Origin of the sequence: Aeromonas sp. R5-4, from assembly GCF_040908215.1 — a bacterium.
In the GTDB taxonomy this organism is placed as follows: domain Bacteria; phylum Pseudomonadota; class Gammaproteobacteria; order Enterobacterales; family Aeromonadaceae; genus Aeromonas; species Aeromonas veronii.
This window is the reverse complement of the sequence record NZ_JBFODG010000036.1, coordinates 25,455-83,125: the sequence shown is the minus strand read 5'-3', so window position 1 is coordinate 83,125 and position 57,671 is coordinate 25,455. Positions and strand designations below refer to the sequence as shown.

At 60.5% G+C, this 57,671-nt stretch carries 47 protein-coding genes and 1 riboswitch (1 of these 48 only partly in view); of the genes, 19 read left to right on the top strand and 28 right to left on the bottom strand.

All coding sequences use genetic code 11. The features are described from left to right. Nucleotides 1-21, top strand: the end of a protein-coding gene (locus AB5Y83_RS20520) for a sphingomyelin phosphodiesterase (RefSeq protein WP_368175878.1). Its footprint begins 1,296 nt before the window's first position; 21 of the gene's 1,317 nt are visible here — the last part of the coding sequence; its start codon lies off the left edge, out of view; it ends in the stop codon at nt 19-21. Beyond that, nucleotides 18-803 carry a hypothetical protein gene (locus AB5Y83_RS20515; protein WP_368175877.1) on the top strand — a complete coding sequence of 262 codons (786 nt, stop codon included), beginning with the start codon at nt 18-20 and terminating at the stop codon, nt 801-803. The genes AB5Y83_RS20520 and AB5Y83_RS20515 overlap by 4 nt, the downstream gene beginning before the upstream one ends. 1 nt (nt 804) lies before the next feature. Here the strand turns inward: AB5Y83_RS20515 and AB5Y83_RS20510 are convergent, their stop codons facing one another. After that, on the bottom strand, nt 805-2,025 hold the full coding sequence (locus AB5Y83_RS20510; RefSeq protein ID WP_368175876.1) for a DEAD/DEAH box helicase: 1,221 nt from the start codon (nt 2,023-2,025) through the stop codon (nt 805-807). A gap of 144 nt (nt 2,026-2,169) precedes the next feature. Here AB5Y83_RS20510 and AB5Y83_RS20505 point away from each other — a divergent pair, with 144 nt between their 5' ends. Further along, nucleotides 2,170-2,997 carry a transporter substrate-binding domain-containing protein gene (locus tag AB5Y83_RS20505; protein WP_368175875.1) on the top strand — a complete coding sequence of 276 codons (828 nt, stop codon included), beginning with the start codon at nt 2,170-2,172 and terminating at the stop codon, nt 2,995-2,997. Nucleotides 2,998-3,056: 59 nt separating this feature from the next. Here AB5Y83_RS20505 and tpx read toward each other — a convergent pair whose 3' ends face one another. Further along, a complete protein-coding gene (tpx, locus tag AB5Y83_RS20500) occupies nt 3,057-3,557 on the bottom strand; it encodes a thiol peroxidase (RefSeq protein ID WP_005341463.1) in 501 nt (166 codons plus the stop codon). Nucleotides 3,558-3,741: 184 nt separating this feature from the next. Here tpx and AB5Y83_RS20495 point away from each other — a divergent pair, with 184 nt between their 5' ends. Continuing rightward, nucleotides 3,742-6,195 (top strand): zinc/cadmium/mercury/lead-transporting ATPase, encoded by a 2,454-nt coding sequence (locus AB5Y83_RS20495; protein ID WP_368175874.1) that lies wholly within the window; start codon nt 3,742-3,744, stop codon nt 6,193-6,195. A 200-nt stretch (nt 6,196-6,395) separates the two neighbouring features. Here AB5Y83_RS20495 and pulA read toward each other — a convergent pair whose 3' ends face one another. After that, a complete protein-coding gene (pulA, locus tag AB5Y83_RS20490; RefSeq protein WP_368175873.1) occupies nt 6,396-10,460 on the bottom strand; it encodes a pullulanase-type alpha-1,6-glucosidase in 4,065 nt (1,354 codons plus the stop codon). A 262-nt stretch (nt 10,461-10,722) separates the two neighbouring features. On the opposite strand from pulA, the gene AB5Y83_RS20485 reads away from it, so the two are divergent. Then, nucleotides 10,723-11,136, top strand: coding sequence for a hypothetical protein (locus AB5Y83_RS20485; protein ID WP_040067388.1), 414 nt, complete (start codon nt 10,723-10,725; stop codon nt 11,134-11,136). Nucleotides 11,137-11,192: 56 nt separating this feature from the next. On the opposite strand, the gene dmeF is transcribed toward AB5Y83_RS20485, so the two are convergent. After that, nucleotides 11,193-12,143, bottom strand: a complete 951-nt coding sequence (dmeF, locus tag AB5Y83_RS20480; RefSeq protein WP_368175872.1) for a CDF family Co(II)/Ni(II) efflux transporter DmeF — start codon at nt 12,141-12,143, stop codon at nt 11,193-11,195. Nucleotides 12,144-12,214: 71 nt separating this feature from the next. Between dmeF and AB5Y83_RS20475 the strand changes: the two genes are divergently transcribed. The 3 genes from AB5Y83_RS20475 to AB5Y83_RS20465 all read left to right on the top strand — a co-directional run bounded on the left by AB5Y83_RS20475 (nt 12,215) and on the right by AB5Y83_RS20465 (nt 14,807). Continuing rightward, nucleotides 12,215-12,490, top strand: a complete 276-nt coding sequence (locus tag AB5Y83_RS20475) for a metal/formaldehyde-sensitive transcriptional repressor (protein ID WP_005340299.1) — start codon at nt 12,215-12,217, stop codon at nt 12,488-12,490. 127 nt (nt 12,491-12,617) lie between these two features. Next, the gene (locus AB5Y83_RS20470; RefSeq protein WP_005357908.1) at nt 12,618-13,814 is read left to right on the top strand and encodes an amino acid aminotransferase; all 1,197 of its coding nucleotides are present in this window, start codon (nt 12,618-12,620) and stop codon (nt 13,812-13,814) included. Between the two features lie 60 nt (nt 13,815-13,874). Next, a complete protein-coding gene (locus AB5Y83_RS20465; protein WP_368175871.1) occupies nt 13,875-14,807 on the top strand; it encodes a LysR family transcriptional regulator in 933 nt (310 codons plus the stop codon). 63 nt (nt 14,808-14,870) lie between these two features. On the opposite strand, the gene AB5Y83_RS20460 is transcribed toward AB5Y83_RS20465, so the two are convergent. The 6 genes from AB5Y83_RS20460 to AB5Y83_RS20435 form a co-directional block, all read right to left on the bottom strand. Continuing rightward, a complete protein-coding gene (locus AB5Y83_RS20460) occupies nt 14,871-15,194 on the bottom strand; it encodes a DUF1820 family protein (RefSeq protein ID WP_005340296.1) in 324 nt (107 codons plus the stop codon). 138 nt (nt 15,195-15,332) lie between these two features. Further along, a complete protein-coding gene (locus AB5Y83_RS20455; RefSeq protein WP_270819838.1) occupies nt 15,333-16,220 on the bottom strand; it encodes a YjjW family glycine radical enzyme activase in 888 nt (295 codons plus the stop codon). Nucleotides 16,221-16,230: 10 nt separating this feature from the next. Then, the gene (locus AB5Y83_RS20450; protein WP_368175870.1) at nt 16,231-17,757 is read right to left on the bottom strand and encodes a YjjI family glycine radical enzyme; all 1,527 of its coding nucleotides are present in this window, start codon (nt 17,755-17,757) and stop codon (nt 16,231-16,233) included. A 122-nt stretch (nt 17,758-17,879) separates the two neighbouring features. Further along, nucleotides 17,880-18,215: an AzlD domain-containing protein gene (locus AB5Y83_RS20445; RefSeq protein WP_368175869.1), complete on the bottom strand. Its 336-nt coding sequence runs from the start codon at nt 18,213-18,215 to the stop codon at nt 17,880-17,882. 1 nt (nt 18,216) lies between these two features. Continuing rightward, nucleotides 18,217-18,924 (bottom strand): AzlC family ABC transporter permease, encoded by a 708-nt coding sequence (locus AB5Y83_RS20440; protein ID WP_368175868.1) that lies wholly within the window; start codon nt 18,922-18,924, stop codon nt 18,217-18,219. Between the two features lie 120 nt (nt 18,925-19,044). Further along, nucleotides 19,045-19,524 (bottom strand): murein L,D-transpeptidase family protein, encoded by a 480-nt coding sequence (locus tag AB5Y83_RS20435; RefSeq protein ID WP_031227763.1) that lies wholly within the window; start codon nt 19,522-19,524, stop codon nt 19,045-19,047. 279 nt (nt 19,525-19,803) lie between these two features. On the opposite strand from AB5Y83_RS20435, the gene AB5Y83_RS20430 reads away from it, so the two are divergent. Beyond that, nucleotides 19,804-22,971: a S41 family peptidase gene (locus AB5Y83_RS20430; RefSeq protein WP_368175867.1), complete on the top strand. Its 3,168-nt coding sequence runs from the start codon at nt 19,804-19,806 to the stop codon at nt 22,969-22,971. Nucleotides 22,972-22,986: 15 nt separating this feature from the next. Here AB5Y83_RS20430 and AB5Y83_RS20425 read toward each other — a convergent pair whose 3' ends face one another. Further along, a complete protein-coding gene (locus AB5Y83_RS20425; protein ID WP_368175866.1) occupies nt 22,987-24,276 on the bottom strand; it encodes a ferric reductase-like transmembrane domain-containing protein in 1,290 nt (429 codons plus the stop codon). A gap of 308 nt (nt 24,277-24,584) precedes the next feature. Between AB5Y83_RS20425 and AB5Y83_RS20420 the strand changes: the two genes are divergently transcribed. Continuing rightward, entirely contained in the window at nt 24,585-24,818 is a 234-nt protein-coding gene (locus AB5Y83_RS20420; protein ID WP_236368316.1) for a hypothetical protein, read from the top strand. Between the two features lie 145 nt (nt 24,819-24,963). On the opposite strand, the gene AB5Y83_RS20415 is transcribed toward AB5Y83_RS20420, so the two are convergent. From AB5Y83_RS20415 to AB5Y83_RS20375, 9 genes are all read right to left on the bottom strand, one after another. Next, nucleotides 24,964-25,278 (bottom strand): hypothetical protein, encoded by a 315-nt coding sequence (locus AB5Y83_RS20415; RefSeq protein WP_120414728.1) that lies wholly within the window; start codon nt 25,276-25,278, stop codon nt 24,964-24,966. Continuing rightward, nucleotides 25,265-26,515 (bottom strand): poly-beta-1,6-N-acetyl-D-glucosamine synthase, encoded by a 1,251-nt coding sequence (gene pgaC / locus AB5Y83_RS20410; protein ID WP_368175865.1) that lies wholly within the window; start codon nt 26,513-26,515, stop codon nt 25,265-25,267. Before pgaC ends, AB5Y83_RS20415 begins: the two co-directional genes overlap by 14 nt. Next, nucleotides 26,512-28,470 (bottom strand): poly-beta-1,6-N-acetyl-D-glucosamine N-deacetylase PgaB, encoded by a 1,959-nt coding sequence (pgaB, locus tag AB5Y83_RS20405; protein WP_368175864.1) that lies wholly within the window; start codon nt 28,468-28,470, stop codon nt 26,512-26,514. The genes pgaC and pgaB overlap by 4 nt, the downstream gene beginning before the upstream one ends. Next, a complete protein-coding gene (gene pgaA, locus AB5Y83_RS20400; protein WP_368175863.1) occupies nt 28,470-30,854 on the bottom strand; it encodes a poly-beta-1,6 N-acetyl-D-glucosamine export porin PgaA in 2,385 nt (794 codons plus the stop codon). Before pgaA ends, pgaB begins: the two co-directional genes overlap by 1 nt. A gap of 636 nt (nt 30,855-31,490) precedes the next feature. Then, nucleotides 31,491-32,378, bottom strand: coding sequence for a DUF4434 domain-containing protein (locus AB5Y83_RS20395; RefSeq protein WP_162519599.1), 888 nt, complete (start codon nt 32,376-32,378; stop codon nt 31,491-31,493). Further along, the gene (locus AB5Y83_RS20390) at nt 32,378-35,338 is read right to left on the bottom strand and encodes a tetratricopeptide repeat protein (RefSeq protein WP_064337386.1); all 2,961 of its coding nucleotides are present in this window, start codon (nt 35,336-35,338) and stop codon (nt 32,378-32,380) included. The genes AB5Y83_RS20395 and AB5Y83_RS20390 overlap by 1 nt, the downstream gene beginning before the upstream one ends. Continuing rightward, complete coding sequence (nrfB, locus tag AB5Y83_RS20385) at nt 35,338-37,581, bottom strand: cyclic di-3',5'-guanylate-activated glycosyltransferase NrfB (protein ID WP_368175862.1); 2,244 nt, start codon at nt 37,579-37,581, stop codon at nt 35,338-35,340. The genes AB5Y83_RS20390 and nrfB overlap by 1 nt, the downstream gene beginning before the upstream one ends. 5 nt (nt 37,582-37,586) lie before the next feature. Then, nucleotides 37,587-38,684 carry a non-hydrolyzing UDP-N-acetylglucosamine 2-epimerase gene (gene wecB / locus AB5Y83_RS20380; RefSeq protein ID WP_368175861.1) on the bottom strand — a complete coding sequence of 366 codons (1,098 nt, stop codon included), beginning with the start codon at nt 38,682-38,684 and terminating at the stop codon, nt 37,587-37,589. Nucleotides 38,685-39,246: 562 nt separating this feature from the next. Continuing rightward, nucleotides 39,247-41,079 carry a M3 family metallopeptidase gene (locus tag AB5Y83_RS20375; RefSeq protein ID WP_368175860.1) on the bottom strand — a complete coding sequence of 611 codons (1,833 nt, stop codon included), beginning with the start codon at nt 41,077-41,079 and terminating at the stop codon, nt 39,247-39,249. A 276-nt stretch (nt 41,080-41,355) separates the two neighbouring features. On the opposite strand from AB5Y83_RS20375, the gene AB5Y83_RS20370 reads away from it, so the two are divergent. Further along, a complete protein-coding gene (locus tag AB5Y83_RS20370) occupies nt 41,356-43,038 on the top strand; it encodes a methyl-accepting chemotaxis protein (RefSeq protein WP_268011582.1) in 1,683 nt (560 codons plus the stop codon). Nucleotides 43,039-43,303: 265 nt separating this feature from the next. After that, a riboswitch (cyclic di-GMP riboswitch) is annotated at nt 43,304-43,389 on the top strand. A 65-nt stretch (nt 43,390-43,454) separates the two neighbouring features. Continuing rightward, on the top strand, nt 43,455-44,876 hold the full coding sequence (gbpA, locus tag AB5Y83_RS20365) for an N-acetylglucosamine-binding protein GbpA (protein WP_368175859.1): 1,422 nt from the start codon (nt 43,455-43,457) through the stop codon (nt 44,874-44,876). Between the two features lie 58 nt (nt 44,877-44,934). Here gbpA and cbl read toward each other — a convergent pair whose 3' ends face one another. From cbl to AB5Y83_RS20335, 6 genes are all read right to left on the bottom strand, one after another. Next, complete coding sequence (cbl, locus tag AB5Y83_RS20360; RefSeq protein ID WP_040067353.1) at nt 44,935-45,882, bottom strand: HTH-type transcriptional regulator Cbl; 948 nt, start codon at nt 45,880-45,882, stop codon at nt 44,935-44,937. A gap of 123 nt (nt 45,883-46,005) precedes the next feature. Beyond that, nucleotides 46,006-47,073 (bottom strand): sulfate/molybdate ABC transporter ATP-binding protein, encoded by a 1,068-nt coding sequence (locus AB5Y83_RS20355; protein WP_123173833.1) that lies wholly within the window; start codon nt 47,071-47,073, stop codon nt 46,006-46,008. A gap of 22 nt (nt 47,074-47,095) precedes the next feature. Continuing rightward, nucleotides 47,096-47,986 carry a sulfate ABC transporter permease subunit CysW gene (cysW, locus tag AB5Y83_RS20350; protein WP_041209036.1) on the bottom strand — a complete coding sequence of 297 codons (891 nt, stop codon included), beginning with the start codon at nt 47,984-47,986 and terminating at the stop codon, nt 47,096-47,098. Further along, entirely contained in the window at nt 47,983-48,822 is an 840-nt protein-coding gene (cysT, locus tag AB5Y83_RS20345) for a sulfate ABC transporter permease subunit CysT (protein ID WP_368175858.1), read from the bottom strand. Before cysT ends, cysW begins: the two co-directional genes overlap by 4 nt. A 271-nt stretch (nt 48,823-49,093) precedes the next feature. Then, nucleotides 49,094-49,669: an alpha/beta hydrolase gene (locus tag AB5Y83_RS20340; protein WP_058056497.1), complete on the bottom strand. Its 576-nt coding sequence runs from the start codon at nt 49,667-49,669 to the stop codon at nt 49,094-49,096. A 56-nt stretch (nt 49,670-49,725) separates the two neighbouring features. After that, nucleotides 49,726-50,727, bottom strand: a complete 1,002-nt coding sequence (locus AB5Y83_RS20335) for a sulfate ABC transporter substrate-binding protein (protein ID WP_335863704.1) — start codon at nt 50,725-50,727, stop codon at nt 49,726-49,728. Between the two features lie 217 nt (nt 50,728-50,944). Here AB5Y83_RS20335 and AB5Y83_RS20330 point away from each other — a divergent pair, with 217 nt between their 5' ends. The 4 genes from AB5Y83_RS20330 to AB5Y83_RS20315 all read left to right on the top strand — a co-directional run bounded on the left by AB5Y83_RS20330 (nt 50,945) and on the right by AB5Y83_RS20315 (nt 53,546). Beyond that, nucleotides 50,945-52,207, top strand: a complete 1,263-nt coding sequence (locus tag AB5Y83_RS20330) for a DUF4010 domain-containing protein (RefSeq protein ID WP_335863705.1) — start codon at nt 50,945-50,947, stop codon at nt 52,205-52,207. An 86-nt stretch (nt 52,208-52,293) separates the two neighbouring features. Next, a complete protein-coding gene (locus tag AB5Y83_RS20325; protein WP_335863706.1) occupies nt 52,294-52,884 on the top strand; it encodes a sugar O-acetyltransferase in 591 nt (196 codons plus the stop codon). After that, a complete protein-coding gene (locus tag AB5Y83_RS20320) occupies nt 52,881-53,219 on the top strand; it encodes a DUF1294 domain-containing protein (protein WP_128834893.1) in 339 nt (112 codons plus the stop codon). The genes AB5Y83_RS20325 and AB5Y83_RS20320 overlap by 4 nt, the downstream gene beginning before the upstream one ends. A 114-nt stretch (nt 53,220-53,333) precedes the next feature. Next, nucleotides 53,334-53,546: a hypothetical protein gene (locus AB5Y83_RS20315; protein WP_005348798.1), complete on the top strand. Its 213-nt coding sequence runs from the start codon at nt 53,334-53,336 to the stop codon at nt 53,544-53,546. A gap of 85 nt (nt 53,547-53,631) precedes the next feature. On the opposite strand, the gene yrfG is transcribed toward AB5Y83_RS20315, so the two are convergent. Next, nucleotides 53,632-54,312 carry a GMP/IMP nucleotidase gene (yrfG, locus tag AB5Y83_RS20310; protein ID WP_368175857.1) on the bottom strand — a complete coding sequence of 227 codons (681 nt, stop codon included), beginning with the start codon at nt 54,310-54,312 and terminating at the stop codon, nt 53,632-53,634. A gap of 144 nt (nt 54,313-54,456) precedes the next feature. On the opposite strand from yrfG, the gene nudE reads away from it, so the two are divergent. Further along, complete coding sequence (nudE, locus tag AB5Y83_RS20305; protein ID WP_335863709.1) at nt 54,457-55,065, top strand: ADP compounds hydrolase NudE; 609 nt, start codon at nt 54,457-54,459, stop codon at nt 55,063-55,065. A 37-nt stretch (nt 55,066-55,102) separates the two neighbouring features. Then, nucleotides 55,103-55,915, top strand: coding sequence for a 3'(2'),5'-bisphosphate nucleotidase CysQ (gene cysQ, locus AB5Y83_RS20300; protein ID WP_042053272.1), 813 nt, complete (start codon nt 55,103-55,105; stop codon nt 55,913-55,915). Here cysQ and AB5Y83_RS20295 read toward each other — a convergent pair. After that, nucleotides 55,912-56,109, bottom strand: a complete 198-nt coding sequence (locus tag AB5Y83_RS20295; protein WP_236294710.1) for a hypothetical protein — start codon at nt 56,107-56,109, stop codon at nt 55,912-55,914. The two genes, cysQ and AB5Y83_RS20295, sit on opposite strands and share 4 nt — an antisense overlap. Nucleotides 56,110-56,352: 243 nt before the next feature. Here AB5Y83_RS20295 and AB5Y83_RS20290 point away from each other — a divergent pair, with 243 nt between their 5' ends. Then, nucleotides 56,353-57,624, top strand: a complete 1,272-nt coding sequence (locus AB5Y83_RS20290; protein WP_088870226.1) for an aromatic amino acid transport family protein — start codon at nt 56,353-56,355, stop codon at nt 57,622-57,624. The last annotated feature ends 47 nt before the right edge of the window (nt 57,625-57,671 follow it).

Genomic DNA, 57,671 nt, shown 5'->3' with positions numbered 1-57,671 from the left:
AAGGGAGAGATCAGCCGATGACTCGTCGTTACGGGATACTGGCGCTGGCTATCCTGACCCTTTTACTGGTGAATCTGGGCTGGCAGGAAGAGCCATCTCCGATATCGCCAGAACGGTCGACGACGCCCTCTCCGGCCGATGTGCAATTGCCAGCAGAACCGGGGAGCCAGCCTCCCCGAATGCCCAACGCTGAGGGGATAGATGGCAAAAGCAAAGAAGTGCCCAGCAGCTGGCAGGCGATGCCGGATGAACTGATCAACCAGCTTGCCAGCGAGATCAGCGACAGCGAGTTGCCGCTGGCGCAGCGTGTGAGCAATCTGGAAGCAACAGAGGCCGGGTGGCTGAGCGAGGGGGAGAGCCTGATCCTGTTACAAGGGCGCTATGCCCTGGCGCTGGATCAGTTGGCACAGGAGAGCGAGCAGTTACCGCTGGCCGAGCGGCTGGACGCCCTCAGCCGCTTGCAGGATCAGTGGGCGGCGGATCATCCGGATCTGGCGATGGATCTGTTCAACCCGGATGCCCGCCTGCAGCAAGCTCGTCAGCTTTGGGGAGATGAGGAGCTGGCCACCCTGGCCCATCACTTCCTGCCCGCAGAGCAGGCCGAAGCCACGCTGGCGTTTGCCGGGGCGCGCCAGCAACAGCTCGATCAACGCAGCCGCTACCAGCGAGAGCTGGCCGAGCTGGAGCAGCAACTGGCGGCCAGCCAACAGCAGATGGATCCTGCGCTGTGGCAACAACACAAGGAGGAGGTGTTGAGCCAGTGGCGTCGTGACTTCTTCGCTCGGGAGCAAGGCAAACCCTGAGTCAGCGCTTGCCCTTGAACTGCTTGACGCTGCGCTTGGCCTGAGTGCGGCGATTGGCCTGCTTGTCACGAGGGGGGCGCTTGCCCTCCCCGCTGGCAGGCTGGTCGGTAACCGGGAATCCCGCCAGATCGCCCAACGGCAGCTCGCGGCCAGTCAGGGTGCGGATAGCTTGCAGCATGTCACTCTCGCCATGACAGACCAGCGAGATGGCCAGCCCCTCGCGGCCAGCCCGGGCGGTACGACCGATGCGGTGTACATAGACAGGGGCGCTGGCGGGCAGATCCAGATTGATCACCACCGGCAGCGCCTCCACATGGATACCGCGCGCCATCAGGTCGGTGGCCACCAACACCCGAATTTTGCCCTCTTTGAAATCGCCGAGCGCCTGCTCGCGCACCGCCTGCTCCTTCTCGCCATGAAGGGTAGCCACAGCGATACCTGCCTTGGCCAGCTTTCTGGCAACCCCGTCGGCATCATCCCGCGCACTGATAAAGACCAGCACCTGCGGCCACGCCTGCTCCTTGAGCAAGCTGATGAGCGCCGGTACCTTGCTGCTCTTGTTGACCAGATAGAGCCGCTCTTCGATCTCGTTTACCACGCTGTTGAGGGGGGTGGCCTCGATACGGGTAGGCTCGCGCAGCAGGCCGTTGGCCAGCGCCTCCAGCTCGGCAGGCAAGGTGGCGGAGAAGAGCAGGGTCTGGCGATCCGCCGGAATAAAGCCGAGCAGCGCCTTGATGTCGGGAGCAAAGCCCATCTCCAGCAAGCGATCCGCTTCATCCAGCACCAGCAGTTGCAAACCATCCAGCCCCAACAGTTGCTGGGTCAGCAGATCCCGCAACCGCCCCGGCGTGGCGACCAGCAGCTGTGGCCCCTGCGCCAGTTCGGCCTGTTGCCGCTCCTGCGCAACGCCCCCACACAACGTCACGATACGCAGCCCCAGCGCCTCGACGCCCTCTTTAAGCGCAACAGTGACCTGAATCGCCAGCTCGCGGGTCGGCACCAGCACCAGACCCTGCACCTGACTGGAGGCAGGATCCAGCCGTTGCAGCAGCGGCAAGCCAAACGCCAGCGTCTTGCCGCTGCCGGTCTGGGCCAGCGCCAGCAGATCCTGCCCCGCCAGCGCCGCCGGAATGGCAAGCTGCTGGATGCGGGTCGGCGTCTGCAAGGTGGCGGGCAAAGAGGCAAGCAGAGCGGGATGGAGGGCAAGTTCGCTAAAGGTCATGGCGCTACGTCAACAAAGAAGTGGGAGGCGAAGTCTAGTGAGCGGGGGCCGAGAAGTAAAACCCTATCCATGATGGCCTGGCCGAGGGGCGCTGGCGACGGGCTGACTACACTTTAGCTGACCCATCACCAAGAGAGACACGCCATGACCAGACACATCCCCCTTCTGCTGCTCGTGGTCACCCTGCTCGGCAGCGCCACCCTCGGCCTGTCGCAGACTCCGGAAAACGACGCCACCCCCGAGCCGCCGAAACCGGTGCGCATCCTCAATGCCCACCTTGGCGAGCTGCCGGGGCTGATCAATGCCGACAAGACAGGCCCCTTTGTCGATCTGGTGCACGCCATCGATGATCTCTACCCCGATGTGACCATCAAGATCACCATCTACCCCATCGCCCGTGCCATGGCTGGGGTGATCTCCGGCAAGGCTGACCTGGGGCTGCCCGCCATCCGCAACCTCAAGGATATCGATATGCTGGCTTATCGCTTCAGTACCCGCAGTTTTGGCAAGGTTGCCCATGTGATTTACAGCAATACCGCCTATCCGGTCACCACGGATATGGCCTATGGCATAGTGCCCACCAAACGGGACCTGCTGATTGAAGCCGTTCCCGACTATATGCCCTTCCCGGTGCAGCGCTCGATGAGTATCGAGCAGTCACTGCGCAAGCTCTCACGCGGCCGTATCGACGCCTTTGTCTGGGCACAAGAGGAGGCCGACCTGATGCTCAAGCAGCTGGGGCTGACCAATATCAGGCGAGAATTTTTCGGAGATTTCGAGGATGTCTTCATCATCCAGAAAGGGGCTGCAGGTGATGAGATGGACGAATTTCTCCGCCAAGCCATCGATCAGCTGGCTGCCTCCGGCAAACTGGCCGAGATCTACGAGAAGATCCACCGCCCCTATGTGGAGTGGCAACCCTCCCCAACCGCCAAGGCTGAACCGGCGACCACCCCGCCCGCTACGCCCTGAACGGACAATTCCCGCATAAAAAATCCCGCCGAAGCGGGATTTTTTTATGGCTTGCAGCCTTACAGCACGGCCAGCGCAGCGGCGTAGTTCGGCTCGTCGGCCACTTCGGCGACCAGCTCGCTGTGCAGCACCTTGTTGTCACCATCCAGCACCACGATGGCGCGAGCGGTCAGACCGACCAGCGGACCGGAAGAGAAGGCAACGCCGTAATCTTCCATGAAGGCCGCACCGCGCAGGGTGGATAGGGTCACTACCTTGTCCAGACCTTCGGCGCCGCAGAAGCGGGACTGGGCGAACGGCAGATCGGCGGAGATGCACAGCACGACAGTGTTCTCCAGCGCGCTGGCCTGCTCGTTGAACTTGCGCACAGAGGTCGCGCAGGTCGGGGTATCGACGCTCGGGAAGATGTTCAGGATTTTGCGCTGACCGGCAAAGCTTGCCAAGGTCACGTCGGAGAGATCCTTGGCCACCAGGGAGAAGGGCTTGGCTTGCTCACCGGCGACTGGGAAGTGACCAGCGACGGAGACCGGGTTGCCTTGCAGAGTGACTGAGTTGCTCATGTGTTATGTCCTTTATTGGTGTAGTAAAAATCCGGGTGATCAGTATAGGGGCGGCGAGACCAGACAAACACCCGCGAAGACAAGGGATATAAAGGGGTTGACCTTGGACTTAACACCAAGGTTTAGACTCCTTCTCAGTAATCAGGGATCTCGCAGGGGCGGGATCCATCAAGAGGGACTCATCATGAGCAAATCCTGCTGCAATCATCAGCACGCCGCCCCCATCAAGGCCGTCAGCAAGGCGGCCCCCGGCCAGAGTGAACATCACCACGATAGCCACTGCTGCGACAACACCACGCCCGTCAGTTGCTGTTCAACCCTGACGCCTCATGAGCACGCATCCCGTGACGGCAATGAATCACCCGGGGATGAAGAGCCTCCCCGAGGAAGTTGCCACGATAAAGCGTGCTGCAGCGCCCCCTTATCGCCAGCTCACGATCATGAGCATGAGCATGAGCATGAGCACGATAAGCCCCCTGTCGACCCGCTGATTGCACCGGTGCAAGGCAACAGCCGCCACAGCTGGCAGGTGTTGGGGATGGATTGCCCCAGCTGCGCCCGCAAGATCGAGACCGCCGTCAGCCGGGTGAGCGGCGTGCAGCAGGCGCGCGTGCTGTTTGCCACCGAGAAGCTGGTGGTGGATCTGGCCCCCGGCCTCTCCCCCGATCCCGTCACCGCCGCCGTGCTGGCCGCCGGTTTCCAGCTCAAGGGGGAAAGTGCTGACAAGCAGGCAGCTGGCCGTAAGCAAGCTTCACAACAGCCTCTGCAAGGCAATCTATTCGGTAACTTTTTGGGCAAATATTGGCAGCCCCTGTCACTGGCCAGTCTGATGCTGGTCGCCGCCCTGCTGCCGAGCGAGTTCGGTCAGCCGCTCTTTACCCTGGCCACCCTCTGGGGCCTGTGGCCCATCTCCCGCAAGGCGTGGGCGCTGACCAAGAGCGGCTCCCCCTTCGCTATCGAGACCCTGATGACGGTCGCCGCCGTGGGGGCCCTGTTCCTCGGCGAAACCGCCGAAGCAGCCATGGTGCTGCTGCTGTTCATGCTGGGTGAGCATCTGGAGGCCTACGCCGCCGGTCGCGCTCGGGCCGGGGTCACCGCCCTGATGGCGCTGGTGCCTGACAAGGCGCTGCGGATCCGTACCACTGCCGAGGGCGAGGTGCGGGAAGAGGTAGCTGCCGATGAGCTGCGTCCCGGCGATATCATCGAAATCGCCCCGGGTGCCCGTCTACCTGCCGACGCCCGCCTGCTCGATGAACTCGGTGCGTTTGACGAGAGCGCCCTGACCGGTGAGTCTATTCCGGTGGAACGCCGTCAGGGTGACAAGGTGCCGGCCGGCAGTCTGGCTGCCGATCGAGTGCTGCGCCTTGAAGTCGTCTCCGAGCCCGGCAACAACGCCATCGACCGCATTCTGCACCTCATCGAAGAGGCCGAAAGCCAGCGCGCCCCCATCGAGCGCTTTATCGACCGCTTCAGCCGCTGGTACACCCCGACCATGATGCTGGTTGCCCTGCTGGTAGTGCTGGTGCCGCCCCTTGCCTTCGGCCAGAGCTGGGACGAGTGGATCTATCGCGGGCTGGCGCTGCTGCTGATCGGCTGCCCCTGCGCGCTGGTCATCTCCACCCCGGCAGCGGTCACCTCGGCGCTGGCCGCCGCAACCCGTCAGGGGGCCCTGATCAAGGGGGGGGCCGCACTGGAGCGACTGGCCCATATCGATACCGTCGCCTTTGACAAGACCGGCACCCTGACGCTGGGCAAGCCGCAGCTGACCGAGCTAGTGTGCCTCAATGGCCAGCCGGAGGACGAGTTGCTGGCACTGGCGGCCGCCATCGAGCAGGGCTCCCACCACCCGCTGGCCCGCGCCGTGGTCGCCAACGCGACCGAACAGGGGCTGACGCTGGCGGAGGCTCGCGACCTGCGTGCCCTGCCGGGCATGGGGGTTGAGGGACGCATCAACGGTCAACTGTGGCAACTGCTGGCACCGAGCCGGGTGGCGACCCTGAATGTGGAACAGCAAACCCGGATTGCTTCGCTGGAGCAGCAGGGCAAGACCGTCGTGGTGCTCTGCCAGAGCAGCGGCGACAAGGCGCTGCCGGTCGCCCTGCTGGCGCTGCGGGATCAGATCCGGCCGGAGGCGGCGGCCGCGCTGCAAGAGCTCAACCGACTCGGGCTCAACAGCATCATGTTAACCGGGGATAACCCCCGTGCCGCCGAGGCGATCGCCACCGAGCTGGGCATGGGCTGGCGTGCCGGTCTGCTGCCGGAGAACAAGGTAGAAGAGATCGCCAAGCTGGCCAGCACCCGGAAGGTTGCCATGATCGGCGATGGCATCAACGATGCCCCCGCCATGAAGCGGGCCAGTATCGGCATCGCCATGGGGGGCGGCACCGATGTGGCGCTGGAGACCGCCGATGCGGCGCTGACCCACAACCAGCTCGGTGGCATCGCCGCGATGATCCGGTTGTCGCGGGCGGCACTGGCCAATATTCACCAGAATATTGCGCTGGCGCTGGGGCTGAAGGCCATCTTTCTGGTCACCAGCCTGCTCGGCATCACCGGCCTGTGGATTGCGGTGCTGGCCGATACCGGCGCCACCGCGCTGGTGACCGCCAACGCCTTGCGACTGCTGCGCAAGCGCTAAGCCAGCCGATAGCATCCGGGTCACAAGCCGTCCCCAACCGGGACGGCTTTTCTCTGCCTCCCCTCCTGACACCTGCAAAGAAAAAGCGCGTCTGCCGGTCGGCAGTCGCGCTTTGCTTACTCTCTCGGAGTTATCCCACCCTTGGCGAGGTGGAATTCAATCCGGGGACGCCGAGCCATCCCCCGGACTCAATGGCTTGCTTACTTGACGCTGCACTCCTGAATGACGGCAGTACCCGCCTTGACGCCAGCCGGGTCAACCTTCACCAGCACACTCCACAGCCCCTGCTGCAGGGTGATGCTGTTATTGGCACTGCCCCCCTTGGAGAAGGCGAACGAATAGCCGGTTTCAGCGTTCACCGCACCGCCACCGTTGAGCAGGTACTCCTTGCTCCAGTCCTCGTTGGCCACCTTGAACTCGGTGCTGCCGGTGTAGTTGAAGGCCGCCTGGTAGATGGCAAGATCACCGTCCATCCCCTTGTAGCTCAGCTGGTACTGGGGCTGGGCATTCCAGCCAGAAAGCTCACCCTTGACGAACAGGTTGTAGCCGAGCGGATTGCCCGCCACCGTATCCAGCACCTTGCAGCTCTGCACCGGCTCGGTGAAGCTGACGCTCAGGGTCGGTTTGTCCTTGTTCATGGCGGTGAAGACAAACTTGTAGCTGCCTGCCTTGGCCAGATCGACACCGATATTGCCGGTTTCTCCCCCCTTGCAAAGGGTCAGCGGAGTACCGACCACCAGCTTGTCACCAGCGTTGCAACTGCCGTAGTTGACCGGCCCCCAACTGGCGTCAGCGATCTTGACGTTGGTGGTACCCAGCTTGTCGGTGCTTACCTCGGTAGTGAACTCGTACATAAAGTTGCCACTGAAGGTCATCTGGTTGGTGTTGCCCCACTCATCGAGGAACCCCTTCAGATAAACATCGGTGTTGCCAAACGGTGGCAGCGTGCTCAGGTCGGTCTTCTTGCTGACCGGCAGACCCGCTCCCTGGGCGCCATTCTGCGGCTTGACGAACACGGCGGCAGACCAGGCCCCCAGCGTCAGCTGGCCATTATCATAGGCGGCGCCGCTGGCGATGCTGTCGACTGCGCGATGCTTGCTGCTAAGCACCATACCGCTCAGATCGATGGGCTGATCGTTGCCGTCACGGAAGTCGCCGATGCTCTGGCTCTGGTTGCTGGCGTTGATCATCACCACCAGACCGTCGATGGCCGGATCCAGATCCCCCCCGGCACTGACGCCATCATCCACCGTCATGACGATAAGGCCGGGCACCTGATCCGGGCCGGTATTGCGGAAGTCGACCCGCTTGATCACCTCGGCGCCGCTGCCCAGACGCAGCAGTCGGGAGGAGTTGCGCAGCTCCGCCAGTTCCTGATAGAAGCTCACCATCTGCGCCATCTCGGCCGAGCCCGGCTTGGCATGCTTGCCGAGCACCTGCTCGATCAGCGGATAGTTGTCGCCATCCTTGTCCTTGCGCGGCAACCCCTTGTCGAAGTTGTTGTCGCCCAAGGTGTAGTCGACCTTGTTGTACCAGTCGCCCGAGTCGTAGCTGTCCCGCTCCATGGATTTGGAACGCAGCAGCTCGACACCGGCGTGGGTGAAGGGAATGCCCTGACCCAGCATGGCTGTCGCCAGCGATACCCCCTGCATCCGCACCAGATCGGCTCCGGCAGGCGCCTTGTAGATCAGGTTGTCGAACAGGGTCTGGTTGTCGTGCTTGTCGACATAGTTCTGCACTTCCACCGGATCCTGGGCATAACCGGCGCTCTGACCGTTGTAGTCGATCTCGGCGCCTTTCTTCGGCATGCCATCCTTGTCGGTCAGCACGAACTCCTTGAGGTTGCCCGCCATGCCGAGCCGCACCAGATCGGACTGGTGCAAGGCCGTCGCCAGATCCACCTTGCTCATTTCGTTAGGATCGACGAAAGCACCGTTGCCAAAGCCCTGGGTCTTGCGAATGGTATCGCCGCCGTCGAACGGACTGCCGCCGCGCACCGCATCGCGCAAGCGGTCCGAGAAAGAGCCGATACCGGTACCGCCCAGATGCTTCTGGGTAGCCTGCACGAAGCGCTTGTCATCCTGCACTTCGCCGAAGTTCCACCCCTCGCCGTAGAAGTACATCTCGGGATTGACCTTCTTCACCGCGGCCAGCGCCTGCACCATCTGATCTTTCGGATGGTGGCCCATCAGGTCGAAGCGGAAGGCGTCGATCTTGTAGTCGCGCGCCCAGGTGACCAGAGAGTCATCCATCAGCTTGGCGAACATGGCGTGTTCCGGCGCCGTGTTGGAGCAGCAGGTGGAGTTCTCCACCGAGCCGGTCTCCGGATTGAGGCGCTGATAGTACCAGGGCACTATCTTGTCGAGCACCGATTTGGGGCCGAGCCCGGATTCGTTGGTGTGGTTGTAAACCACGTCCATCACCACGTTCATACCGATGTTCTGCTTGATGGCCTTGACCATCTCGCGGAACTCCAGAATACGTTTGGTGCCCTCGGCGTTGGTGGCGTAGGAGCCTTCCGGTGTGGTGTAGTGGTAGGGATCATAACCCCAGTTGAAGGAGTCGACGCCGCGCAGGTAACCGGAAAGCTCCTGCACCTGCGGATTATCCTTGCTGTCGCCCCCTTGCAGGTCGGCCAGCACATCTCCCACGGTCTGACCGCCACCACAGTAGCCGCCAAATTTGGATGTTTTCACATCCGGATTGACCTGACAGAGCTTGCTGAAGTCATCGCCGAGATTGGCTACCTTGGCCGGATCCTCGTTGACGGTGGCGATATCGAACACCGGCAGCAGGTGCAGGTGGCTGACGCCGCTCTTTGCCAGCGTTTTCAGATGGTTGACCGGTACAGAGTCGGGCTGGGTCAGGCCGACAAACTTGCCGCGCTTCTCTTCATCGGTGGAGGCATCGTTACCGGTCAGGTCACGAACATGGGCCTCATAGATGGTGATGTCGGCGGGGTTCTGCTGGCTGTGGGGCGCCTTGAGGCTGTCCCATCCTTCCGGTTTCAGGGCCGGATCGTCGAGATCCACTACCTGACTGAACTCGGAGTTCATCGCGAGACTCAGGGAGTAGGGATCGGTCACCTCGTAGCGCTCGACCTTGCGGCTCAGCGGGTGGTAGACCTCCATGTCGTAGCGGTAGAACTGGCCGATCAGCTCGCTGCCCCCTTCGTAACTCCAGCTGCCGCTGGCGCTGTCGAAGGTCATGGCCACTTCACCACTCTTCTGGTGGCTGGCGTTGTAGAGGGCCAGCTTGACCGACTTGGCGGTCGGCGCCCAGAGGCGGAAGGTCACCCGGTTGCCCTCCACCACGGCGCCATAGCTCAGCTTGGTCGCCTCGGGAGCATAGAGCGCATCGAGGGCACCGGCGCTCTGCACCAGGGTGGCTCCTTGCAGGATACCGTCGGCATCGGTGCCGATAGCCACCAGTTCCCCCTTGAGCAGGGGCTTGAGATCTTTCCCGGCAGGCAGGGTAAAGGCGGCGGCATCCTTGAGGTGCGGATACTTGGCCTGTTGCTCGGCAGTCAGACTGGTCGCGGTCAGGCTGATATAGGGGAAATCGAACACCCCATCGGCATTGGCCTTGATGGTGCCCGAGTCGCTGTAATAGAGGCGAACGTGGGGCTTGTCCTTGCCCCCTTGCCAGATCAGGGTATTGCCATCGATCAAATGAGCGCTGGCCCCCGCCACGCCAAAGGCGGCGGTAAAAGCTTCGGCGCGGCTGCCAAACAGATCTTTCTTGCCCGCGACGATGGCCACGGTGCGATCCGGGTGCTCACTGAAGATCACCTTCATATCGCTGCCGGTCAGGTTGGCCAGATCGCCGTTGCGAGCGATAAAGTTGATGCACCCTTCCACCTTGTTGAGCGGAACGACCCAGGCCGGACCAAAGCTGTCGGCAGTGGCAGGTGTCTTGCTCTTGTCATCCCACCCGGTATTCAGGCCACTATCAGCCGTTGCCTGGCAGGCGTCGTTGTTCCAAAGGTGCAGGCTGTGGCTGTCAAACGGTGCCTTGGCGCCTTTGGCTGCCGACTGGGTATCCACCAGCGCAATGACCACCTGATTTTCGCCGGCAACCAGCAACTCTTTCGGGGGATCCATCTTGGGCAGACGAGCGACAGGCCCATCGGTGACTTCAGGTGTAGGCGGTGTAGGGGGGACGGGGTTCACACCGGAGGCATCAGAGCTGTTGTCATTACAGCCAGACAAAAGCGCGAGCAGTGAGGCTGTTACCAGCGCCACTTTGGTCTTTTTCATATCCATATTTTTATAATTCCCGCTGTAGTTAGTCTCGATAGTCGAGCACCCGGTCATTGCCAGGCGGTGCCATATTAATCAGCGGCAATCGATTCAAATGTGAGCGAAAGGGCAAAAAAACCATCCAGTTTCAACAAGATAACGTTTTCAGACTGAAACTTCGATCCGGCTCACAGACCTCGCGGCCATTTGGCCTCATATCTGGAAAACGGCAGTCACGGGGTCAGAAAAGCAATGTCTGATCAAGTGGATAGACAAGGAGTAAGCAATGAAACGGATTGAAGAGCAGGCAAGACGACTCGATCAGGAGTATCAGGCGATCGGGCAGCTGTTCGACCAGTTCTGCCAGCAGGCTGGCGCCCTGGCCGAACAGTATCACTTCTTCAACTGGCCCGATTATGAAGACTCGCCCCCACTGAGCCGCGCCTTCACCCTGTTGGGGGAACCCCGCGAACTGCGGCTGCGCTGTCAGCCCGGTGAGCGCTCCGCCCTCAATGGCCTGATCCAGGTGGTCTCGGAGGATGGCACCATAGATGCCAGCCTCGGATTTCGCGCCGATGGCCAGTTGCTGCTGGAGTCCGGCAAGCTGCTGGACAACCCGCCCGGACTGCTGCTCAAGCTGCTGCTCGGCGCTGTGTGGCAACACAAGCCCCAAGATGAGATCACCGGGCAGCCGCACTGACGTCAGGGAACCAACGGCACTGAAACCAAGGGGGCCAACGGCCCCCGTTATTTATCCTATTCGCTGGCGATCTCGATGGTCACATGCACCAGCTCTTCATGGATCGCCAGCCGCTCGCGGATCTGCTGCGCCGGTAGCGGATTGACCATCAGCAAAGAGAGCACGCAGGCATACTGCTGCTGCCCTACCCGCCAGACGTGCAGATCGCGGATATCGGTCTGTGGCAGCTCGGCAATCACCTCGCGGATCTCCGCCACCAGCGGGGCATCCATCTCGGCATCCAGCAGCACCCGACCAGAGTCGCGTAACAGACCCCAGGCCCACACAGCAACCAGTCCGGCACCTACTATGCCCATCAGCGGATCGAGCCAGTCAGCGCCCCACAACATGCCCCCCACCAGCGCCAGAATCGCCAGTACCGAGGTGGCCGCATCCGCCAGCACGTGGATATAGGCGGCGCGCAAGTTGAGATCCTGATGGCCGTGGTGATCGTCATGGTCATGATGATGGTCGTGATGCTCATGATGGTGGTCATGCCCATGGTGATGGTGGCCGTGATCATCCTTGAGCAGCCAGGCACAGGCGAGGTTTACCAGCAGCCCCACCAGCGCGATAGCGATCGCCTGTTGATAGTGGATCGGGCTGGGATCGAGCAGCCTGAACACCGACTCGAACAGCATCAACCCGGCCACTCCCACCAGCAGCAGGGCGCTGGTGAAGCCACCCAGCACCTCGATCTTCCAGGTGCCGAAGCTGAATCTGTGGTCGCGGGCGAAGTGGCGAGCGGCGCGATAGGCCAGCACCGAGAGACCGAGCGCCAGTGCGTGGGAGCTCATGTGCCAGCCATCCGCCAACAGTGCCATGGAGTTGTAGAACCAGCCGCCGCCGATCTCCGCCACCATCATGATGACTGTGAGCAGCACGGCCCAGCGGGTCTTCTGTTCGGCCAGCGGATTGCCCTCGTGGATGACGGGTTGATGGCAGTGGGATTGAGCGAGGGATGACATGGATTTCTCCTGAGACCGATGATGCAATATACTATACCCCAGTATAGTTTTATTGATCGAGAGGATCCGTCATGTCCCACACCATTCACGACAAAAAGAAGCTGCTGGCACGGGTGCGCCGCATCAAGGGACAGGCCGGTGCGCTGGAGAGCGCGCTGGAGCAGGAGAGCGACTGCACCGCCATTTTGCAGCAGATCGCCGCCATCCGCGGCGCCGTCAACGGCCTGATGCTGGAGGTACTGGAAGGGCATATGCGCGAGCATCTCGGCGCCCCCGATGCCACCCCGGCCGAGCGGCTGGAGGATCTGGATCAGGTGGTCAGCGTCCTGCGATCCTATTTGAAGTAAGCAGGATGGCGGCGCCATCCGTTCAGGCTCGACCAGCATCGGGCTTGAGCCACCGCCAGCTTTGCGCCATGATGTCCAGCCCGGCTGACCGCCGGTTTTACTGGACAGTCAATTTCAAGGATCCCCCATGTTTGAACACGTCGATGCCTATGCTGGCGACCCCATCCTGACGCTAGTCGAGACCTTCCACAAAGACACCCGCGAGCAGAAGGTGAACCTGGGGATCGGCCTCTATTACGACGAGCAGGGGCGCATTCCGCTGCTGCCGTCGGTGCAGCAGGCAGAAGCCCAGCGCGCCGCCGCCCCGGCGCCGCGCCCCTACCAGCCGATGGAAGGCGCAGCCAACTACCGCACCGCAGTGCAACACCTGCTGTTTGGTGCCGACCATGAAGCGGTCAAGGCGGGTCGCATCGCCACCATCCAGACCATCGGCGGCTCGGGCGCCCTGAAGATCGGCGCAGATCTGCTCAAGCGCTACTTCCCGACCTCCGAGGTGTGGGTCAGCAATCCCACTTGGGACAACCACAAGGCGATGTTCGAGGGGGCCGGCATCAAGGTGCATGACTACCCCTACTACGATGCGGCCACTGGCGGCGTGCAGTTCGATGCGATGATCGACTGCCTGAGCAGCCTGCCGGCCAAGAGCATCGTGCTGCTGCACCCCTGCTGCCACAACCCGACCGGGGTGGATCTCTCCCGTGCCCAGTGGGATCGGGTGATCGCGCTGGTGGTCGAGAAGAACCTGATCCCCTTTATGGACATCGCCTATCAGGGCTTCGGTGATGGACTGGAAGAGGACGCCTACGCCATCCGCGCCATGGTGGCCGCCGGTGTCAGCTTCTTTGTCAGCAACTCGTTTTCCAAGAACCTCTCCTTCTACGGCGAGCGCTGCGGTGGCCTGTCGGTCATCTGCAAAGATGCCGAAGAGGCGAGCCGGGTGCTGGGCCAGATGAAAGCCACCGTACGCCGCAACTACTCCAGCCCTCCCACTCACGGTGGCCAGATCACCGCGGCGGTGATGAGCCAGCCCGAGCTGCACGCCATGTGGGTCGATGAAGTGACCGAGATGCGCACCCGCATCAAGGCAATGCGCCAGAAGCTGTTCGAGGTGCTGAGCGCCAAGGTGCCGGGCCGCGATTTCAGCTACTTCATCAACCAGCGCGGCATGTTCAGCTACACCGGCTTCACCCCGGAGCAGGTAGATCGCCTGCGCGAGGAGTTCGCCGTCTATCTGGTACGCTCCGGCCGCATGTGCGTGGCGGGCCTCAATAGCCGCAACGTCGACTATGTGGCTGACGCCATGGCGGCGGTGCTCAAGGGCTAATCCGCATCAGCCCCGCTTTGGCGGGGCTTTTTGTCTGTTTCATTCGCTTGTGGAGTCGTTATGGATCTGATCGCACTCTCGAGATTGGGCGGTCGCCATCTGGTCACCCTCCACCTGCTGCTCGACAACCAGAGCGTTACCCGCACCGCCGAGCGGCTCTGCACCACCCCTTCCACCGTCAGCAAGACCCTCAACCAACTGCGGGATCTGCTGGGGGATCAACTGCTCTACCGCCAGGGCAACCAGCTGCTGCTCACCCCCATGGCCGAGCGACTGGCTCCCACCCTGCACCGGCTGCTGGGGGAACTGAACGGCCTCACTCGCCAGAATGCCTTCAACCCCCAACAGTGGCAGGGCAGCTTGCGGCTGGGATTGCGCGAGAGCGTGATGACCTGGCCGGTGAGCCCCATTCTGGGTCAGCTGATGAAAGAGGTGCCGGGCATGGTGCCGGAGATCTGGAACAAGGATGAGCAGGGGCTGGAGGCGCTGGCAGCGGGCAAGCTCGACTTCGTGATCCTGCCACATGACCAGAGTCAACCGTTGCCACGCCAGCCCGGGCTGGTGTGGGAAACCCTGCGGGAAGAAAAACTGGTCTGCCTGCTGCGCAAAGACCACCCCGCGCTGGCCAAGCCCTGGGATCTCGATGCCTACCTGAGCTGGCGCCATATCGCCATCCGGGATCAGGAGCTGGCCAACCCCTTCTTCGAACAGAGCCTGGCCCAGCAGCAGGTGCGTCGCCAGATTGGCGCTACCCTGCCCGATTTTGCCAGCGCGGCGGCTCTGCTGCCCCAGACTGATCTGATCCTCACCGCCATCGGTGGCTGGGCGGCCTGCATGGCCAGTCAGCCGGATCTGGTGATGCGTCCGGCACCGTTCGATTACGGCAAGGTGAGTCACAGTCTGGTCTGGTATGGCCCGGCCGGTGATGGCTCAGCCCGTCACTGGTTCCGCCAGCGGATCCTGCAACTGGGTCGCGAATTGATTGAGCCCTGAGCCGGACGACAAGGAGAAGATATTGATGTTTCACCGCGGCGAAACATCAACGGCAAGTAGGGACTAGGGACGTTTGGTATAGATGGGGCTGGGGAAGGAGGCGACGTTGCTGCCCAGATCCGTGATGCGGGCAGCCCCCTGCTTTTTCACCTGATCGATGCGCAGCACCTGATGCATGGGAATAAGGGTCTGGCGCACATCGGCAAATTCGCTCTTGAGCTTCTCGTGACTGGGATCGACGATAAGTGCGGTATGGTTGTCCCAGACAAAGTCGGCAATCTCGATAAAACCGAACAGCTGGCCCTGATTGACTTCGCGCACATAGACTTCGTAGCGCTCGCTGTGGCAAATAAACTGAACCCGATATAACGCCTTGCTTTCACTCATGATTATCTGTCATTGAGGGGTAAGAAGATGGCCATTATTCTAGCCGCCGTTCTCGCCCCCTCCAATAGACAGAAATCACAGTTGCGGCCTTTCCATGCCGCATCTCACGCAATGACGGTCACCGGATGACGAAACCACTCAGCCCATCAAGGCAGGCAGTGAGACCGGCCCCAATCCCGCTGCACGCAAACGGCTGGCCAGCTGTTTCAGCTCGGTTTGGTGAGCCTCTGGCCATTGCGCCGCCTCCCCCCGCACCCCGTGGTGGCGAAAGCCGTTGAGGCGAATGGGCACAGGCCCCAGCCGCTGCAAGAAGGCGGCGAGATCCGCGTCAAGCTCACCATTCATATCAAGAAAATCGCTCTTGCCCGGCACATGGAGCAGCCGCAGTTCGGTCAGCTTGCCGTGGCGTGCCAGCAGTTGCAGCGATCCCAGCACCCGCTCGCGACCATAGCCGGTCAGGGTGTGATGCACCGAGTCACGCCACCCCTTGAGATCGAGCAGGGCGCCGTCGAGCACCGGCAGCAGCCGCTGCCAGCCGGTTTCGGCCAGAGAACCGTTGCTGTCGAGCAGGCAAGTGAGATGGGTCAGATCCGGCGCGGCCTTGATGGCGGCAAACAGCGCAACCACGAAGGGGAGCTGGGTGGTCGCCTCACCACCGGAGACGGTAATTCCGCTCAGCAGTGGGCCGTAGCGGCGCAACAGGGCCAGCACGTCGTCCACCGTCATGGTTGTGGTCTTGGGATTGGCACTGCGCGGACAGACATCCAGACAGGCATCGCAATCGGTACAGAGCGCCTCCTGCCAATGAACCTTGCCCTCGCTCATGGTGAGGGCGCCGCTCGGGCAGACCGCAAGGCAGTCACCGCAATCGTCGCACAGCCCTATGGTGTGCGGGTTGTGGCAGCCGGGGCAGCGAAAGTTGCAACCCTGCAGAAACAGCACCAGCCGGTTGCCCGGCCCGTCGACACAGGAAAACGGCAGCACCCTGCTCACCAGAGCGCTGCGTGTTGGCAAGACATCAGCCATCGGTGCGAACTCAATACTCGCCGATGGTCGATTCGTGGGCGACCACTCGCGGTGCCCGCTGACGAATGGCGGTCACTTCACTCGCCTCGGCACCGAGACAGGTGGTCTGCAAGCGTGACCCCTCCTCTGCGAAACGGGCCACGTCGCTCTTGCGGATCATGTAGCCGGTCACCCGCACCAGATCGCTGTCGGCCACGTTGGCGGTGAACTCGCGCATGCCGATGGCGAGCGCCCCCTTGCAAAGCTGCAGCAGCGCCTGCGGGTTCTGGCGGATGGTGGGATCCAGCGTGAGGATCTCGCTGATCCCCGAATGGTAATAAGTGTGGTGCGGTGCCAGCGCCAGCACATGGCTGGCGGGATCCGGCTCCTGCCCGTAGGGAATGCGCACCCCGGGGGTAACAGCCACATCGATGCTGAGGCCACCTTGCGAATGCAACAAAGCGCGGCCACCCCAGGCATGGGTCTGCGGGGTCGTGGTCACATAGGCGGAGAGCTGGGCCGAGATGCGATAGCCAAGCTGGTTCGCCTCCTCGCCATGGCCGTAGCGATCCGGCAGATTCTCTTTATCCATCAGGATATTGACCGCTTCCGCCATGCCGTAGATGCCAAACATGGGAACGAAACGATCCTCATCCAGCAGCCCCTCCTTGACCAGGAAGCTGTCGAAGAAGCCGGACTCCTTATGCAAGAAAGCAGCCCGCGCTTCGATCAGCTGAGAAGCCAAACGGCAGTAGTGGGGCAGCAGGCAGCCGAGGAAGTCATCGATCCCCTGACACTGCTCGGCGACCCGCTTGAGGGAGATGCGCACCAAGGTATTGGCGCCACCCGCCTGCGGCAGGGCGTTGTAGCAGCTGACGATGCCAAAACCACGCTGGTCGAAGGTATCGCGATGAATCGGGTAGTTGGCGATGTGCGGCTTGCTGCACTCGGCGATATTCTTCACCGCCTGCAACAGCAGATCATCCGGGGTCTGCTCCGGATCGTGGAAGAAGGTGAGGTTCGGCGCCACCTGCTTGAGCTCGTTGTCGATGCGCAGGATCAGGCGGCAGATGCGGTTGTCATCCGGCCCGATGTTGACGTGCATGAAGGCGTCCGGCAGCACCCTGTCCAGATAGACCCAGAACCCCTTCAGCTTGCGATAGAGGGTCTCGTCATCCAGTTCGCCGACAAACGGCAACAGCAGATGGTCGAGCCGCCCCAGCCAGACCGGCATGCCGGTGACGGAGGGGACATGGTGATAGAGGATGCGTAGTGCGTTGAGCGCCTCGTCGAAATCCTGCGGCGCCGCCAGCTCCAGCCAGGCAGAGCCCTGAGTCAGGAATTTTTCATAGTCCGGCAGCACATAACGCGGCTTGTAGGGGGCATGCCCTTCGAACATGTCGCAGATAAATCCCTGTTCCATCGCCTCGGCGACTGCGGCAGTCAGGTCGGGGTAGGGCAACGCATTCTCGGCGGCCAGCGCCAGTGCGTGGCTCTTCTGGGCGGCGGAGATATGGGGATCGCGCACGATGCGCTGACAGGTTTCGATCAAAGACATGGGACACTCCTTCACGGACAGAGCCCATATCCTCACCATTTGCAGGCTTTTTTTGAAGTGACATTCATGACATGACGGATGTCGAATAATGACATCCATTACACAAGATCACGGCTCGCGCTTCACAAAGGCAAGAGCTCGGCTATGCCTCCCAGCCAGCGCAGCAGAAAGAAGCCCCCCATTCCACCCACCACCGCAACCAGAGTCGGCAGCCGCAACAGGGTCAAGAGCATTACCCACAGGGTTGCAGTCAGGTAGTCAGGATCCCAGTCAAGACCTATCCCCGGCTCGTAGCTAAAGACGATGGGCAACCAGATTGCAGTCAGCACCGACTGGGCCGAGAAGCCGAGAAACGCCCCCATCTCGGCACCCGGCTGATATCGGGTCAACCGAGAAAAGAAGGCGAAGCGGTTGAAAAAGGTGATCAGGGCCAGCAGGCCAATCATCAGCCAGCTCACGCTACCTCCTCATCCGGTGCAGCACATAGCCCACCACCATGCCAGCCAGAGCCGAGACGATGATGTGGATCTCCGCCAGCAGCGGCTTGGTAAGCAACGCTGTGCCGCCGCTCACCAGAGTGGCCGCCACCATGGGCAAGTTTTTCATGGCGGGAATGGTCATGGCGATGAAGGTGGCCGCGATGGCAAAATCCAGCCCCATGCTGTCCAGTCCATCGATGTACTGGCCGGCCGCGATGCCGACCAGGGTCGCCAGATTCCAGAACAGATAGAAGACGAATCCCGCGATGAGCGCGTAGGCCGGATCAAAGTGGCCGCTGCGCTCCCGGTCTTTCAGCGCCACAGCGAACATCTCATCAGTCAGGAAAAAAGCAAGGCTGGCCCGCCAGCGCAGGGAGAGCGGCAATACGTCACGGCGGAAGGTGAAGCCGTATAGCAGATGCTGGGAAGTGATCACCATGGTGGAGCTCATGATGGGCAGCAGGGGCGTGCCCGCCCCGAACAGGGTCGTGGCCGAGAGCTGGGCGGCTCCGGCGTAGACCAGCAACGACATCAGCTGAGCCTGAAGCGGACTCAGCCCTGCCTGCAACGCCAAAGCGCCACACAGGATCCCCCAGGGGATCACAGAAATGGAGAGCGGGAGCATATCCAGTGTGGCACGCCACCAGAGCATCCCCGCTCGCTCGGGCACGCTCGTTACTGACATCATGTGATCTTCCTTGTCACAGCCAAAGCGAGCCGAAAAAACTAGCACGGGACAGCAAGCGCTGTCACGTCATCACTGGCGGGAAATAAAACGCCCGCGGAGTCGCGGGCGTGCACAAGGGGATCAGGGCTCGATGACGATGGGCGTACCCGGGTCAACGGCGTCCCACACCTCATCCAGCTCGTGATTGAGCATGGCGATGCAGCCATTGGTCCAGTTGGAAGGCTGAACCCTGCGGTTGCCAATGCTGTTGCGCTGGCCGTGGATCATGATCATGCCACCCGGACGAACACCCAGCTCATTGGCGCGCTTGATGTCATCCAGGTTCGGATAGTTGATATGGATGGCTTTGTAGTAGCCGGAATTGGTCTTCTTGTAGTCGAGGGTGTAGCGCCCTTCCGGCGTACGCTGATCCCCTTCCTGCTGCTTGTGCCCCTTGGGCGCCGGGCCCAGAGCAATCCAGTAGCGCTTCAGTTCTTTGCCATCCTTCATCAGGGTCAGGCTATAGGTCGACTTCTTGACCACCACCAAATCGGCTTTTTCGGTCAAGGCAAAACTCAATGCGGGCCAAAGCCCCAACAAACACAGTAATACGGCTCTCATTCCATCCCTCGACAAGCCTCTGGTGCGGGCTTTTCTTGTTACCAGATCATCTGAACGATGCCCGCCGAGCGGCGAGCGAGCGCCATGATATTGGATCGCCATCAATACTCAATATGCCCGGCAAAACATATCTTGCCGCAGCCAAGCCATCTTCCTTGAACGCTGTCATTTTGCATTGGTAATTAACAGTTAAAACAACAAGATACAAAAAATTATCGCGCTGGCACCCGGGGCAATGATCGGCGAAGATAACACACCACTCCCCGACAGGATCATGCCATGCGCTCTTCGTGCCGCCTCGCCACCCTGCTGTTCTCGCCACTTCTGCTCTGGCTGCCCGCCAGTGTCGCCGCCGATGCACTCTGGCTACGCGAGCCCGCCCTCTCCCCCGATGGCAAGCAGCTTGCTTTCACCTGGCAGGGCCGCATTTTTGTCGCCAGTGCCGAGGGTGGCCCCGCCACAGCGCTCACCGGCAGCGACTACCTGAGCCAGCGGCCAATCTGGTCACCGGATGGCAAACAGCTCGCCTTTGCCGCCAATCTCTACGGCAACGAAGATGTGTTCGTAGTGCCTGCCAGCGGCGGCGAGATGGTGCGCCTCACTCGCGATTCGCGCACCGATCTGCCGCAAGCCTTCAGCGCCGATGGCAAACGGCTGCTGCTGAGCAGCCAGCGCCTGGGGGCGCCCGATGCCGACCATTTTGTCGCGGAAGGCTACCAATGGGGCGAGCTCTACTGGACCCCGATCACCGGCGGCACCTTGCAGGCCGATCTGCCGCTGCCTGCGACCCTCGCACGTCCCCACGGAGAGCGGATCGCCTATCAGATGCCCGCGGCGGATCAACCCTTTCGCAAGCATCAGCACTCGTTCGCGGTGCCCCGTCTCTGGTTGTTTGATGGCAAGCAGCACAAGCAGCTGACCGAAGATCGGGTGGCGGCTACCGATCCGGTCTGGAGCGACAAGGGGGACAGCCTCTTTTACCTGAGCGAGCGCAGCGGTGATTTCAACGTCTGGCGCCGGGATCTCGCCAGCGGCAAGGAGCAACAGCTGACCCACTATCAGGGCCATCCGGTGAGGGGGCTCAGTGCCTCTCGCAATGGTGATCTGGTCTGGTCATGGCTGGGTGAACTCTATCGCCTCGATGCCGGTAGCAGCGAGCCGCGCAAGCTGACCCTCACACCGCAAGTGGCGAGCACGCCGGATGAGGCGAGCGAGGCCCTGACCCTGGCAGACGAAGCGCTGGTCAGCGAAGAGGCGGATGAGCTGATCCTGGTGAGCGAGGGCAACCTGTTTGCAGTTGACCCCGAGCGGGATCGGGTGCGCCAGCTGACCCGAAATCCGAGCGAGCAGTCCAGCCCTCTCTTCGCCGAGCAGGGCCGCGCCCTCATCTATCTGTCGGAGCAGCAGGGGCACGCCGCCCTCTATCGCCTGCGCAAGGGTGATCGGGATCTGCTGTTCAGCGATCCCGGCACTTTGACCGAGAGTCTGCTGCTGGCGATTCCCGATAAGGGGATCAGCCGTCCGGTGCTCTCCCCCGATGGCAAACAGCTCGCCTTCGTGGTGGATGGTCAGGCCATTCATCTGCTGGATCTGGCGAGTAACAAGCAGCGGGAGCTGGTGCCTGCCAGCTTCAACCCGTCGCGCCACGAGGTGCATCTCGCCTTTGCCCCCGACTCCCGCCATCTGGCGCTCACCTTCCGCCCCGATGCGGCAGAGCAGGAGATCGCGGTGATCGACACGGCCAACCCCAAGGCCAAACCGGTCAATGTCAGCCTCAACGGCTATCAGGATGGGCAACCTGGCTGGAGTCAGGATGGCGCCATTCTCTACTGGCAATCGACCCGGTTTGGCGCACTGGGGCCCGATGGCGAGCCCCTCGTCACCAACCTGCTCGGCATTTACAGCAGCCGCGCCGCCAGAGCTGATGCGATTGCCGAACTGGAGCCGCCGAAAGGGGGATACGGCTTTGAGAGCGATCGTCTCAACCATCGAGAAGCGCTGCTGCTGCAACCCACCGGCACCCTGCTCGCCAGCCGCATCATCGGCGACCAGCTGATCTATCTGGTGGAGGAGATGGGGGTCAACAGCGAGAGCGAGATCAAGGGCTACAACCAGGATCTGCGCAAAGGCAAAACCAGCGAACTGTTTGCCGAGCAGCCCGGCCCAGCGCTGGCAAGCCTCAACCAGCAGGGCACCCTGGCGACCCTGGTGCGGGATGGGGAGATCACCCGGATCCACCTCGACTCCGGCGAGACCACCAGTGCCCCCTTCGCCTTGCAGCCCACCAGCCGCTGGCAGGCACGCATGATCGCCGCCTTCGATCAGATCGCCCGCCTAACCCGGGACGAGTTCTATCTGGACGACATGAACGGGGTGAACTGGGATAGCTATGTCGCCGCTTACCGCCGCCTGCTGCCGGGCATCGGCAACCCGCGGGACTTTGGCAACCTGTTGGCGGAGCTGGCTGGCGAGCTCAATGTCTCCCACACCTGGGGCAGCGGCCCCGCCCCCTTCCCGCGCATGGCGGACGAGACCGCCAGCCTGGGCGCCTACTGGCAGGATGGCGAGCAAGGGGTGATGCTCACCGCCCTGCTCTCTGGCGGCCCGCTGGAGCAGGAGAGCGAAATCGCCCCGGGCGCCCGCCTGCTCGCCATCAACGGCAGCCCGATTGCCAATCTGACCGAGCTGGATCGGGCCCTTAACCATCAGGCCGGTGCCCGGCTCGCCCTCACCTTCCAGCAGGAGGGCAACAAGCAAACTGACGAGGTGGTGCTCACCGCCATCGACAAGCAGCAGGAGTACCAGCTGCAACAGGATCGCTGGATTGAGAAACGGCGGGAGCTGGTGGCCAACCTGAGCGGAGGACGGGTCGGCTACGTCTATCTGCCAGCAATGAATAGCGAGGTCTACGATGCGGTGGTGGCGGATGCCCTCGGCAGACAGCGCAATCGCGAGGCGCTGATCGTCGATGTCCGCTTCAACAGCGGTGGCTATCTCGCCAATACCCTGGTGGAGTTTCTGACCGGCAGCGGCAGCGCCAAGGGGATGGCCAGCAGCTGGCCCCGTCAGGGCAAGGGGGAAACCGATGCCGCCACTCGCCAGTGGACCAAGCCTTCGGTTGTGCTGGTCAACGCTGGCAGCTACTCGGAAGGTTCCGCCTTCCCCGAGTACTACCGTGCCCTCAAGGTCGGCCCCATCGTCGGCGATCCGGTGCCCGGCACCGGCACCATGGTATACAGCCACGACTCCCGGCTGATCCCGGGACTCTCCTACGGCATTCCGACCCTGGGGCTGCGCAAACCGGACGGTACCTTCTACGAGAATCAGGAGCTGATCCCGGACCAGCAGGTGCCCCTCACTCCGGCTGACATGGTGGCTGGACGCGACCCGCAACTGGAGGCGGCAGTACAAGCCGCCCTCAAGCAGTTGCAAGCCAGCGCCAAATAACGGCGCCCATCGAGCTCAACGAAAGCGAAACAGCTCGCGATGCAGATGCCCGTCCGGCAACAGCCGGGTCAGGGCATCTGCCATCCCCTCCGGCCCGCAAAACCACACCTGCTCGGGCGCATCCTGCGCGATGCGAGCCAGATCCAGCCGCCCGGCCGCCTTGTCCAGATGCAGCTGATAGCACACACCGGTGCGATGACAGAGCTCGGCCAACCGTCGGTGGTAGACAGCTCCCGCCAGATCCGGCGCGCACTGGATCAGGGTGATCCCCTCGCCCCGCGCCCCACGGGCCGCCAGCCCCTCCAGCCAGGCGACGAACGGCGTGATACCTATCCCGGCCCCCAGCCAGAGGGCTCTACCTCCCCCTTGCGGGGCGACAAAGGCGCCATAGGGCCCGGTCACCACCACCCCATCCCCGATGCGCGCCTCTGCCACCAGCTGACGAGTATGATCCCCGAGCGCCCGCACCGCGATCACCAGCTGGCGCCGATCCGCCGACACCCGCACCAGGGTAAAGGGGTGCGGCCCCTCTTTGGCGTCAAATTCGAAAAAGGCAAACTGACCCGGGCGGTAATGGGCGAGCGGCCGCTCCAGCTGCATGGTCAGCTCGCAGGTGTGATCCGCCAACGCCCGCACCGCAATGACCCGGCCGGGATGGCGATCCCTCGCCCCCACTTGTCCCAGCAGGGAGTAGAGGGCACCGATAGCACCGATCCCGCCGATCAACCAGATCGATACCCCAACCGGCGTCATGGCGCCCACCTGAGGCAACAGGCAGAGCCCGTGCCCCCACCCCACCAGATAGATGATTGGCGCCAGCCGGTGGATCAACCGAAAACGGCCATAACTCACCAGCGCCAGCAAGCTCAACACCACCAGCGCGATCAGCAGATAGAAACTCCACTCACCCAGGGTATTGCCAAAGGCATGGAGCGAGATGCCATTACCTGCACCAGCGCCAGCTGTACTGGCCCCACGCCGCGCAGGACGACTCAGCCAACCCGCCGAGACCGCCCATTTGGGCGCCTCCACCAGCAGCCAGTGGGCGGTCAGCGCCAATGCGCCACCGATGGCCGTCTGACGGTGCAATCGCAACATCCGGTCCAGACCGCCACACCACACCTCCAGTTGCGGCAGGCGCAATGCCAGCAACAACGAAATCGCCATATAGGTCATCCCCAGCAGGCCCGTCAGCAGCAACATCTCATGGCGCCAGGGCCACACCCCGTTGGCATCCCCCGCATAACCGAGCCACCAGACCCCGACCGCCAGCAGCGGCAGCAGCCACATCCATTTGTTCGTCATAACATGCTCCCTGGTTCCATCGCGGCAGGGCCTCATCTCCCTGCTGATGGCACCATTGCACACCCGCCCGGTCACAAGACTTTGCCAGAGGGGGAAGCTTGTGTGGCAATGTGTGACAAACGGAAACAAAAGAGGGGCCGACTGGCCCCTCGTGATCACCCTTGTTGGCTCGCCCCTCTTCATAGGAGATGGCGCACAATTCGCCTCCGCTGTGATTGACGATCCGCCAGCAAGAGGAATCAAATGGGGACGTTACATATCTGCGGCGGAAAACCTGCTGCCCACTCTTCCAGACAAGGAGATCCCCCTTGCTTTCATCCACCGAACAACGCTACTGCCCGAGTTGTCAGCGCGAGACCAACCATGTCGTGGTGCTGGTCGACAAATCCTATGGAAAAGAGGTGAAACCAGAGCAAAAGCGCACAGCATTTATCAAAGACGTCATTACCGGCTGGGCCGCCGGCCCCTTTCTGGCCAACATGGATCGCTTTGAACGCCATGCCATCTGTGAAAATTGCGGAAATAAAGTTATTGATGAATGAAAAATTAGGGGCAAAACGACTGGTTTTGGGAGTGTCGGCGACATCGCTATGGCAAACCGGCCCGAAAAAAACGCTTCGGGTACCCCGCCCGCTTCGCAGTGCTTGATCGGTGATAAAAAGTGAGGGGCCGACCTGCCCCTCATGATTACGGCGCTTTTGAGGCCGTTCGCTTGCCCACCAACCGGTGCAGCAGCCTGTTGTATTTTGCCCAGGAGTGGATCAGCAGGAAGATGCCGAATAGCAGGGCAAGAACCAGTTGCCCCACTTCGATGGCATCCAGCGAGCCGATAAAGCTCTCATCCTCCTCCGCCTCCAGATAGTTGAGCCAGGGTTGCAGGGCCAGAAAAATCCAGCCGACCCAGGTCACCAGCAGGATCAGCAGATCCCGCAGCCGATACTTCCAGCTGCGCCGGGCACCGTTGCTGATGATCATCTCCTTCGCCAGCTTATGTTTTGTCACGGAACGACTCCCCCCTGTCAGGACTCTCCCACACCGCCAGCTGGCCACGACGACGCAGGATCGCCTTGGGCACCGCCACCACCACGGTCACCAGATTGAGCAGCCAGTAGATGAGCGGATACCAGACGCACCAGATAAAGCTGCGGGCCATGCTCTTGTCGTAGTGGTTGTCGATAAAGATGCTGACCCCGAACTGCACCAGACAAATCGCGGTCATCATCACCCCGGTCCACTGGAACAGATGGCCCACCGCCAGTCTGCTCAAGTCAGGCTCAATCAGCCAGATCAGCGCCAGCAGCAACATGCTGTAGCACCAGGCCACGCTGGAGAGATACTCCAGCAGCAGCAACCAGAAGCGGCGGTTGCGCCAGCGCATCGCCTGCAACCCGTAGCGCAGAAACACCTCGGCGCCCCCCTGCGCCCAGCGCAGCCGCTGCTTGTAAAGACCGCGTACCGTCTCCGGCATCAGCACCCAGCAGAGCGCTTGGGGCTGATAGTGGATGAGCCAGCCGGCCAGCTGCAGCTTCCAGCTGATGTCGATATCCTCAGTCACCATGTCATTGCTCCAGCCACCGACCGCCTCGACCGCCTGCTTGCGAAAGGCCACCACCACCCCGGAGACGGTAAAGACAGTGCCGTAGATCCGCTGGGCCCGCTTGATGAGGCCGATGATGGAGCTGAACTCGCCGGTCTGAATCTTGCCGATGATGGTGGAGCGGGTGCGTACCCGCGGATTGCCGGTGACCGCTCCGACCCTCGGGCTCTCGATGAAGTGCTTCACCATCCAGCGCACCGCGTCATAGTCGAGCACCGCATCGCCGTCGATGCCGACCAGGATCTCCCCGCTGGCCACAGCCAGCCCGTTGTTGAGCGCCATCGCCTTGCCCTGATTGTGCTGGTGGAGCACGGTCAGGCGCGGATCCTGCTGTGCCAGCCGATCCAGCCGCGCGCCTGTGTCGTCCTTGCTGCCGTCGTTGATGGCCAGCACCTCGAAATCGGGATAGCGCTGGCGCAGCAGGTGGCCGATGGTCTCCTCGACGTTGGCCCCCTCGTTGTAGCAGGGCACCATCAAGGTCACTCTGGGGTAATAGGGGAGCTCCAGCCCCCGCTTGGCCAGCGCGATATCCCTTCGCTCCCACTGGAAGTAGTAATAGAGACCACCACAAACCCACACCATGGCCATCAGACTGGGATAGGCCAACGTAAAGATGGCTATCCCTTCCAGAAGATCCTTCACCGCATCGCCTCCCCTGGGGTGGCTTTAGCTGCACTGACTGCGACCGGCGTCACCGGCAGCTGGGTCGGCTGAGGCTGGGTCTGCACCGAGAAGACCGGCTTGAGCACCGCCGGATCCGGCTGGTTGTTGTGAAAATCATCCGGGTAGTAGCCAAAGTTGGTCACCCCCTTGCGCTGGATGATCTGCATCCAGCGTACCAGCTCGGCATCGGGGATAGGCTGGTCGGTGCGCCAGTTGCGGCTCTGCAGTTCGAACACCAGCCGATTGGCCGGCACCTGTGCCAGTGAATCCTCCGCCAGCCTGGCCAGCCACTCATCGGGGTTTTCTGCCTGCTCCATATAGGGCATCGCCATCACGGCGGTGTAGTCATAGGCCTTGGCAAACGCCGCCATGCTCTGGGCAAACCACTGCTGGGATTGCGGCTCTGTCACCAACGCCGCATAGATGTTGCGGGCAGTCTTGAGACCGTCGGCGCCCCCTTGCCGGTAACGAGCGGCGGCATCACGCAGCGCCATGGTGAAGTCGATCAGCAGATCGGTCTTCTGCTCTCCCTGCGCCTGCAACGCATTCGGGGTGCGAGCCAGCGACATCGGCCCCTCGTAGTCGCTGAGGAACGCATCGTCATGGAACAGCAGACCATCGAACTTGGTGTAAAAACCGAGATCCTCGTAGATATCCAGCAGCAGCTGACGAGTGGCAGGATCCCAGGGCGAAAGGCGTAGATACTGCCCCTTGGCGGGGGCGCCGGTACGGCTGTCGGTGACATAGGCGTGGTTCGGCCCCATGTCGTAGGCCATCACCGGCATCCAGGCGAGCACCTTGACCCCGGCACGGGTCTTGAGCTGCCAGGCCACCCGGTTGAAGAGATCCGCCTTGACCGGCATATGACGGTTGGGGAAATAGAGCGCCTCCGCCACCCCGTCGCCGTTGTCATCGGCATAGGCCTGCAGATAGACGGTGGTGATGCCATACCCCTTGATCCGATCCAGCAGCATGTCGATGTTCTTGTTCATCTGCTGCGGATCCTTGTCGTAGACATAGTCCAGATCCACGTGCACCAAGCGCTCCACCTGCCGCTCCCAGGTATTGCCCCCCATGATCTCATCCAGGGTTTCGAGGCTGGTGTCCTCCTCCAGCAGATAACGGCGCACCGTGCTGCCCGAGTCACTCAGCTTGTTGAGCCCTTCCGCTAGGGTGAAGGTGTAGGGCATCCCCGCCGCACTGGCCAGCTCCAGCGCCGTCTGGTTGAAGGCGCCGTAGGGCCAGACCAGGATCCGTGGTGCCCGACCGGTCTGCTCCCTGAGCTGGCTGGCTGATGCGTCGAAGTCCGCTTTTATCCGGGCCCGATAGTCGGCCATGCTCTCGTAGCCATTCTGGCTCCAGCCTGCGGTGGTCACCGCCGGCTGCACGTTGCCCTGCGGGTTGGCGAGCAGCCCGTAGTGGGAGGTGAAAGTGTGGGAGGCCAGCTCCACCAGTCCGGAGTCCTGCATCTCGCGGATCTGAGGCCAGCCGACGAAGTAGCTGCGTGGTAGCTTGTCATTGCCGTACGGGACCATCTTGTCATCGGCAACATCCAGCCAGCTGCCCACCAACGCAAAGACCGCCGGATAGTTGTAGAGCTTGAGCAGCGGATAGACCAGCCGGTAGAAGCTCTCGTAGCCGTCGTCGAAGCTGAGCAGGATCGCCTTCTCCGGCAGCTGTGCTTTGCCCGCTTTGGCATCCAGGATCTGCTGGAAGCTGACCGGGTGATAACCCTGCTGCTTGATCCAGTTGAAGTGGCGGATCAGGGTGTCGCGCCGGATGGTCTGGGGATAGAGCTTGAGGTTGGGGGTCAATTTCAGATCGACGATATCGTGGTAGCAGAGCACCACATAGTCATCGGGTTGCCGGGCTGCCTGCGTCAGCGAAGGCAGCAGTGCAAGCAGCAAAACGAAAGGAGCAAGCCAGCGTCTCATCACATGAAACTCCATTGCAGATTGGCGAAGATGAAATTTCCGAACTCGGGATTGCCGTCATAGATGGCCTGACGGCGGCCAAGGCCATAGCCCAGGCTGAGGGCGGGAGAGAGGATCCAGTCGTGGCGATAGCTGAGCTGCCACCCCTGATCGCTGCCATAGCCTTGCTGCCAGTAGTGGTTGCCACTCATGGTCAGGCTCTGTAGTAAAGAGCGGCGCCCATCCAGCGGCAGCCGGTAGCGCCCCGCCAGCTCCAGCTCCAGATTGCGATCCTGCAAGGGGTTGAAGTAGTCGACCTCCAACGCCTCGTTGCGGGAGGTGGCGCCGCGCAAGGTGGTATCGAACCACCAGCGATCCCGACGCCAGAGATCCTGACGCAGCCAGCCGGAGGCGGTCAGCCGCCGGTTGCCGTCGCTGATATCCATCCGCTCCAGCCGCAGCGCCCCCTCGCGGGTCTCATCCTGACGCCAGCCCAGATCGAACTGGTATTGATCGGCGTAGTTGCCGCGCGCCAATGCCCGCAGCGGGGTGTCGGCACTGTTGAGATTGATGGCTGCACCCAATGTCCAGTGATCATCCAGCCGCCAATCGAGGCGACTCCAGAGATAGCCTTTGTGGTTGAGCTCGCTGCCCGTGCCCCCCTCCAGCGTCAGTTGCAGCGGGTAGAAAAAGATCTCGGCCCCCAGCCCGGTATAGGCGGCGCGCTCGGGCTGCTGGTCGAACTCGCCAAAGCTGCCCTGACGACGGACAAACAGCCGATCACCGCCATCAGTGCGAGCGCTGTAGAGGCGGCTGTCGTAGCTCCAGTCACGGCTGGCCTGCACCGAGCCCCCTTCGTTGCGGCCATGGGTCAGGTCGGTAACAAATTGTGGCGCCTGCTCCAGAGTCAGCCGCTGCTGTAACTCCTGACGATCCCGGGTCAGGTTGCCAAGGGTGCGCACGGCCTGTGGCGTGCCCTGCCAGTCCCCCTTGTCGAGCCGGGCGTTGAGGCGACCCGGCTCGGCCAGCACGGTGCGTCCTGCCGGCAGCCAGCGCACGGCCTGCCGATACGCCTGCTCGGCCCCGTCGGGATGACCCCGCCAGCGGCGAATATCCCCCAGTTGCAGCCAGAGCCAGGGATTGGCAGGCGCACTCTTCAGCCACCCTTCCAGCTGCTGCTCTGCCGCACCCGCCTCACCACGCCAAGCCTGCAGCAAGGTTTTCAGCTGCAATACCTTCTCGTAGTCGTCATTGGCCATCCGCATGTTGCCAGTGAAATCCCAGCGAGCCGGTGGCTCCTGCCAACCAGCCAGCAGACCCTGTGCCGCACCATAGCGCTCGCCATCCGAATAGGCGTAGAAGCGCTTCTCCAGCAGGCGCTTGTCTTTGGCCCGTGCAGGGGTCGCCAGTTGCTGGTAAATCACGGAGGCCTCATCCACCCGCACCAGCCCGGCCAGTGCATCGGCGCGCGCCTCCAGCACATAGTCAGGCAATGGCCCCTCGGCCTGCAGCGTAGCGGACTCCCGTTCGGCTCGGGCAAACTCGCCGAGGGCTACCAGCGTCACCACTACATCTCGGCGGGCACTGATATAGAGCACATGATCGTGGGGCGCGCGGGCCAGGATCCGTTCTTGCAGCGCAAGAGTGCGGGTCAGGGAGCGGCGGGCCAGCACCGGATCCTCGGTCTGGGCCGAGATCCGCAGCAGATTAACCGCCTGGTAGTAGTCGAGCCAGAGCCGGTCGACCGGTTTGAACAGCTTGGGGTAACGGCCCATCAGGTCTGCTGCCGCAGGCCCAGCCCCCAGGCTCACGGCTACCCGATAGAGTGCCAGCACCTGCTCGGGGTTGTCCGGCTCCAGGTCCAGCCACTGCTGACGGGCCAGCAGCTCACCCATGGGATCTTCACCCTGGCGGGCGGCATAGATGCGGGCTTCGAGGATCGCTTGGTCGCGGCCGAAACGGGCTTCATAATCAACCGCTGCGTGGCGGGCCAGCTCGCGGTTGCCCTGATCACTGGCAGTGAGAAACAGCCCGAGCCAGCCATTGCGGTTGGCGGGATCGCGTCCCTGCAGGATGCGGTAATAGCTGATCGCCTCGGAGTAGCGCTTCTCGTCGCGGGCGGCACGGGCCACCCCTTCCAGCGTACTGTTGCTGATGGGGCTGAGCTCGCACGGTTCACAGGCGGCCAACGCCCCCTTGCGATCACCCCGCCACAGCTGCACGGCGATCAGATCATCGAGCACCTTGCCATCACCACTTTGTCGATAGAGAGCATCCAGCCCATGCGCTGCAGCATCCAGCTCTCCCGCCCGGGCTTTGATCACCCAGGCTTCGCGTGCACTGTCCACCTCACTGGCACACACCAGCAGGGGCAACAGCGCCAACATCAAAAAGATGCGATTCATTCGCAACATACCACCCATAACAAACGCTGGTCATATCGTCCCTGCACGACCATACGGATATACACACCCGTCCGCTCCTGCCTGATGAGCAAGAGGGCTTCCTGACTTGTGTGCTGATTTCGAGGGTGAAAGACGGGCAACGGCCACACCTTTCCTATGTGCGGCCCAGCCATCTCCGGGCGGAGATCTGAGGCTTTCCGAACCCGATTCACATCGGGAGTGGCAAGGTGGGCGATTTTGCAGCTGTGGACAATTTAGTCAATCCGACAAGATGGGAATAGTTCTCAAAAAGATGAATAGATCAATCTTTATGCACAAAGATGAGTGCAAAAAACACTATTAACAAAACAGACATAACAGCGTGAATCACCGAATCTATTACCTTGCCGCTCACTGTTTACGCTCATCTTCATATGAATACATATTTGATGAAAAAATCGCGGACACTATTGCCAAAGCGACACCTGGTGTCGTACCCATCCCTAGTGAGGTATCCCCCACTACAGCTGTAACAAGGGATAGCCATAAGGCGCCGTGCTCCCGGCATGCTCACCGGGAGCACTGTGGTTTACGCGGCTGACGCTCGTCGGTAATGGTTAACGATCCAAACATTGATATCGACGCTCATACGAACATTCAACGCATGTCAGCCATTCCAGGCAAGTAACGTAGTGAAAAGAACCAGCGTTGGCTACCACATGAACTCGGAGAGACTATAAGTGCCCGCTGTTGTCGCTCAGCCAAGGGCTCTGCATGAAAACTTGCGCGTTTTCCCTTCTGAACGAACAACTCATGAATCAAACCAGTCACACGACCCTCGCAGGGAGAAAGAGCATCCAGATAGAGCTCACGCTCCGGCTTGCTCAGCACTGTGGTTCCACTTCCATCCTGAACCATCAGATTCACTCCCTTATCTGACAGGCGGGTCAGAAGCTCCCGATAGGCTTGTGGACTCATTTTGCCAGTAAAGAAGCTGCTGATATAGACGGGTTCCGGACTCACTTCGCGCAACGCCTTGGCAGAGCTGGCCAGATGCCTAGATAGCAGTGCTTGCCGTTCGGGGTCGCGCCAATTGAAATCGTCCAACTCTGCAGGTAGGTACCAACCTGCAATACTTCCCTCACCCAGAAGATTTAACCACTCTTCGGCTAGAAGATGGTTGTGACTTTCCTGCTGCTCAAGATAGCGAGCAAGAGAACCAGCACTTTGATCCTGGCGTTGAAAAAATGCAGGGTCCGCGTAAAGCCCCAGAACCAGCTTCAACCCCGCGGCATGAGCTCTTTTTAGCCTGGCTGCCAACCAAGCGCTTTCCTCTGGCTTTGCGAAAGCATCACCGTAGCGAGTCCACTGAACGACTAGCGTATCGAACCCTTCCTGCTTCACCTGAGCAACTATCTCATCCCAGCGCAACTCTCCGAGGGTGGCATCCCGCAACTGGGGCTGATAGAAGATGCCCTGGCTAGCCTGGGCAGGCAGCACAATTCCCAGCAGAATGAGTAGCAAACCCTTGAACCAATATCTCATTACCATCTCAATCCCATCGTCATCATCAGGGTGCCTTTGTCATAGTCATTACCGGATTTAATGTCCTTGATGACGGGATCACTCTTCAACCGGTGCTGATATTCGATCCCCAGGCTCAATTTATGGGGCCAAGCATCGTATTGAGTCTCTCCGAACCAGTGGTTCCAGCGTAGCCCAACGCCCCCCATCAGCAGAGTGTAATCGTCAGAGCCCGACACATACTCCACTATGCCATTCTTGCCACTGTAGTAACCTCGATCCGGACTCTTGTCGTTCCAATATTGGCGTCCCTGAACATGCGCATAAGGCTCTACAGTGTCACCCCATCTAATTTTGTGGTGGTAGCTGACCCGATAATCAGCCACCAGACTGGTCTGCTGTGAACGCAGGTAACGAGCTACATCCAGATAGAGGTTCTGTGCCCACCAGCCACTATCACCGACATGCCACTCATCACTATATTTGCCACCATTCAGGAAAGAAGCACTGGCACGGATCAGGGTATCGTGTTCACCCCCTTGACTGCTGTTGAGTGGCAGTAACTCTTCGGCCGCGAAGAAAAACGACTGACTTCCGAATGGTTTCCAGCGCAGCCCTATCCCCAGGGTAGGCTCCCGGAAATCAAGCGGGTTGCTGCCAGTATTCTCCATATAGGTGCCGTCATTCGGGTCGCCCTCATCTAAATGGTAAAGCCGCTGGCTCTGACTGCTGCCATAGAGACGGCCATACAAGGAGAGCGTCTTGCCATCACGGACGGTCTCTTCTCCCAAACGGTACTCCAACTCTGTCTGGGCATAGCTCTGAGCCACGGCATTACCGCCGATGCCACTGACCGTGCCCTGACCATTCCCGGTCCACGCATCAAAACTGTAAGTCCAGCGCCGCCCCAGATCTTCATGCAATCGTCTCAAGTCGTAACGTAATTGCGCCGGTTGATCGCCATCAATGGCTTTGGTGGCATACATTCGCGCTTTCGGGTTGTGAGCTAGAGATTGATTGATATAAACAAGCTGTTCCGCCAACTCGGTATCCCCCTCCCGATATAGGGACTCCAACCAGTCACTGGCCGCCTGTTTCTCACCATTGTTCAGAAGGGCATAGCCGTAGGCCAGCTGGTATTCCCGATTATTCGGCTCAAGGCGGTTTGCTACCTTCAATGCCGTACTCGCCTGCGACGTTTGTCCACGTTTTTGAAAATGATCCGCCACCTGGGCATAGTCAGCAGCTTGCGGTATCAAGGCAATAGCCTGCTCAAGGCTTGCAATCGCTTGTTCATCCTGCTGGGTCTTGGCCAAAGTTCGCCAGTATTCAGCATCCTGAGGCAACCCTGACTGCAGATATTGCTCAAGCCACCGCCGAGCTTGAACAATATCTCCGGCAGCGAGGGCTGAACGAATTGCAGCCATTTGCTCTTGTTGATCAGAGGCCAGCGTAACCTGCTGCCAGGCCTTGAGCGCTGCATCGTAGTGATGATTTTCATACGCCTGATAGGCAAATTGACGTACATCACCAGGCAATCCAAAACTGGCGGTCCGAGAAAAGGCATATTCAGCCAAGCCCGGCTTGCTGTGTCGATAACAACCTCCGAGAGCACGCCAGCTGTCAGCATCATAACGGGCTGAGAGATCACCCAGCACCCGCATAACCCCGTCACATTGACCAGACAGTGCCAACAGATTGGCCTGCAGAGTGCGCAGCGCCGGATCGCTCAATGGTTCAGATAGGTGATCGGGCAATGTGCCAGACCCCTTATCCTCTTGCAGCAGAGTCAAACGCCGAATCAACGTCTCTCGATCCGACAAGTTGGCTCCCTGATAGGGCCAATATTCGATGAGCAGCTCACGAGCCGCCGTCAATAAACCTGCACGCTGCAACTGGTAAGTAAGCCGATCCAACTGCCTCATTGGTTGTCCAGAGTCCCGGATCAACCTGCGCCCCTCTCTGATCAGTTTGCGCCATTGGCGCTGATGCAAGGCCGATTCGAATGCCAACTCAGCACTTTCGTGTGACGGCACACTCACCAGCCATTTATCCAGCTCCGCCCAACGCCCTTCCTGGCGTAATACAGGCAACATTAAGTTGGCATAAAAGCGCTGATTCTCAGCAAATTGCAACACCTCGTCGCCCTTCAGAATTCCTGTATTGGCTGAGAGCTGCAACCATTCACGCTCCTGAGCTGCCTTGGCAAAATGTGGTGAATGAGACCGCAGATAACGCCTTAACGCTGCACTATCCGGCTCCTTGGCAAGGGCAAGTGCGATGGCCAAATCCACTTCACCATCTTGACTCGGCAAACGGCGACGCAATACAACAGCTTGGGTGACATCCCCTTGTGTCAGTAGCATATTGAACCACTGCTTCAGCTCTCCTAGGCTCAGTTTTCCTGCTTTATCGAGCCAGGAAAGCTGCCCAGCAGCCAAGCCCCAATTCCGTTCACCCAGTGAGCGGGCAAGAAGGTCATGCCGCAGTGTCAACCCCTGTGGGGTGACTGCAAGTTCGGGGTCATCCAGTAAAGTAGCCAACCCTTGCAGGTCCGCATCCAACAACTTTCGCTCGGCCCTTGCGACCTTGCACTCGAGCAAATTACAGTCAGGATCGAATGGTTTTTTACGCTGCAACCCTTCAGCGAAGGTTAATAGCTCGGCATCCTGTGGCGTGATAGCTAACTGCTGGCGCACCAGCGCCATAGCCTGCTTGTCTTGACCAAAATGCTCATACGCTCGGGCAAGATAGAGGGCTATAACCGGGTTTTTAGGTTGCAGCTTGCGAGCCTGTTCGAACTCGGAAATTGCGCGATCACGATGTCCCCGCTCAATGGCAGAGAACCCTTTCTGCAAATGAGGATAAAGCACGAAACGCTGATAACTACTCACTCCGGGCCCCAGTTCATATTCCTGGGGAGCAGCCATAACTCCCTGACCAAGCAACAGCCCTGACAAAAGCAAAAATTCGGGACGCATCAGGTAGTCACCTCCGAGCGTTGCGCCAACCAGCTATCATTAACTCCCGCTTCCCGCAGCAGTTCGTACAGGTTCAGTTGATAAGCCCCTTGCAACGTCAGGGCTTGAGCCAACACCTGCTCACAGATCACTTCCTGGTCGACCAGAAAATGGGCGAGTGTCAATTCGCTTCGCTCATGTCGCAGCAACAAGGAACGCAACGCCGCTTCATCTATATGGCCGAGCGTGATCAGCAGTTCGGGCAACATCACCTGACTGGCCAGATATCGGTTCCAGATCGTAATTGATTGCTCTTCACTAACCAGACCATCCGTCAGTGCTCGCTGCAGCAATGCTTTTGGGTCGATACGCTGACCACGGGCATACCAGCGACGAAGGCCCACGGTCACTTCTCCTCTGCAGGCGATCACATAGGTAACGGGTGACCGGAGTTTGCGAGATAGCGCGCCAAGAGAGACAGGGTCTAAATAAACCTCACATGCAAGCACCAGCACCCCATCCTCAATACGTAGCGGTAAGACCCCATAGTGCATAGCAACGTTGGGCGGAACCTTGTGCAGCAGATATCGCTCCAGACCATAGGCATCGACATGTTCCCAATTCACCCCACTCTGCTCAGCCACCCCTGCAGCCAGCTGTTCACTGGTTAGTAACCCTTGTTGCACCAGGTTGCTGCCCAAGCGCAAACCGGGCAATCGGTTCATTAATACCTGTTCAAGCTGCTCCTTGGTCAGTGCGCCCTGATCAATCAGGATCTGGCCTAACGGTCGCCGTGCCCGGTTTTCTTCTCCCAAGCTTGGGAAGTCGTGGGTAGTTTTGTCCCAAGCAACCCGACGCGGATCCCCTTGTGCAATGATTTGGGAAAGCGCACGCCAGTTGGCCATGAAGTTGATTACATTCCCCCAGAACAGGCGGGGAATGGACATAAATCCTTGCACTATGCCGTAGTAGCGAGTCACGAAAATCAAGCGCTGCAACATTCGATTAAGCATAAGAAACAGGTTGATCCAAAGCAGGGTGACCAACCAGCTGTCACCTTCGAAGATAGATAGAAAGTAGTAGGGGTCCTCGGCAAGCCACTGATAACACAAGAGAGCAAGTAACTGGAGCAAAATAAGACTGGCAGTAAAACTGAGAAAATTGGTCAGAGCGCCCTTGCGATCTCGCCACAGGAAGTAGTTAAGCTTCCAGTTGCGGCTCCATTTGTGAGTCTTGCAACCTTGATAGACTATACCAATGATCCAGCGTGACTTTTGGCGCACAGCCGTCTGGAAAGTATCGGGAAAATACTCCCTTACACAGATGACATTGGTATCACGCTCATGCATACCAAGTCGCCAACGTTTATTCGGGGTACTTCTGACCTCACGAATGACAGGGAAACGGACGAATATCTCTTCCATCCCCTTTTCCTTAAGACGGAAACCTATGTCGTAGTCTTCAGTCAGACTTTGCACATCAAAAGCGATACCGTCCCCATCTTCCAACAGCGCGATGACGGCGCGGCGGCTGAAACAGGTACCAACGCCAGCGCTGGGTACCTGACCTGACACAGCCTCACGCACCGGAACATCCTTGCTATGCAATTCGGCAAACTCGTCCAGATAATGCAAGCTGGTAAAATTGAACCAACTACGTTCAAAGGGATAGACAGGAATCTGGATAAGATCCTTGCGGCCTACCAAGTAGTTGAAAAGCCTCAACTCCATGTCCGAAATAACATCTTCGGCATCGTGAAGAATGAAACCTGCGAAAGAGAGGTTGGCCTTACGTTCGAACTGGAAAATGGCATCAAGCACATTGTTGAGACAGTCCGCCTTGCTGGTCGGCCCAGGACGGGCACACACAACTTTGTGCACATTAGGAAAACGGGCACAAACTTCATCCACATCCTTCTGAGTATCCGGATCATTGGGGTAGGTACCGACGAAGATCTGATAGTTTTCATAGTCAAAACGGGTCGCAGCCAACTCCGCCATCTGACCAATTACGCCCGTTTCATGCCAGGCTGGCACCATAATGGCGAGAGGTTGCTCCTCCCGTTCATAAAGCGCCAGATAATTCAGCCGATCGTGCTGTCGATAAACCGTCAGCCGCCGCCAAGCACTTCGGAGCCAATAAACGACATCGATGAAAAGGTCATCCAGTCCACTCACCAGCATGGCTATTGCCACTACGATAGCGATCAGCTTCAGACCATATAGATAGGTAGCAAAACCATCCACCAACCAATATTCCGGCATCCCGATTACCTCAGCAGAGTGTCTGCCATGATAGCCACGATGCGGGAACAGGCCTGGCCATCCCCAAACGGATTGGCCATCTCTCGTGGCTCAAAGTCCCCGGCTTGCCATAGCTCACTGACTCGCTGGACGATGAGTTCCTCATCCGTTCCCATCAGTTGTGCGTAACCGGAATCGACAGCCTCGGGGCGTTCCGTTTCTTCACGCAATACCAGCAGTGGCACCCCATAGGTTGGCGCCTCTTCCTGCAAACCTCCAGAATCCGTCATAACCAACCATGCATCAGCGATAGCCTGTTGCATCGCCAGATAATCCAGAGGCTCAGTCAACGTGACATTGGATAAATGACCAAGCAGTGGGTAGACAACCTGCTTGATGACGGGGTTTAGGTGTACCGGGAAAAGCACTCGCATGCCGGGATTGGCGGTAGCAAGCCGCGCGATGGCACGGCAGATTCCCGCAACTTCATTGCCCCAATTTTCGCGCCTGTGTACCGTCACCAGCAAATGTCCCGGTTGATCTCCTTTACGTTTGATACCGTGACGTTTGCTGGCCCATAACTGGGCATCAATGACAGTATTGCCAGTCACATGTACCCTCTCTGTCGGTACCTGTTCAGCCAACAGGCTATCACGCGCGCGATCCGTCGGCGCCATATGTAATTGGGCCAGACGCCCAATCATCTGGCGAAGACCCTCTTCAGGAAAAGGGCGATCGAGGCGATAAGTACGCAATCCGGCCTCAACATGAGTAATGGGAACCTGATGATAGAAGGCGGTCAAGGCCCCCAAAAAGGCGCTTTCTGTATCCCCCTGGACAATCACCATGTCCCACTCGACTTGCACCATCAATGACTCGAGTTGAGCACGACACCCCTGACTGAAATCAAACAAGCTGGAACCATGACGAAACAGAGCATAATTGGGGGTAATGTCAAAACAATCAAGCACTTGAACAGCCATGCTATCATGCTGACCGGTATGCACCCAGCATACATCGGCCCATGGCTTCTGCTTGAGAGCATGGTAGAGAGGGGCAAGCTTGATTATTTCCGGGCGGGTACCCGACACCATCATGATCTTTTTCATCACAAGCAACTCCATTCAAAAAATCCGAGATCACTACAGTCGGTTGAACAAATCAGTTATTAGCTGCCCTGTATGACTGTTCAAATGACTTCAATAATTAAAAATGCTGGAGAGGATGAGAACGCAGGAGAAAACCCCCACTGACGACAGACTAAAAATACAGTCCGTGTACAAAAACAGCAGTCGCCTATCAGCACCACGAGGGTTCAGGAGCGGGCCAAATTGTGCAGATATCTTGCATGAACCAGACCGGGAGCTACCTGTATCTTGTGGTGAGTCATCTAAACCTCACGAAAAGGCAGCCCAGCCATCTCTAAAGAGATCTGTAACTTTCCGGACCCGGTTCACATCGGGGGTGGCAAGGTCTCCAATTCTGTCCAAAGGATAATAATTAGTCAACTCTATAGTGTGACAACTTATTACTTCATCCATTGCACTATCAACAACATTAAAATACTGAAACATTGGGTTTACACGGATTTTTCTGCAAAATCATTGCGCTGATATGATATAGCCCTGCACGGGTTGCAGGACTATATCCACATAAATGGCTCAACCTAAGGAGCCGCATCCTGCGTCAATGCTTGATGCGCTGGGCTACCCACGCTTCGAAGTCGGCCAGCATGCGGGTTTCCGACTCGCTGTTGTCGGCGATAAGCTCGGCGCCGTGTACCACCCGGATATGAGCATCGAGCGGGCTTCCCTCACCCGCCGCGGGGCGCTGCTGCGCGGCGGCCATGCAGGCTTGCGCCTGTTGCCAGGCTTCGGCGGCGCTCAGGTTGCATGCCTCGGCCAGCGGCACCGCGCTGAATCCCTCGCCGGTCAGGCTGCGCAGGGTCTCATCGTGACTCATGCCGTTGCCAGGCCCCCAGTAGTGGGCGGCCAGATCCGGCCCGATACGCGGATTGTCGGTGAGGTAGCCATCACGCTTGAGGAAATAGGCGCGGGTCTGCTCCACCGCCATCAGCGCCAGCAGGTAGCCGTGATAGGCGCAGGCCGACTCCTGATTAAGGAGGTGCGGAATGGCCAGCAACGGGCGTGGGCTCTCGACCCCGAGGATCTTGCGCTCCCACTGGCGGGCCAGCGCCAACACAGCCTCGGGGGTGCGCTCGGCCTCACCCATAGCGTAGAGATCCCGCTCGAAGTAGGCCACCAACGCGATCTGGCGCTCGTTAAAAGCGCGAAACGGCTGACGCGCTTCAATCATCTCCTTGATGAGGGCGTCGGGAACAGCCTCTCCTGCCGCATTTCTAGCGTAACGTTTGAGCCAGTCGGCATCGTCCAGCAGGCTGTCGCAGAACATCGACTGGGTCTCGGCATAAGCCATGGAAGTTGGCGGGAACTCCTGGGAGAAGCAGGGGGCGTTGCCGGTGACATTGGCAAAATGCGCGGCGTGCCCCCCCTCGTGGAACAGGGTATTGAGGCCACTCCAGCCGCTGCCCACCTGCGCCGGATCGGCCAGGCTGGTGAAATTGACCACCGCAGGCACCCAATCCCCTTGCTGGAAGAAGCTCGGAACCGGGCCGTGGCAGAAGCCGTTCTCGTATTTCCCCTCCCGTGTCAGCAAGTCCAGCGTCAGGGTCGCCCCGCGATACTGGATGCCGAGACGACGGAAGCTCTCGACCCAATCTCGCAGCGCCCGCGAGAAGGGCACGTAAGGATCGAGCTGACGGGTCACGTCGCCGCTCACGCTGTAACGCAGGTTGTGAGGCAGCAGGGCCGCCTCGCCCTTGGCGGCCTTCAGCTCGGCCAGGCTCTGCTGCAACCGAGCGTCGGTGCGGGCAATAAAGTCGTCGAGGATGGCGAACAGCTGCTCCGGGCTCATCTGCTCGTTCTTGCGCACCTTGTAGTCGAAGTAGTCGCGATAGCCCATGGCGCGGGCAAAGCGGTTGCGGATCGCCACCACCTCGAGAAAACCGTTGCCGACCACCCACTGCTCCAGGGTGTGGAACATGGCGAGCGCGCTCTGGCGCACCGCCTCGTTCGGACTGGCGGCGAGCGAGGTACTGGCGGCAGGCAGGCTGCCAGCGACCTGCTGGCCCTGCTCATCCAGCAGGGTCAGTTTCAGCCCCTTGCGGCGGGCGAACAGCGCCGCCTCGGCGGCTACCAGCTCATCCATCAGGGCGGATGCGGCGGGATCTTCAATCACATTGCACTCGAAGAAGGCGATCCAGCCTTGCAGACCGCGCTTGAGATCATCCTCGTCGGCCTGCGCCAACATCTCCCGCAATTCGGGCAGACGGGCCGGATTGGCACAAAAGGCCTTGTAGGCCTGCTCGGCCGTGGTGAAACCGGCCTGATCATCGCTGGTGCCCATATAGGTGGACCAGAAGAGATCCTCCTTACGCCTGTGCACCTGCAGGTAGTCGGCGTTGAGCTGGTTGAAGTAATTCCTGGCAATGGAACTCATAAATTCCCTCTTGTTATGGGGTCACCCGCAGCGGGGCCCACTCCTTTTTTTGAAGAAATGCCAAACCATTCACACTCTTTGGCAAAAATTGCGCTGGGATGCGCATCAACACGCTACCAAAAAGTGGGGGTTGCTGTCTGCTGACTATACTGATGTTAAAACGCTCATTTGAGAAAGCTCGGCAAGAGACTGAAAGTAAATGAGTTGTTAACTCTTACGAACTGGCTGCCGCGGTACAGAGCCACATAAAATCAACAGGGAAATGAGGGTTTAGTCATGTTCAAGCTCGGTGATATTACCGTGAGCCGCAAATTGATTTTGCTGCTCGCACTGGCGTTTGTCGGTTTTGTCTCGCTACTGCTTATCTCGGCCAACGCGCTCCAGCGCAATCTGATGAGCGAGCGAGAGGCGCGGCTCAATGCGGTTCTGGAACAGGCCATGAGCCAGATCCAGTTTCTGGCCAGCACCCTGCCAGCAGAGCAGGCCCAGCAGGAGGCACGCAAGCTGCTGACCAACACCCGCTTTGATGGCAACAACTATTTATTCGTCATCGACGAGAACCGCACCATGGTGGTTCACCCCATTCGCCCCGAACTGGTCGGCCAGAAGATGGGTGAAGGGGGGGCCGCCACCGCTGGTCAGTTCTGGTATCAGATGGTGGATATCGCCAAAGGGGGCAAACAGGGCACCCTGCAATATGTCTGGACAGGCCCATCGGGCGAAACCGCCGACAAGCTCTCCATGGTCTCCGGCTATCAGCCCTGGGGCTGGATCCTCGGTTCCGGCATGCTGCTGCAAGATATTCAGCAGACCATCTGGGCCCAGTACATGAAGATGGGGACCGCCACCGCCATCGTGATCCTGCTGATGGGGCTGCTGGGCTGGCGCATCACCCACTCCATCGTCTCCCCCCTCAGCCAGATCAACCACGCCATGCAACGGGTCGCCAAGGGGGATCTGGTGGTAAGCATCCCGGTTCAGGGCAAGGATGAGCTGGGAGTGGTCGCCCGCTGCACCAACCAGAGTCTCGATGCCATCCGTCACGCCCTGCTGGAAGCCAGCCAGGGAGCCCGCAACGTGGCGGATGCCGCCCTGCGCATCGCCGCCTCCGCCGAGCAGACCAATCAGGCGGTCACCAGCCAGCGAGATCAGCTGGCCCAACTCGCTACCGCCATGAACGAAATGAGCGCCACCATCTCCGATGTGGCCGGACACGCCGAAAATACCGCGCGGGATACCCAGGAAGCGACCGGAGAAGCCGGGCTCGGCAACCGCGACGTTCACGCCAGCGTGCACGGCATCAAGGCGCTGGCCACCGAGGTGGAGCAAGCCACCCAGCAGGTCAACCAGCTCAAGGAGGGGGTAATGCAGATCAGCGAAGTGACCGCCGTCATCAGCGCCATTTCGGAGCAAACCAACCTGCTGGCCCTCAACGCCGCCATCGAGGCAGCCCGTGCCGGTGAGCAGGGCCGCGGCTTTGCCGTGGTGGCCGACGAGGTGCGCCAGCTGGCCAGCCGCACTCGCCAATCCACCGAAGAGATCCAGAGTACCATTGCCCAGCTGCAGCAACGGGCCGTCACCGCCGCCAACGCCATGGATACCAGCCGCAAACTGGCGGAGAGCAGCGTCAACCAGTCCCAGCAGGCGGGGCAGGATCTCACCCTGATCGTCAACCACATCCAGCATGTAAGCGACATGGCGACCCAGATCGCGACCGCCGCCGAGCAGCAGAGCATGGTGGCCGAGGATATGAACCGCAACGTCAGCGGCATCAACGACTCGGCGCTGGAGATGTCCCAGTCCGCCTCGCAACTGGCGCAGGAGAGCGAGTTGCTGGCCGGTCTCTCCCGCAGTCTGGATGAGCGACTTGCGGTGTTCAAACTGGGCAAGGAGTCAGCTGCAGCGCCAATGATGGCTCCCGTATCTCCCCCCTCCGGAGAGCAGCGCGCCCGTCATTGATGGCGTCAACCCGTGTCGCCTTGTCACCCGACCTGCCAGACAAGCTGGCAGGTTTTTTTTACGCCGCCAACACGCAATCAGCATGCACCTTATCGGCATATTCAACGTTAATCGGCGCCATTCACAGATAAGAGAACAATTTAAAAACAGCCAGTTAGAATGATTTTCGCGCCATTGAATGGCGCATTTAAACATTTAACTTCAAATAATTAATCAATGCAGTGCACAATGCTGACGGCCGAACATTTGGCCCATCACTAACCATCTAGTCATTTGGCAAACTGACCGAAAGGTCGGGACGCAAAGCCTCCGGTCTACAGACGTTTTGTCCAGGATAGCGGGGTCGCCACACGCAAGTGTGCATCGGGGAACTCCCCGGCCAACTGACTGCCCACATCTATCGAACAGAGGAATGTATGGCAGCAAAAATCCAACTTAATCACATCGCAGCGGTGCTGGCCCTGCTGGCCAGCGGCAGCGCCCTGGCCCACGGCTACATCAGCCAGCCAGAGAGCCGCAACTACCTGTGCAAAACCGGCGGCAACAGCCAGTGTGGCGGCGTGCAGTGGGAACCCCAGAGCGTGGAGGGCCCATCAGGCTTCCCGCAAACCGGCCCACAGGATGGTCAAATCGCCTCGGCGGGTAGCCCGCGCTGGAGCGAGCTGAACATCCAGACCAGCGACCGCTGGACCAAGCGTGAAGTACAGCCCGGCCCCTTCGCCATCAGCTGGACCTTCACTGCCAACCACGTCACCCGCAACTGGCGCTACTACCTCACCAAGCAGGACTGGAACCCCAACCAGCCGCTCACCCGCGCCTCGTTCGACCTGACCCCCTTCTGCGTTATCGACGGCAATATGGTGCAGCCGCCCAAGCAGGTGACCCACAACTGTGTCCTGCCGGAGCGCACCGGTTATCAAGTGATCCTCGGCGTGTGGGAAGTGGGCGACACCAGCAACAGTTTCTACAACATCATCGATGCCAAGTTCAAAGATGGTAGCCAACCACCGCTGGAGTGGAGCCAGGCAGGCACCATCTACCCCTCCATTGACCTAGCAGTGGGTGACAAGGCGATGACCCGGGTATTCGATGCCAACGGCGAGCGCCCCGAGCTGCAGACCGTACTGACCATCACCACCGCCGAGCAGGGCCAGAAGAACAGCTGGGCTCATGCCCTCGCCAGCAAGATCAACGCCGAGCAGAGCCTGATCCGCGCCGGTCAGCCAGGAGCCGATGGCCAGTTCAATCCGGTCTACGGTATGAACCCCGTCTATCTGCATCGAGACAGCAAACTGGATCGAGTCGAGATTGACCTGCAACAGCAGCAACCGCCGGTGGTGGACAGTATCAGCGTCAGCGGTCTGGCCAGCGACTATGTGCTGGACAACGGCAAGGCAACCCTCGATTTCACCGTCACCGCACAGGGCGATCTGGCCGTCTCCAACACCCTCTATGACCACGGCGGCGTGGCCAAGGGTGAAAGCAGTGCAGATATCAAAGACAGCAGCCACACCTTCACCATGGCGCTGGAAGGACTCAAGGCAGGTCACCACCAGCTGGTGATCAAGGCCACCCCGAAAGCGGGCGGCGAGACCATCCAGCAGACCATGGATCTGATGTTCAAGGATCAGAGCAGCGGCGAATATGACTTCGTCTTCCCGAACTCGCTCAAATCCTATGCCGCCGGTACCAAGGTGCAGCAGCCGAAAAATGGCAAGGTCTATCAGTGCAAGCCCTTCCCCTACAGCGGCTACTGCCAGCAGTGGACCACCACCGCCACCCAGTACGAGCCGGGCATCGGCTCCCACTGGCAGATGGCGTGGGATGAAGTGAAGTAACTCGCCACCGGATAGCAGAAGGGGAGCCATTGGCTCCCCTTCTGTCGTCTCTTCCGATTCAAATCTGGAAGTCGAGGGCGGGCTCGCTGCCCATGGCGCGGGCCTGAATATCCGCCAGCGCCAGCTCGGGGTTGCAAAGCTGGATAAACTGCCAGGCAAAGTTGTGCTGGAACTGCCCCTGCTTGAGGCCAATCCAGGCGGTGTGGGGGGCAAACAGATGGCTGCCATCAAGCTGTACCAGCCCCTGATCGCGCTGTGCGTCGAACGCCATATCGGCCAGTATGCCGACCCCCATCTCCAGCTCGACATAGGTCTTGATGACATCGGAGTCCTGCGCCGTCAGCAGGATCTGCGGCTCGATGCCAGCCGCAGCAAAGGCTTCATCCACTCGCACCCGCCCGGTCAACCCGGCTTGATAGGTGACGATGGGCCAGTTGGCCAGCGCCGCCAGCGTCAGATCCCGCTCGCCAGCCAGCGGATGTTGCTCGGGCACCACGATATTGTGGTGCCAGCGGTAGTAGGGAAATGCCACTACCCCTTCGCTCTTGTCGAGCTGCTCGCTGCTGATGCCGATATCCACCTCGCCGGTCTGCACCAGCCGCACTATCTCCTCCGGGCTGCCCTGACGCAGCTCCAGCTGCACCAGCGGGAACTGCTCGCGAAACGCCTTCACCACCCGCGGCAGGGCATAGCGGGCCTGGGTATGGGTGGTCGCCACCAGTAAACGTCCCGAGTCGCGGTTGGCAAAGGTGCTGGCCAGTTTGCGGATGTTGTTGGCGTCATTGAGAATGCGCTCGGCAATCACCAGCAACTCCTTGCCAGGCTCGGTCATTCCGAGCAGCCGCTTGCCGTAGCGGATAAAGAGCTCGATACCGAGCTCCTCTTCCAGCTCGCGGATATGGCGACTCACCCCGGATTGCGAGGTAAAAAGGGCGTTGGCCACCTCGGTCAGGTTGTAATCCCGCCGCGCAGCCTCCCGGATAATGCGTAACTGCTGAAAATTCACCTTGTCGCCTCCTGCGAAGAGTGGGCGACACAAGCTACTCGCCCCTCTCATTTTTGTTATTTGGCCGGGATCATGCCCGGCTGACAGCCTGAACCGGGCGGCCACACCGCCCGCAACACAGCATCAAATCTGATAGTCGGGATAGAACTGCGCCTGTCTGGCCACCAGCTTCACCCCCTGACCCGGGGCAAACAGTTTGGCCGCCTCCTTGCTCAGCTCCGCCTCATAGTGGGCCCCTTTGGTTTCGCCATCGCCACGCAGCTCCACCCGAATGCGTGGCCCCATGGGCAGCAGGCGGGTAATGGTGGCGCGGATCCCGCCCGGCGCATCGGCTGGCAAGATCTCCAGTTCATGGGGGCGGACATAGGCGATGGCGGCACTGCCGTGGGCCAGATGAGAAGCCGACGGCCCGCCGAGCAGTTGCTCGCCGACACCGAATCCCTGCTCCGCCACCCGACCGCGGAACTGGTTCACACTGCCGAGGAAGCTGTGGACGAAGGAGCTGGCGGGCTGGTCGTAGACCTCGGCCGGGGTGCCGATCTGCTCGACCCGTCCGGCGTTCATCAGCACTACCCGATCCGCGACCTCCAGCGCTTCTTCCTGATCGTGAGTCACAAACAGGCTGGTGACATGCAGCTCGTCGTGCAGCTCGCGCAGCCAGCGGCGCAGCTCCTTGCGCACTTGGGCATCGAGGGCGCCGAAGGGTTCATCCAAGAGCAGTACCTTGGGCTGTACCGCCAGCGCGCGGGCCAGCGCGACCCGCTGACGTTGACCGCCGGAGAGCTGGGTCGGATAGCGTTCGGCCACATGGCTGAGTTGCACCAGATCCAGCAGCTCCTTGACCCGGGCACGAATGGCCGCCTCGGCCGGGCGCTCGCTGCGCGGTTTGACCCTAAGGCCAAACGCCACGTTCTCGAATACCGTCATGTGGCGAAACAGGGCGTAGTGCTGGAACACGAAGCCGACGTTGCGCTCGCGTACATGTAGGTCGGAAGCGTCCTCACCGCGGATGATGACGCTGCCACTGTCGGCCTGCTCCAGCCCGGCGATGATCCGCAGCAGGGTGGTCTTGCCGCAACCGGAGGGGCCGAGCAGCGCCACCAGCTCACCGTCGTGAAAGTCGAGGTTGATGTCCGCCAGCGCCGCGTACTGATTGAAATGCTTGTTGAGTTGTTGAACCTGAATGCTCATGGCTGCCTCTTTAAAACGGTGATCAGTGAGATTTGGTGGGCTGGGCACGCAGCCGGGCCAACAGGGTTTCCCCCAGCAGGGTGAAGATCCCGAACAGAGCCAAGAGGCTTGCCACTGCAAAGGCGGCGCCAGTCTGGTACTCGTTGTAGAGGATCTCGATATGCAGCGGCAGGGTATTGGTCTGGCCGCGAATATGACCGGAAACCACCGACACCGCGCCAAACTCCCCAACCGCGCGGGCGGTACAGAGCAGCAGGCCGTACATCAGGCTCCAGCGAATGCCGGGCAGGGTGACGCGCCAGAACATCTGCAGACCGCTCGCCCCCAGCATGATGGCCGCCTCCTCCTCTTCCGGGCCGCGCGCCTCCATCTGGGGCAGCAGCTCGCGCACCACGAAGGGCACGGTAATGAAGGTGGTGGCCAGGATGATCCCCGGGGTGGCGAAGATGATCTTGATGTCATGTTCGCTCAGCCAGTCACCGAACCAGCCGCGGCTGCCGAACATCAACACCAGCATCAGACCGGCGATCACCGGCGACACCGAGAAAGGCAGATCGATGATGGTGATGAGCAGCTGCCGACCGGGGAAGCGGAAACGGGCGATGGCCCAGGCCGCCGCGATCCCGAACAGCAGGTTGAGAGGAACGGCGCAGAGCGTCACCAGTGCGGTGAGACCGAGGGCGCTCAGGGCATCCGGCTCGCTGATGGCGTGCCAGAAGAAGACCAGCCCGGGGCTCAGCGCCTGAATAAAGACGGTGGCCAACGGTAGCAGCAGCAGGGCGGCAAACCAGCCGAGACCAACCGTGATGAGCAGCCACTTGACCCACTGGGGCTCGCGGATCACGGTCGGAGCCTTGCGCACGGGAGCAACCTCCACAGGGGCGACTTCAAGGGCGAGTGTCGATGCGTTCATATCCGGCTCCCTCCGATACGAGACCAGCTCCAGGCCTGCAACTTGTTGATTAGCAGTAACAAAATGAATGAGATCAGCAGCATCACCACGGCAATGGCAGAGGCGCCGGCATAGTCGTACTCCTCCAGATGGCTCATGATCATCAGCGGTGCGATTTCCGAGACCATCGGCAGGTTGCCGGCGATGAAGATGACGGAGCCGTACTCCCCCACTGCACGGGCAAACGCCAACGCAAAGCCGGTGAGCAGGGCCGGGATCAGGGTCGGCCAGAGCACGTGGATAAAGGTCTGCCAGCGATCGGCGCCGAGGCTGGCGGCGGCCTCCTCCTGCTCGCTCTCAGCCTCTCGCAGCACCGGCTGCAGGGTACGCACCACAAACGGCAATCCGATAAAGGTGAGGGCAATCACCACCCCAATGGGGTTATAGGCGAGCTGGATGCCGAGCGGCGCCAGCAACTGGCCGATCCAGCCGTTGGGGGCGAAGATGGCGCACAGGGCGATGCCGGACACGGCGGTCGGCATGGCAAACGGCAGGTCGATCAGCGCATCCACCAGACGACGACCGGGGAAGGTGTAGCGCACCAGGATCCAGGCCAGGATCAGGCCAAACAGGCTGTTGAGCAGCGCCGCGACAAAGGCCGCACCGAAGCTCAGGCGAAAGGAGGCGAGCACCCGGGGTGAACCGATCACCTGCCAGAACTCGGCGGCGGTCAGGTTGTTGACCGCAAACAGCACCAGGGCCGAGAGCGGCAACAGCACCAGCAGGCCCAGATAGAGCAGGCTGAACCCCAGGGTGGGGCCAAAACCGGGCAGGACAGAATAAGAACCAAATCGCATAACACATCCATCTGTTATGAAGAATTTTCGATATGGTGATTCTGCGCACTCCCCTCATCGGCAACAAACATCAATTGCGACTTTGCTAATCACTTTTTTGTCTAACCGCAGAGTCACAAGGCTCTTGGCGCACTCCAAATAAAAAAAGGTCTTTTATATAAATAAAAGACCTAAGAAATGGAGCAATACGGAGCGGAGCATTCAAAGAACGGGGGCATGGAGTAGCCAGCGAACAGCGCGCTCGCCAACCCTCCAACCACTTCACAGATACCTAGCGAAAGCCCAATACGACCGGCTGGGGCGATGCGATCTTGACCGGTGCCACTACCAGCTCACCACGGCGGTAGAGTGCCCCCAGCAAATGCAGCCCCTGATGCCAGTCCCCATGACCTGACTGGGCATTGATATGGCCCGCCTCACCGGCATCGAACAGCGGCACCTGCCACTGACGGCTCCAGTATTCGGCCCGTTCAAAGCTCATCCAGGGATCATTGCGGCTGGCCACCAGCTGGGCCGACACCTGCAGCGGCCCGGCCAAGGCCTCATCCGCAATGCCAAAACGGGCGGGATCGGCGGGCGCCACCAGAAAGATCGAGGCCACCTTCTCCGGCTGCAAGCGGGCCGCCGCAATGGCAGTCAGCGCGCCAAAAGAGTGAGCCACCAGATGGACCCGGCTGCGGCGACGTTTCAGCTTGCTCGCCAGCTTGGCACTCCAGACCCTGAGGTCCGGCTTGTCCCAAGGTAGCCCGGTCATCCGCTGCCATTGGGGAAAATGATCGTGCCAGCGGCTCTGCCAGTGATCCGGCCCACTGTTGTGCAGACCGGGAACCAGGAGGATCTTGTTCATCTTGGTGCTCCTATCGGCTGGCACAGGGGCCAGTTCAGTGATGGATAACGAAGCTATCAACGACCCGGCTGGTAGATCTGGTCAAACAGACCGCCCTGGGCGAAGTGTTTCTTCTGGGCTTTCTCCCAATCCCCTTCCAGATCCTTGACGGTAAAGAAGGCAAGCTGCGGGAACTGGGCCGCGGTCTCCTTCAGGATCGCCGGGTTGCTGGGGCGATAGTGATGTTTGGCGACGATATGCTGCCCCTCGTCAGAGTAGAGATAATCGAGATAGGCCTTGGCCACCGCTTCGGTACCGTGCTTCTTGGCCACCTTGTCCACCACCGCGACCGGCGGCTCCGCCAGAATGGAGACCGAAGGCACCACCAGCTCGAACTTGTCGCTGGCCCCCGCCTGACCAAGCACCAGCAGGGCTTCGTTCTCCCACGCCAGCAGCACGTCACCAAGACCGCGCTCGGTAAAGCTGGTGGTGGCACCGCGGGCGCCTGAGTCCAGCACCTTCACGTTCTTGAAGAGATCGCCGACAAACTGCTTGGCCCCCTCTTCACTGCCGCTCTTCTTCAGGGCATAACCCCAGACGGCCAGATAGTTCCAGCGGGCACCACCGGAGGTCTTGGGGTTGGGGGTCACGATGGCGACATCCTTGCGCACCAGATCATCCCAATCCTTGATCTGCTTGGGATTGCCCTTGCGCACCAGGAAGACAATGGTGGAGGTATAGGGCGAGGCGTTGTTGCCGAGGCGACTCTGCCAGTCGGCAGCGGTCAGCCCCTCCTTGGCGATTGCGTTGACATCGTAGGCCAGCGCCAGCGATACCACGTCGGCCTCCAGTCCATCCACCACGGCGCGGGCCTGCTTGCCGGAGCCACCGTGAGACTGGCTCACCACCACGTCGTCGCCGGTTTTGGCCTTCCACTCCTTTGCAAAGGCGGCGTTGTACTCCTGAAACAGCTCGCGGGTCGGATCGTAAGAGACGTTGAGCAGGCGGATCTCGGCGGCATTGGCCTGGCCAAATGCCAGCAGAGAGAGCAGGGTCAGGGCGGTCATTCGCAGTTTCATGGTGATACTCCATATCTTGTTGGGTTGAGAACAGCATGCCGTGGAGTTGTTATGCCCAGAAGAAAGAAATAACTCTTTGCTTATCTCTTTTGCTCATATCAACTCAGCCACCCGCACCGGGAGCCAGACGCAGACTCTGTGAGCCATGCCTCTCAGTGACCTCAAGCGCTGTGCCATCATGGGAACAAGGCAGGCAGATGACGAAAAGGAAGTCGTTATGTGGATCAATGCAGAACCGGTCAACGGAGCCCTGGTCTCGCTGGCCATCGGCCTGATTATCGGACTGGAGCGGGGCTGGCAGGTGCGCCAGCTGGGGGATAACCAGCGCATCGCCGGGATGCGGACCTACGGCCTTATCGGCCTGCTTGGCGGGGTCTGCGGTTTGCTGCTGCCGACTCTGGGCCCCTGGCTGCCACTGCTCGGCCTGCTGGCGGTGGTGATCGGCTGCGGCCTCTCGGTCTGGCTGGCCCAACGCTGGCAAGGGGAGTTCGGTCTCACCAGCTCGGTAGCCATGCTGCTCACCTATCTACTGGGGCTGATGTCGGTACTGCTGAGCCCGAGCGAGGCGGTGGCCTGTGCCGTGCTGGCCGCCCTGCTGATGGGACTCAAGGGCAAGATCCAGCAGGGGATGCTGTTTCTGAGCGAAACCGAATTCCACGCCACCCTGCGCTTTCTGCTCATCTCGCTGGTGCTGCTGCCGGTGCTGCCCAACGAAGAGATGGGGCCGCTTGATGCCTTCAACCCCTTCAAGATCTGGCTGATGGTGGTGGTGATCGCCGGCATCTCCTTCTCGGGTCACTTCGCGGTGCGGCTGCTCGGCACCCGCGCCGGGCTGGTGCTCACCAGCATACTGGCGGGGCTGGCCTCCTCCACTGCCCTTACCCTGCAGTTCGCCCGCCTCAACAAGGAACAAGGGGGGCTGGAGCGGCTGCTGGCCACCGGTATCCTGCTGGCAGGGGCCACCATGTGGCTGCGGCTGCTGGTACTGGTGCTGCTCATTCACAGCGAGCTGGCGATGCGCCTCGCCGCCCCGCTCGTGTTGCTGGCGACCACGGTGTACGGCTTTGCCTTCTGGTTCTGGCGCCAGCGCGAGGAGCTGACTGACGGCCCGGTACAGCCGGAAACCAGCAACCCGCTCGATCTGGCCACTGCCATCAAGTTCGGCCTGCTGCTGGCGTTGATCGGTTTTATGGCCACCCTGTTGCAGAGCAAGGTGGGCAACTCGGGGGTCTATCTGCTGTCGCTGGTCTCGGGGATCACCGATGTGGACGCCATCACCTTGTCGCTCTCCCAGCTCTCCCACAAGGAGTTGGCGCTGGAGGTGGCGGCCCGCGGCATCCTGCTGGCCGGACTGGTCAACTCGCTGGTGAAGGGGTTGCTGGCCCTCGGCATAGGCGGTCGCAGTCTGGGGCTGCGGGTGCTGCTCCCCTACTTCGTCTCGGCCCTGCTGATCCTCCCCCTCGTCTGGCCGGCAGGATGACGGGGATCACCTGCCAGAAGTGACAGACTGACGCCCCTCCCGCTTGTCACGTATACTGCCCCCTCTTGCAGCATGAGGAGGTAGCAATGGCGAGCGACTGGGACAAGGTACTGGCAGGTGGGGCGCTGGACAGCCAGAGCGAGGAGATAGCGAACGACCGGATCCGCGGTCAGGCGCTGCTGGCCCGGCTCAATGGTTCATCGGCGGGTGATACCCCTCTGCGCCAGCAGATCTGCCGCGAACTCTTTGGTCACTGCCCCGACTCCTGCTGGATCAGCACGCCGTTCACCTGCGAGTTTGGCCGCAATATCCACATCGGCGAGAAGACCTTCTTCAACTTCAACATCACCATTCTCGACGTGGGCGAAGTGCACATCGGCAGCCATGTGCTGCTGGCCCCCAACGTGCAGATCTACACCGCAACCCACACCATGAACTATCTGGAGCGACGCAACTGGACCGCCTACAACAAGCCGGTACGGATCGGCGATGACTGCTGGATTGGCGGCGGCGCCATCATCTGCCCCGGCGTCACTATAGGGCCGCGCTCCATCATTGGCGCAGGCGCCGTGGTGACCCGCGACATCCCGGCCGACTCGGTGGCGGTGGGAAATCCGGCCAAGGTGATCCGCACTCTCAAGCAGGATGAGGAGCGCTGCTGGGAGCTGGCCCAGTGATGGCGCTGGCGCTGCTGCCACTGGGCGCCGCCCTCTGGCTAGGCCTCGGCGAGCAGCAATGGTGGCCGCTGGCTGCACTGCTGACCATGAGCCTGCTCACGGTGGCCGCCTACGCCTGGGACAAGCGGCAGGCAGTGCGCGGTGAGTGGCGCATTCCCGAATCCCGCCTTCACCTGCTGGAGCTGTGCGGTGGCTGGCCGGGCGCTCTGGTGGCCCGCCAGTGGCTGCGTCACAAGACCCAGAAGCGCAGCTACCGGCTGGTCTTCTGGTTTATCGTGCTGCTGCACCTGACCCTGTGGGGACTCTGGCTTGGCCGGCCACTCTGGCAGCAATAGCCAACTGCATCACAAAGGCGAAACGGGCCCCATTGCGACCAATTGGCGGCTATGAGAAAACAGAACGGATCCCATCAGCGTTTTCGCCGTTTATAGACGACAAGGAGTCGTGACATGACCATGTGGACAGGCATAGTCCTGATCGTATTTATCAGCGTATTGTTCGGATACCTCGGCAAGCGGGCTCGCTATCAGATGGGGGATGCCCGCATTACCGACCGCCTCGGCAAGCAGGATCTGGTTATTCGGGAGCTGCAGGAGCGGGTCGCCAATCTGGAGGCGATCGTCATCGAAGAGGAGAAGCGGCGCCCGTTTCGGGAGCTGTGATTTTTCGCCATCAGGCGTCAGATAACCAAAATTCAAATCAAAGAAAGAGGGCTGCATGATGCAGCCCTCTGTCGTTTCAGCAGATTCAGATCGCCAGCGGCAGCAACTCGGCATAGTCGCGGATCGCCGGAAAAGCGGTGATGCTCTGCTCCGGCTTGCAGCTATCCGGATTCTGGATCGCCAGCTGGTAGCCGATGCCATAGTCGGCGGCAGCCCGCAGGATCCGCTCGCTGTCATCCACAAACAGGGTGCGGGCCGGATCGAACGCCAGCTGCTGTGCCAGCGCCTGCCAGCAGTGCTGGCTCTCCTTCGACCAACCCAGTTCGTGGGTACTCACCATCAGATCCAGATGCTCGGCAAGACCGAGCTGCGCATCCTTCACCGACAGGCTGGCGGGGTGGGCATTGGTGAAAAGCACCAGCTGCTTGCCCGCGGCGCGTAGCGCGGCCAGAAAGGGGATGGCGTGGGGTCGCCACTGGATCTTCGCCAGCAGCTCCTGCTTGAGGGCACGAATATCGAGCCCCAGGGTCTCGCTCCAGTAATCCACGCAGTACCAGTTGAGGGTGCCGTTGACGGCGTGATAGTGGACGTCGATCTGCGCTTTGGCTTCATCCAGCGGCAGCCCGAGTCGCTCGGCGTAACGCTCCGGCACCAGCTGCTGCCAGAGGTGGTTGTCAAAATGCAGATCGATCAGGGTGCCATCCATATCGAGCAAGACGGTATCTATCTGGTGCCATGGCAAGGTGGTGGAACGGGAGTGTGGCATCGGGCCTCTTGATCGCGGATCTCGGAAAACGGGGCGGCAGTATAACGGATTTTTCCTCCCCCTTTGCCATCCCTGGCCCGTGGTGTTCGGTGTGAGAGTCGTTTACTCTTGAAGCACGATTTTTTAACGAGCAGCCAGCGTCCGATGAGCGACCCCAACAAGAGCAAACCCGAGCACATCTCAGCCGACCAACTGGATCACCCCAAGAGCAAGCCGGAGATCCTCAAGGCCGAGATCGTCGCCGAGAGCCGGCTGTTCAGAGTGGAGTCCCTCCACCTCAAATTCTCCAACGGTGAGGAGCGGGTCTACGAGCGGATGCGCGGCGGCAATCGTGGCGCCGTCATGGTGGTGCCGCTGTTCGATGCCCACACCCTGCTGCTGGTGCGCGAATATGCCGCCGGCACCCACTCCTACGAGCTGGGCTTCCCTAAAGGGCTGATCGACCCGGGCGAAGATGCCTTCGAGGCGGGCAACCGGGAGCTGATGGAGGAGGCGGGCTTTGGCGCCAACAGCCTGACCTTGCTGAAGCAGGTGTCGCTGGCGCCCGGCTACTTCTCCAGCCGGATGGATATTTTGCTGGCCCGGGATCTCTTCCCCGAGCAGCGGATCGGCGACGAACCGGAACCGCTGGAGGTGATCCCCTGGCCCCTCAACCGGATCGACGAATTGCTGGCGCGACCCGACTTCACCGAGTCGCGCAGCATCAGTGCCCTGCTCTTGGCCCAAAAGTGGCTGGCGGAGCAGGCAGAATAGCCCGCAGACGGGCAGTTAACAGACAGAGGATAACGAGATGCAGGAGTTGTTGGCCTGGGTGCCGGGGGTCAAGGAGATTGCCCGCGAAGCCGGAAGGATCCTTCACGACATCTATCACGGCGGTCAGTTCGAGCGTCAGCTGAAGGAGGATGCGACCCCGGTCACCAGTGCCGATCTTGCTGCCGATGCCTACCTCAAGCAGGCGCTCTCGGCGCTCACTCCCCACGTTCCCGTGCTGACTGAAGAGGCGGCCGACATCCCCTTCAGCCAGCGATCCAACTGGCGGCAGTACTGGCTGGTGGATCCCCTCGACGGCACCGGCGAATTTATCGCGGGCAGCGGCGACTTCGCCACCCTGATCGCCTTGGTGCGGGACAATGTGCCGGTGCTCGGGGTCATCTATGCTCCCGAGTCCAACGTGCTCTACTGGGCGGTGCGCGGCTACGGCGCCTTCAAGGAGGTGAATGGCGAGGTACTGCCCATCAGCGCCATGCACCACGAGCATGACCAGCCCGACTCGCTGGTAGTTGCCATCAGCCGCCGCCAGAAGCTGGAGAACCTCACCCGCCGCCTCAACCCGGCCATCAACTACGAGCTGATCCCGCTTGGTTCCAGCTCCCTCAAATCCTGTCTGGTGGCGGAAGGGGCGGCCGATTGCTACGTGCGGCTCGGCCCCACCGGCGAGTGGGACACCGCCGCCGCCCAGTGCATCGTCGAGGCGGCCGGTGGCCGTATCCTCAGCCTGGCGTTGCAGCCACTCAGCTACAACGAAACCGAGTCGCTGGAGAACCCGGACTTTATCGTGATGGGGGATCCGGATCTCGCCTGGGGTAGCATTCTGGCCCACTAGGCGGATAGCGATGTCATCACACCAGACAAGCAGGCGGCCCGATGGCCGCCTGCTTTTTCAGGGAAGTTGCCCCGGGTGATGGCCGGTGTGATCCGCTGGTCAAGGCGCTCTTGAACAGCGTGATACGCTGGCAAAGCGGCAAAATGATAGTGAAACATCACAATCGGTCGGCGAGAAATGGTGCGATTTTTCACGTAATCCTGAAAACACCTGATTAGCCAAAATAAAAAAATGATAGTAGATCAAATTTTGGTTTTATATTTCACAAAAATCACCAATGTCAGTTTTGTTCCATTCTGTGAACCAGATTCCATTCCCAATCTCGCTGGCTAAACCCCGCAATGGCAGTGATATGTTTCAGTCTCGCTTTTTGAGAATTAAATCCCGATAAACCACAATGAACTCAGATTAAAACACTAACAAAAAGTGAATTAGTAATGAGTTTATCTGTAGAGGCTACCAAGGAGCTATCCGGTTCCTGCTCCACCACGTCCAGCACCACCCGCTGGCGCCGTCACGACACCCACTGGGTCATCAGTCTGTTTGGCACCGCCGTTGGCGCCGGTATCCTGTTCCTGCCCATCAATCTGGGTCTGGGCGGGATCTGGCCTCTCGTCATCGTCGCGGTACTGGCAGGCCCCATGACCTTCCTCGCCCACCGCGGGCTGGCGCGCTTCGTGCTCTCCTCTTCACGTCCCCACGCCGACTTCACCGAAGTGGCGGAGGAGCATTTCGGCAAGATGGCCGGTCGGCTCATCTCGGCGCTCTACTTCCTCTCCATCTTCCCGATCCTGCTCATCTACGGGGTCGGGCTGACCAACACGGTAGAGAGCTTTATGGTCAACCAGCTCGGCATGGCAACCCCGGATCGGGTGATGCTCTCCGGCGTGCTGGTATTTGCCATGATCGCCGTGATGCTGGCGGGTGAGAAAGCGATGCTGCGCGCCTTCGCCTTTATGGTCTATCCGCTGGCGGCCATTCTGGCGGCGCTCTCCTGCTACCTGATCCCTCAGTGGCAATGGCCGGAAGTGACCGCGTTTGAAGGGGTCAGCTTCCTCAACACCGTCTGGCTGGCGCTGCCGGTCACCGTGTTCGCCTTCAGCCACGCCGCCGCCATCTCCGGTTTTGCCAACGTGCAGCGCCGTGAATATGGCGAGCAGGCGGAAGCCAAGAGCGGTCTGATCCTGCGCAACACCACAGTAATGCTGGTGGGCTTCGTGCTGTTCTTCGTCTTCTCCTGCGTGCTGAGCCTCTCGCCAGCCCAGCTGGCTGAAGCCAAGGCCCAGAACGTCTCGGTGCTCTCCTATCTCGCCAACATCACCGACAACCCGGTGATTGTGACTCTGGGGCCGCTCATCGCCTTTATCGCCATCAGCTCCTCCTTCCTCGGTCACTTCCTAGGTGCCCGCGAAAGCCTGAAAAGCCTGATCGCCAAGCCCACCGGCCTGCCGCTGGCCAAGGCGGACAAGCTGGGCATCGCCCTGATGTTCTTCGCCATCTGGGGCGCTGCCGTCATCAACCCGGGCATTCTGGGGCTGATGGAGACCCTCTCCGGCCCGGTCATCGCCATGATCCTGTTTATCATGCCGGTGATTGCCATCTACAAGGTGGAGGCGCTGGCCCGCTTCCGTCACGGCTGGACCAACGGCTTTATCCTGCTGACCGGTTCGCTGGCGGTATCGGCGCTGATCTTCAGCCTGTTGAAGTAACGACTCGCAGCAGATAACAAAGAGAGGCGACCCCGGGGTCGCCTCTC

Excerpts from the sequence above, each read along its gene's own strand:
- AB5Y83_RS20515 (WP_368175877.1), top strand. The coding sequence starts at position 18 with ATGACTCGTCGTTACGGGATACTGGCGCTGGCTATCCTGACCCTTTTA.
- AB5Y83_RS20510 (WP_368175876.1), bottom strand. The coding sequence starts at position 2,025 with ATGACCTTTAGCGAACTTGCCCTCCATCCCGCTCTGCTTGCCTCTTTG.
- AB5Y83_RS20505 (WP_368175875.1), top strand. The coding sequence starts at position 2,170 with ATGACCAGACACATCCCCCTTCTGCTGCTCGTGGTCACCCTGCTCGGC.
- tpx (WP_005341463.1), bottom strand. The coding sequence starts at position 3,557 with ATGAGCAACTCAGTCACTCTGCAAGGCAACCCGGTCTCCGTCGCTGGT.
- AB5Y83_RS20495 (WP_368175874.1), top strand. The coding sequence starts at position 3,742 with ATGAGCAAATCCTGCTGCAATCATCAGCACGCCGCCCCCATCAAGGCC.
- pulA (WP_368175873.1), bottom strand. The coding sequence starts at position 10,460 with ATGGATATGAAAAAGACCAAAGTGGCGCTGGTAACAGCCTCACTGCTC.
- AB5Y83_RS20485 (WP_040067388.1), top strand. The coding sequence starts at position 10,723 with ATGAAACGGATTGAAGAGCAGGCAAGACGACTCGATCAGGAGTATCAG.
- dmeF (WP_368175872.1), bottom strand. The coding sequence starts at position 12,143 with ATGTCATCCCTCGCTCAATCCCACTGCCATCAACCCGTCATCCACGAG.
- AB5Y83_RS20475 (WP_005340299.1), top strand. The coding sequence starts at position 12,215 with ATGTCCCACACCATTCACGACAAAAAGAAGCTGCTGGCACGGGTGCGC.
- AB5Y83_RS20470 (WP_005357908.1), top strand. The coding sequence starts at position 12,618 with ATGTTTGAACACGTCGATGCCTATGCTGGCGACCCCATCCTGACGCTA.
- AB5Y83_RS20465 (WP_368175871.1), top strand. The coding sequence starts at position 13,875 with ATGGATCTGATCGCACTCTCGAGATTGGGCGGTCGCCATCTGGTCACC.
- AB5Y83_RS20460 (WP_005340296.1), bottom strand. The coding sequence starts at position 15,194 with ATGAGTGAAAGCAAGGCGTTATATCGGGTTCAGTTTATTTGCCACAGC.
- AB5Y83_RS20455 (WP_270819838.1), bottom strand. The coding sequence starts at position 16,220 with ATGGCTGATGTCTTGCCAACACGCAGCGCTCTGGTGAGCAGGGTGCTG.
- AB5Y83_RS20450 (WP_368175870.1), bottom strand. The coding sequence starts at position 17,757 with ATGTCTTTGATCGAAACCTGTCAGCGCATCGTGCGCGATCCCCATATC.
- AB5Y83_RS20440 (WP_368175868.1), bottom strand. The coding sequence starts at position 18,924 with ATGATGTCAGTAACGAGCGTGCCCGAGCGAGCGGGGATGCTCTGGTGG.
- AB5Y83_RS20435 (WP_031227763.1), bottom strand. The coding sequence starts at position 19,524 with ATGAGAGCCGTATTACTGTGTTTGTTGGGGCTTTGGCCCGCATTGAGT.
- AB5Y83_RS20430 (WP_368175867.1), top strand. The coding sequence starts at position 19,804 with ATGCGCTCTTCGTGCCGCCTCGCCACCCTGCTGTTCTCGCCACTTCTG.
- AB5Y83_RS20425 (WP_368175866.1), bottom strand. The coding sequence starts at position 24,276 with ATGACGAACAAATGGATGTGGCTGCTGCCGCTGCTGGCGGTCGGGGTC.
- pgaB (WP_368175864.1), bottom strand. The coding sequence starts at position 28,470 with ATGAGACGCTGGCTTGCTCCTTTCGTTTTGCTGCTTGCACTGCTGCCT.
- pgaA (WP_368175863.1), bottom strand. The coding sequence starts at position 30,854 with ATGAATCGCATCTTTTTGATGTTGGCGCTGTTGCCCCTGCTGGTGTGT.
- AB5Y83_RS20395 (WP_162519599.1), bottom strand. The coding sequence starts at position 32,378 with ATGAGATATTGGTTCAAGGGTTTGCTACTCATTCTGCTGGGAATTGTG.
- AB5Y83_RS20390 (WP_064337386.1), bottom strand. The coding sequence starts at position 35,338 with ATGCGTCCCGAATTTTTGCTTTTGTCAGGGCTGTTGCTTGGTCAGGGA.
- nrfB (WP_368175862.1), bottom strand. The coding sequence starts at position 37,581 with ATGCCGGAATATTGGTTGGTGGATGGTTTTGCTACCTATCTATATGGT.
- wecB (WP_368175861.1), bottom strand. The coding sequence starts at position 38,684 with ATGGAGTTGCTTGTGATGAAAAAGATCATGATGGTGTCGGGTACCCGC.
- AB5Y83_RS20375 (WP_368175860.1), bottom strand. The coding sequence starts at position 41,079 with ATGAGTTCCATTGCCAGGAATTACTTCAACCAGCTCAACGCCGACTAC.
- AB5Y83_RS20370 (WP_268011582.1), top strand. The coding sequence starts at position 41,356 with ATGTTCAAGCTCGGTGATATTACCGTGAGCCGCAAATTGATTTTGCTG.
- gbpA (WP_368175859.1), top strand. The coding sequence starts at position 43,455 with ATGGCAGCAAAAATCCAACTTAATCACATCGCAGCGGTGCTGGCCCTG.
- AB5Y83_RS20355 (WP_123173833.1), bottom strand. The coding sequence starts at position 47,073 with ATGAGCATTCAGGTTCAACAACTCAACAAGCATTTCAATCAGTACGCG.
- cysW (WP_041209036.1), bottom strand. The coding sequence starts at position 47,986 with ATGAACGCATCGACACTCGCCCTTGAAGTCGCCCCTGTGGAGGTTGCT.
- cysT (WP_368175858.1), bottom strand. The coding sequence starts at position 48,822 with ATGCGATTTGGTTCTTATTCTGTCCTGCCCGGTTTTGGCCCCACCCTG.
- AB5Y83_RS20340 (WP_058056497.1), bottom strand. The coding sequence starts at position 49,669 with ATGAACAAGATCCTCCTGGTTCCCGGTCTGCACAACAGTGGGCCGGAT.
- AB5Y83_RS20335 (WP_335863704.1), bottom strand. The coding sequence starts at position 50,727 with ATGAAACTGCGAATGACCGCCCTGACCCTGCTCTCTCTGCTGGCATTT.
- AB5Y83_RS20330 (WP_335863705.1), top strand. The coding sequence starts at position 50,945 with ATGTGGATCAATGCAGAACCGGTCAACGGAGCCCTGGTCTCGCTGGCC.
- AB5Y83_RS20325 (WP_335863706.1), top strand. The coding sequence starts at position 52,294 with ATGGCGAGCGACTGGGACAAGGTACTGGCAGGTGGGGCGCTGGACAGC.
- AB5Y83_RS20315 (WP_005348798.1), top strand. The coding sequence starts at position 53,334 with ATGACCATGTGGACAGGCATAGTCCTGATCGTATTTATCAGCGTATTG.
- yrfG (WP_368175857.1), bottom strand. The coding sequence starts at position 54,312 with ATGCCACACTCCCGTTCCACCACCTTGCCATGGCACCAGATAGATACC.
- nudE (WP_335863709.1), top strand. The coding sequence starts at position 54,457 with ATGAGCGACCCCAACAAGAGCAAACCCGAGCACATCTCAGCCGACCAA.
- cysQ (WP_042053272.1), top strand. The coding sequence starts at position 55,103 with ATGCAGGAGTTGTTGGCCTGGGTGCCGGGGGTCAAGGAGATTGCCCGC.
- AB5Y83_RS20290 (WP_088870226.1), top strand. The coding sequence starts at position 56,353 with ATGAGTTTATCTGTAGAGGCTACCAAGGAGCTATCCGGTTCCTGCTCC.